54 protein-coding genes (1 of these 54 cut by a window edge) are annotated in these 55,525 nt (G+C 66.6%); 22 read left to right on the forward strand and 32 right to left on the reverse strand.

Translation table 11 applies throughout. The features are described from left to right. The coding region (gene mreC / locus R1L06_RS02500) for a rod shape-determining protein MreC (protein WP_317216845.1) at nt 1–1,108 on the reverse strand (1,108 nt) is incomplete at its 3' end. 121 nt (nt 1,109–1,229) lie between these two features. Beyond that, entirely contained in the window at nt 1,230–2,276 is a 1,047-nt protein-coding gene (locus tag R1L06_RS02505; protein ID WP_005419402.1) for a rod shape-determining protein, read from the reverse strand. Between the two features lie 283 nt (nt 2,277–2,559). On the opposite strand from R1L06_RS02505, the gene R1L06_RS02510 reads away from it, so the two are divergent. Further along, nucleotides 2,560–3,498: a carbohydrate kinase family protein gene (locus tag R1L06_RS02510; RefSeq protein ID WP_049421386.1), complete on the forward strand. Its 939-nt coding sequence runs from the start codon at nt 2,560–2,562 to the stop codon at nt 3,496–3,498. A 103-nt stretch (nt 3,499–3,601) separates the two neighbouring features. On the opposite strand, the gene R1L06_RS02515 is transcribed toward R1L06_RS02510, so the two are convergent. The 4 genes from R1L06_RS02515 to ubiE form a co-directional block, all read right to left on the reverse strand. Continuing rightward, nucleotides 3,602–4,225 carry an HAD family hydrolase gene (locus R1L06_RS02515; protein WP_317216902.1) on the reverse strand — a complete coding sequence of 208 codons (624 nt, stop codon included), beginning with the start codon at nt 4,223–4,225 and terminating at the stop codon, nt 3,602–3,604. Continuing rightward, complete coding sequence (locus R1L06_RS02520; protein ID WP_317216846.1) at nt 4,225–4,956, reverse strand: hypothetical protein; 732 nt, start codon at nt 4,954–4,956, stop codon at nt 4,225–4,227. The genes R1L06_RS02515 and R1L06_RS02520 overlap by 1 nt, the downstream gene beginning before the upstream one ends. A 122-nt stretch (nt 4,957–5,078) precedes the next feature. Continuing rightward, nucleotides 5,079–7,007: a M1 family metallopeptidase gene (locus R1L06_RS02525; protein ID WP_317216847.1), complete on the reverse strand. Its 1,929-nt coding sequence runs from the start codon at nt 7,005–7,007 to the stop codon at nt 5,079–5,081. Between the two features lie 223 nt (nt 7,008–7,230). Beyond that, the gene (gene ubiE / locus R1L06_RS02530) at nt 7,231–7,992 is read right to left on the reverse strand and encodes a bifunctional demethylmenaquinone methyltransferase/2-methoxy-6-polyprenyl-1,4-benzoquinol methylase UbiE (RefSeq protein WP_154264453.1); all 762 of its coding nucleotides are present in this window, start codon (nt 7,990–7,992) and stop codon (nt 7,231–7,233) included. 80 nt (nt 7,993–8,072) lie between these two features. Between ubiE and R1L06_RS02535 the strand changes: the two genes are divergently transcribed. The 4 genes from R1L06_RS02535 to R1L06_RS02550 all read left to right on the forward strand — a co-directional run bounded on the left by R1L06_RS02535 (nt 8,073) and on the right by R1L06_RS02550 (nt 9,871). Continuing rightward, nucleotides 8,073–8,525, forward strand: a complete 453-nt coding sequence (locus R1L06_RS02535) for a nucleoside deaminase (protein ID WP_094002387.1) — start codon at nt 8,073–8,075, stop codon at nt 8,523–8,525. Nucleotides 8,526–8,723: 198 nt separating this feature from the next. After that, the gene (locus tag R1L06_RS02540; protein ID WP_317216848.1) at nt 8,724–8,984 is read left to right on the forward strand and encodes a hypothetical protein; all 261 of its coding nucleotides are present in this window, start codon (nt 8,724–8,726) and stop codon (nt 8,982–8,984) included. A 75-nt stretch (nt 8,985–9,059) separates the two neighbouring features. Then, nucleotides 9,060–9,386 carry a hypothetical protein gene (locus R1L06_RS02545; protein WP_014038526.1) on the forward strand — a complete coding sequence of 109 codons (327 nt, stop codon included), beginning with the start codon at nt 9,060–9,062 and terminating at the stop codon, nt 9,384–9,386. A 62-nt stretch (nt 9,387–9,448) separates the two neighbouring features. After that, on the forward strand, nt 9,449–9,871 hold the full coding sequence (locus R1L06_RS02550; protein WP_032129005.1) for a low affinity iron permease family protein: 423 nt from the start codon (nt 9,449–9,451) through the stop codon (nt 9,869–9,871). A 142-nt stretch (nt 9,872–10,013) separates the two neighbouring features. On the opposite strand, the gene smeF is transcribed toward R1L06_RS02550, so the two are convergent. The 3 genes from smeF to smeD all read right to left on the reverse strand — a co-directional run bounded on the left by smeF (nt 10,014) and on the right by smeD (nt 15,844). Then, nucleotides 10,014–11,414 carry a multidrug efflux RND transporter outer membrane subunit SmeF gene (gene smeF, locus R1L06_RS02555; protein WP_317216849.1) on the reverse strand — a complete coding sequence of 467 codons (1,401 nt, stop codon included), beginning with the start codon at nt 11,412–11,414 and terminating at the stop codon, nt 10,014–10,016. Between the two features lie 110 nt (nt 11,415–11,524). After that, on the reverse strand, nt 11,525–14,647 hold the full coding sequence (smeE, locus tag R1L06_RS02560; RefSeq protein ID WP_049399247.1) for a multidrug efflux RND transporter permease subunit SmeE: 3,123 nt from the start codon (nt 14,645–14,647) through the stop codon (nt 11,525–11,527). A gap of 12 nt (nt 14,648–14,659) precedes the next feature. Beyond that, nucleotides 14,660–15,844, reverse strand: a complete 1,185-nt coding sequence (gene smeD, locus R1L06_RS02565) for a multidrug efflux RND transporter periplasmic adaptor subunit SmeD (protein WP_154264460.1) — start codon at nt 15,842–15,844, stop codon at nt 14,660–14,662. A 227-nt stretch (nt 15,845–16,071) separates the two neighbouring features. Between smeD and smeT the strand changes: the two genes are divergently transcribed. Further along, entirely contained in the window at nt 16,072–16,731 is a 660-nt protein-coding gene (gene smeT / locus R1L06_RS02570) for an efflux transporter SmeDEF transcriptional repressor SmeT (protein WP_032129009.1), read from the forward strand. Nucleotides 16,732–16,776: 45 nt separating this feature from the next. Then, nucleotides 16,777–17,769, forward strand: coding sequence for a Gfo/Idh/MocA family protein (locus tag R1L06_RS02575; RefSeq protein ID WP_317216850.1), 993 nt, complete (start codon nt 16,777–16,779; stop codon nt 17,767–17,769). A gap of 54 nt (nt 17,770–17,823) precedes the next feature. Here the strand turns inward: R1L06_RS02575 and hslU are convergent, their stop codons facing one another. From hslU to R1L06_RS02620, 9 genes are all read right to left on the reverse strand, one after another. Next, on the reverse strand, nt 17,824–19,197 hold the full coding sequence (gene hslU / locus R1L06_RS02580; RefSeq protein WP_014038532.1) for an ATP-dependent protease ATPase subunit HslU: 1,374 nt from the start codon (nt 19,195–19,197) through the stop codon (nt 17,824–17,826). A 103-nt stretch (nt 19,198–19,300) separates the two neighbouring features. Beyond that, nucleotides 19,301–19,852: an ATP-dependent protease subunit HslV gene (hslV, locus tag R1L06_RS02585; protein WP_005411093.1), complete on the reverse strand. Its 552-nt coding sequence runs from the start codon at nt 19,850–19,852 to the stop codon at nt 19,301–19,303. Nucleotides 19,853–20,024: 172 nt separating this feature from the next. Further along, the gene (locus R1L06_RS02590; protein WP_032129030.1) at nt 20,025–20,225 is read right to left on the reverse strand and encodes a DUF3079 domain-containing protein; all 201 of its coding nucleotides are present in this window, start codon (nt 20,223–20,225) and stop codon (nt 20,025–20,027) included. A 77-nt stretch (nt 20,226–20,302) separates the two neighbouring features. Beyond that, entirely contained in the window at nt 20,303–21,193 is an 891-nt protein-coding gene (gene xerC / locus R1L06_RS02595) for a tyrosine recombinase XerC (RefSeq protein WP_317216851.1), read from the reverse strand. A 13-nt stretch (nt 21,194–21,206) separates the two neighbouring features. Further along, nucleotides 21,207–21,881, reverse strand: a complete 675-nt coding sequence (locus tag R1L06_RS02600; protein ID WP_317216852.1) for a DUF484 family protein — start codon at nt 21,879–21,881, stop codon at nt 21,207–21,209. Then, nucleotides 21,878–22,729 carry a diaminopimelate epimerase gene (gene dapF, locus R1L06_RS02605; RefSeq protein ID WP_317216853.1) on the reverse strand — a complete coding sequence of 284 codons (852 nt, stop codon included), beginning with the start codon at nt 22,727–22,729 and terminating at the stop codon, nt 21,878–21,880. The genes R1L06_RS02600 and dapF overlap by 4 nt, the downstream gene beginning before the upstream one ends. Next, complete coding sequence (gene lptM / locus R1L06_RS02610) at nt 22,722–22,994, reverse strand: LPS translocon maturation chaperone LptM (RefSeq protein ID WP_317216854.1); 273 nt, start codon at nt 22,992–22,994, stop codon at nt 22,722–22,724. The genes dapF and lptM overlap by 8 nt, the downstream gene beginning before the upstream one ends. An 82-nt stretch (nt 22,995–23,076) precedes the next feature. After that, nucleotides 23,077–23,502, reverse strand: coding sequence for a YbaN family protein (locus R1L06_RS02615; protein WP_317216855.1), 426 nt, complete (start codon nt 23,500–23,502; stop codon nt 23,077–23,079). Between the two features lie 54 nt (nt 23,503–23,556). Further along, nucleotides 23,557–25,668 carry a S9 family peptidase gene (locus tag R1L06_RS02620; RefSeq protein WP_317216856.1) on the reverse strand — a complete coding sequence of 704 codons (2,112 nt, stop codon included), beginning with the start codon at nt 25,666–25,668 and terminating at the stop codon, nt 23,557–23,559. A 192-nt stretch (nt 25,669–25,860) separates the two neighbouring features. Here R1L06_RS02620 and R1L06_RS02625 point away from each other — a divergent pair, with 192 nt between their 5' ends. Continuing rightward, nucleotides 25,861–27,048: a pyridoxal phosphate-dependent aminotransferase gene (locus R1L06_RS02625; RefSeq protein ID WP_317216857.1), complete on the forward strand. Its 1,188-nt coding sequence runs from the start codon at nt 25,861–25,863 to the stop codon at nt 27,046–27,048. A gap of 136 nt (nt 27,049–27,184) precedes the next feature. Here the strand turns inward: R1L06_RS02625 and R1L06_RS02630 are convergent, their stop codons facing one another. Together R1L06_RS02630 and R1L06_RS02635 are read right to left on the reverse strand one after the other, a co-directional pair. Further along, entirely contained in the window at nt 27,185–29,281 is a 2,097-nt protein-coding gene (locus R1L06_RS02630; RefSeq protein WP_049463220.1) for a prolyl oligopeptidase family serine peptidase, read from the reverse strand. Between the two features lie 69 nt (nt 29,282–29,350). After that, nucleotides 29,351–29,677, reverse strand: coding sequence for a hypothetical protein (locus R1L06_RS02635; RefSeq protein WP_049399225.1), 327 nt, complete (start codon nt 29,675–29,677; stop codon nt 29,351–29,353). 127 nt (nt 29,678–29,804) lie between these two features. Here R1L06_RS02635 and R1L06_RS02640 point away from each other — a divergent pair, with 127 nt between their 5' ends. Then, entirely contained in the window at nt 29,805–30,407 is a 603-nt protein-coding gene (locus R1L06_RS02640) for a lipocalin family protein (RefSeq protein WP_197615757.1), read from the forward strand. A gap of 40 nt (nt 30,408–30,447) precedes the next feature. On the opposite strand, the gene R1L06_RS02645 is transcribed toward R1L06_RS02640, so the two are convergent. From R1L06_RS02645 to R1L06_RS02665, 5 genes are all read right to left on the reverse strand, one after another. Further along, entirely contained in the window at nt 30,448–30,747 is a 300-nt protein-coding gene (locus R1L06_RS02645; RefSeq protein WP_049463234.1) for a HigA family addiction module antitoxin, read from the reverse strand. Nucleotides 30,748–30,757: 10 nt separating this feature from the next. Further along, on the reverse strand, nt 30,758–31,036 hold the full coding sequence (locus R1L06_RS02650) for a type II toxin-antitoxin system RelE/ParE family toxin (RefSeq protein WP_080356578.1): 279 nt from the start codon (nt 31,034–31,036) through the stop codon (nt 30,758–30,760). Between the two features lie 254 nt (nt 31,037–31,290). Beyond that, the gene (locus R1L06_RS02655) at nt 31,291–31,980 is read right to left on the reverse strand and encodes a methionine ABC transporter permease (protein ID WP_032129021.1); all 690 of its coding nucleotides are present in this window, start codon (nt 31,978–31,980) and stop codon (nt 31,291–31,293) included. Next, complete coding sequence (locus tag R1L06_RS02660) at nt 31,977–32,984, reverse strand: methionine ABC transporter ATP-binding protein (RefSeq protein WP_032129022.1); 1,008 nt, start codon at nt 32,982–32,984, stop codon at nt 31,977–31,979. The genes R1L06_RS02655 and R1L06_RS02660 overlap by 4 nt, the downstream gene beginning before the upstream one ends. A gap of 200 nt (nt 32,985–33,184) precedes the next feature. Further along, a complete protein-coding gene (locus R1L06_RS02665; protein WP_049399222.1) occupies nt 33,185–34,081 on the reverse strand; it encodes a DMT family transporter in 897 nt (298 codons plus the stop codon). Between the two features lie 214 nt (nt 34,082–34,295). On the opposite strand from R1L06_RS02665, the gene R1L06_RS02670 reads away from it, so the two are divergent. After that, nucleotides 34,296–34,778 (forward strand): YajQ family cyclic di-GMP-binding protein, encoded by a 483-nt coding sequence (locus R1L06_RS02670; protein WP_006471121.1) that lies wholly within the window; start codon nt 34,296–34,298, stop codon nt 34,776–34,778. Nucleotides 34,779–34,813: 35 nt separating this feature from the next. On the opposite strand, the gene R1L06_RS02675 is transcribed toward R1L06_RS02670, so the two are convergent. The 3 genes from R1L06_RS02675 to R1L06_RS02685 all read right to left on the reverse strand — a co-directional run bounded on the left by R1L06_RS02675 (nt 34,814) and on the right by R1L06_RS02685 (nt 38,677). Beyond that, nucleotides 34,814–35,908, reverse strand: coding sequence for a helix-turn-helix domain-containing protein (locus R1L06_RS02675; RefSeq protein ID WP_317216858.1), 1,095 nt, complete (start codon nt 35,906–35,908; stop codon nt 34,814–34,816). Between the two features lie 157 nt (nt 35,909–36,065). Beyond that, complete coding sequence (locus tag R1L06_RS02680) at nt 36,066–37,193, reverse strand: NAD(P)-dependent alcohol dehydrogenase (protein ID WP_317216859.1); 1,128 nt, start codon at nt 37,191–37,193, stop codon at nt 36,066–36,068. 17 nt (nt 37,194–37,210) lie between these two features. Next, entirely contained in the window at nt 37,211–38,677 is a 1,467-nt protein-coding gene (locus tag R1L06_RS02685) for a benzaldehyde dehydrogenase (RefSeq protein WP_317216860.1), read from the reverse strand. Between the two features lie 193 nt (nt 38,678–38,870). Between R1L06_RS02685 and R1L06_RS02690 the strand changes: the two genes are divergently transcribed. Then, on the forward strand, nt 38,871–39,437 hold the full coding sequence (locus tag R1L06_RS02690; protein ID WP_032129027.1) for a DUF1415 domain-containing protein: 567 nt from the start codon (nt 38,871–38,873) through the stop codon (nt 39,435–39,437). Then, nucleotides 39,434–40,237: an SDR family oxidoreductase gene (locus tag R1L06_RS02695; RefSeq protein WP_317216861.1), complete on the forward strand. Its 804-nt coding sequence runs from the start codon at nt 39,434–39,436 to the stop codon at nt 40,235–40,237. The genes R1L06_RS02690 and R1L06_RS02695 overlap by 4 nt, the downstream gene beginning before the upstream one ends. Nucleotides 40,238–40,405: 168 nt before the next feature. Here R1L06_RS02695 and R1L06_RS02700 read toward each other — a convergent pair whose 3' ends face one another. Further along, nucleotides 40,406–42,436: a M3 family metallopeptidase gene (locus tag R1L06_RS02700; RefSeq protein ID WP_317216862.1), complete on the reverse strand. Its 2,031-nt coding sequence runs from the start codon at nt 42,434–42,436 to the stop codon at nt 40,406–40,408. Between the two features lie 170 nt (nt 42,437–42,606). Here R1L06_RS02700 and R1L06_RS02705 point away from each other — a divergent pair, with 170 nt between their 5' ends. Beyond that, nucleotides 42,607–43,011 carry a hypothetical protein gene (locus R1L06_RS02705; RefSeq protein ID WP_049460886.1) on the forward strand — a complete coding sequence of 135 codons (405 nt, stop codon included), beginning with the start codon at nt 42,607–42,609 and terminating at the stop codon, nt 43,009–43,011. Nucleotides 43,012–43,069: 58 nt separating this feature from the next. Here the strand turns inward: R1L06_RS02705 and R1L06_RS02710 are convergent, their stop codons facing one another. Then, a complete protein-coding gene (locus tag R1L06_RS02710) occupies nt 43,070–44,182 on the reverse strand; it encodes a PLP-dependent cysteine synthase family protein (protein WP_317216863.1) in 1,113 nt (370 codons plus the stop codon). A gap of 122 nt (nt 44,183–44,304) precedes the next feature. Between R1L06_RS02710 and gloA the strand changes: the two genes are divergently transcribed. Then, complete coding sequence (gloA, locus tag R1L06_RS02715) at nt 44,305–44,823, forward strand: lactoylglutathione lyase (protein WP_317216864.1); 519 nt, start codon at nt 44,305–44,307, stop codon at nt 44,821–44,823. 93 nt (nt 44,824–44,916) lie between these two features. Next, nucleotides 44,917–45,345 carry a VOC family protein gene (locus R1L06_RS02720; protein WP_049421411.1) on the forward strand — a complete coding sequence of 143 codons (429 nt, stop codon included), beginning with the start codon at nt 44,917–44,919 and terminating at the stop codon, nt 45,343–45,345. A 67-nt stretch (nt 45,346–45,412) separates the two neighbouring features. Here R1L06_RS02720 and R1L06_RS02725 read toward each other — a convergent pair whose 3' ends face one another. Further along, nucleotides 45,413–45,844 carry a CBS domain-containing protein gene (locus R1L06_RS02725; protein WP_006394252.1) on the reverse strand — a complete coding sequence of 144 codons (432 nt, stop codon included), beginning with the start codon at nt 45,842–45,844 and terminating at the stop codon, nt 45,413–45,415. Nucleotides 45,845–46,289: 445 nt separating this feature from the next. Next, nucleotides 46,290–48,128: a glutamine--fructose-6-phosphate transaminase (isomerizing) gene (gene glmS / locus R1L06_RS02730; RefSeq protein ID WP_317216865.1), complete on the reverse strand. Its 1,839-nt coding sequence runs from the start codon at nt 48,126–48,128 to the stop codon at nt 46,290–46,292. Nucleotides 48,129–48,331: 203 nt separating this feature from the next. Here glmS and R1L06_RS02735 point away from each other — a divergent pair, with 203 nt between their 5' ends. From R1L06_RS02735 to R1L06_RS02765, 7 genes are all read left to right on the forward strand, one after another. Next, the gene (locus R1L06_RS02735) at nt 48,332–49,609 is read left to right on the forward strand and encodes an efflux RND transporter periplasmic adaptor subunit (protein ID WP_180837270.1); all 1,278 of its coding nucleotides are present in this window, start codon (nt 48,332–48,334) and stop codon (nt 49,607–49,609) included. A 35-nt stretch (nt 49,610–49,644) separates the two neighbouring features. Further along, a complete protein-coding gene (locus R1L06_RS02740; protein ID WP_032129038.1) occupies nt 49,645–50,370 on the forward strand; it encodes an ABC transporter ATP-binding protein in 726 nt (241 codons plus the stop codon). Between the two features lie 10 nt (nt 50,371–50,380). Then, entirely contained in the window at nt 50,381–51,679 is a 1,299-nt protein-coding gene (locus R1L06_RS02745) for an ABC transporter permease (protein WP_317216866.1), read from the forward strand. 20 nt (nt 51,680–51,699) lie between these two features. Beyond that, nucleotides 51,700–52,917, forward strand: a complete 1,218-nt coding sequence (locus R1L06_RS02750; protein WP_049399196.1) for an ABC transporter permease — start codon at nt 51,700–51,702, stop codon at nt 52,915–52,917. A 16-nt stretch (nt 52,918–52,933) separates the two neighbouring features. Next, nucleotides 52,934–53,311, forward strand: coding sequence for a PDZ domain-containing protein (locus R1L06_RS02755; protein WP_182267888.1), 378 nt, complete (start codon nt 52,934–52,936; stop codon nt 53,309–53,311). 123 nt (nt 53,312–53,434) lie between these two features. Then, entirely contained in the window at nt 53,435–54,781 is a 1,347-nt protein-coding gene (locus tag R1L06_RS02760; RefSeq protein WP_032129058.1) for a sigma-54-dependent transcriptional regulator, read from the forward strand. Then, nucleotides 54,778–55,525: the 5' portion of a sensor histidine kinase gene (locus R1L06_RS02765; RefSeq protein WP_049399192.1), read on the forward strand. It continues 605 nt past the right edge of the window; the window shows 748 of its 1,353 coding nt (coding positions 1–748); the start codon lies at nt 54,778–54,780; its stop codon lies off the right edge, out of view. The genes R1L06_RS02760 and R1L06_RS02765 overlap by 4 nt, the downstream gene beginning before the upstream one ends.

The raw sequence follows: 55,525 nt of genomic DNA on the forward strand, positions 1-55,525 counted from the left end.
CTACCGTGGAGCTGGCTGGAGTGGAGCCCCCTTGTTGTTCAAGGGGGCGCGCCGACGGCGCGGGGTCAAGGGAGGATGCCGGGGCAACCGGCTTCGTCGAAGACGGAGTCGGTTGTCGGCCAGCGGCCGGCACTACCGTGGAGCTGGCTGGAGTGGAGCCCCCTTGTTGTTCAAGGGGGCGCGCCGAAGGCGCGGGGGTAAGGGAGGATGCGGGGGCAGGTTGCACCGAAGGTGCAGTCGGCGACAGTTCGCTGGCCGCAGGCAAGCGAATTGCCGCGCCCGGGCGCAGCAGCAGCACGTCGCGGCCGCGGTCCAGCTGCGCCGCCGGCTTCAGTTCGCCGACCAGGAAGGCGTGCGTGTCGTCCGGGCGCAGGCCGGTGATGGTGCCGACCGGGAACCCGGCCGGGAAGCGGCCACCGAGGCCGGAGGTGACGATCTCATCGCCCACCTCCACGCCGGCGCTGAGCGGGATGTCGCGCAGTTCCAGCTTGTCGCCGCGGCCGTAGACGATCAGGCGAACGCCGTTGCGGGCCACCGTCACCGGCACGGCATGGTCGGGGTCGGTCAGCAGCAGCACGGTGGAGGTACCGCCAGTGACGCTGATCACCTGGCCCATCAGACCGCCGGCATCGATCACCGCCTGGCCGACGTGCACGCCTTCGCGGCTGCCGGCGTCGAGCACCAGGCGCTGCTTCACCGGATCCAGGTCGATGTCCAGGATCGGCGCCAGCTGCACGTCCAGGCCACTGCGCTCGGCCACGTTCAGCAGTTCACGCAGCTGGGCGTTGTCCAACGCGGCGGTCTGCAGGCGGGTCAGGCGGGCGTTGGCCAGCAGCAGCTGGTTGCGCAGTTCACGGTTCTCGTTGACCAGCTGGCCGTGGCTGGCCGCCGAGTCCTTGACCTGGTTGCCGAGCTTGCCCGGCAGTCCCGCCAGTGCCCATACCGGCTGCACCAGGCTGTTGGCCTGCCCGCGCAGCTGCGCAAGCCAGCCGGCCTGGTCGTCAAGCACGATCAGGGTGATGGCCAGTGCGAGATAAGCCAGCAGACGCAGCGGGCTGGCGGCATCACCGGATCGGGAAGCAACGGGAGGTCCGGCGTAGGGCGGCACGGCAACGATTCAACTGGCAGAAGGCGGAAGGGAAACACGCGGACGCCCCGCCGGTGCCGGCCTACCCTCATGGTGGGCCGCACCCCGGAGGGGCGCTGCGGGCGCAGGCAGCCGGGACGGCTTATTCCGGCGCAAAGAACTCGTTGCCGTGCATGTCGACCAGCTCCAGCGCACGGCCACCGCCGCGGGCCACGCAGGTCAGCGGATCGTCCGCCACCTGCACGTGCAGGCCGGTTTCCTCGGAAATCAGGCGGTCCAGGTCACGCAGCAGGGCGCCACCACCGGTCAGCACGATGCCGCGCTCGGCGACGTCGGCGCACAGTTCCGGCGGGGTCTGCTCCAGCGCCAGCTTGACCGCGCTGACGATGCCCGACAGCGGCTCGTGCAGGGCCTCGAGCACCTCGTTGGAGCTGATCTTGATCATCTTCGGCACGCCCTCGGCGAGGTTGCGGCCGGAGATTTCCATCTCGATCACTTCCGCCTGCGGGTAGGCGCAGCCCAGCTCGACCTTGATGCGCTCGGCGGTGGCTTCGCCGATCAGCATGCCGTGGTTGCGGCGCACGTAGTTGGTGATCGACTCGTCGAAGCGGTCGCCGCCGATGCGGACCGAGGCCGAATAGACGATGCCGTTGAGCGAGATCACCGCCACCTCGGTGGTGCCGCCGCCGATGTCGATGACCATCGAGCCACGGGCTTCGGTAACCGGCATGCCGGCGCCGATCGCGGCGGCCATCGGCTCTTCGATAAGGAACACATCACGGGCACCGGCTTCCTCGGCCGATTCCTTGATCGCGCGGCGCTCGACCTGGGTCGAGCCGGCCGGCACGCAGACCAGCACGCGCGGGCTCGGGCGCAGCACGCGCGACTTGTGCACCTTCTTGATGAAGTGCTTGAGCATCGCCTCGGTGTAGGTGAAGTCGGCGATGACGCCGTCCTTCATCGGGCGGATGGTGGTGATGTGGCCCGGGGTACGGCCAAGCATCTGCTTGGCTTCGGCGCCTACGGCTGCCACCGAGCGGGTACCACCAATGGCACGGTCCTGACGCACGGCCACGACCGATGGCTCGTTCAGCACGATCCCCTGCCCGCGCACGTAGATGAGGGTGTTGGCCGTGCCCAGGTCGATGGACAGGTCGTTGGAGAACATGCCACGGAGTTTCTTGAACATCTGAGGAAGGAGTCCTGAGGGGTGTCGTGCCCGCCGCGGGATGGCGAAAAAATGGGCAGAAATCGAGGCCGACAAGCCTAGCAACCCGCCTGCCGCCGAGCAAGGAAAAAACTAGCTGAACCCGCGTCTTCACAGGCTTTCGGCCTGATCGGGTCTCACCCGGTTCTGGCCCTGAGCGGCACCAGCGGGTAACCTTTGCGCCGTCGGGCGCCCAAGGGCGCCGTTTGCTTGCCCGCCGAACCGGGCTGGCCCACCCCAAAATTCACCGCATAGGCTTACATCGATGTCCGCTCTGATCTGTGGTTCTCTTGCCTTCGACACCATCATGGTGTTCCCGGACCAGTTCAAGAATCACATCCTGCCGGACAAGGTGCACATCCTGAACGTGTCCTTCCTGGTGCCGCGCATGCGCCGCGAGTTCGGCGGCTGCGCCGGCAACATCGCCTACAACCTGCACCTGCTGGGCGGCCAGCCGATCCCGATGGGCACCGTGGGTTCGGACTTCGGTCCGTACCGCGAATACTTCGACGGCCTGGGCATCGACCTGTCGCGCGTGCGCGTGATCGATGAGCTGTTCACCCCGCAGGCGTTCATCACCACCGACCACGACAACAACCAGATCACCGCCTTCCACCCGGGCGCGATGATGCGCTCCTACGAAAACCACGTGCGTGGCGTACCGGGCGTGACCCTGGGCCTGGTCGGCCCGGACGGCCGCGAAGGGATGATCCAGAACGCGCAGGAATTCCACGAAGACGGCATTCCGTTCATCTTCGACCCGGGCCAGGCCATGCCGCTGTTCAACGGCCCGGAGCTGCGCGAGTTCATCGAGCAGGCCGACTACGTGGTGGTCAACGACTACGAGTCGAACCTGCTGCAGGAACGCACCGGTTGGGACGAGAAGGAGATCGTCAGCCGGGTCAAGGCCTACATCACCACCCGTGGCCCGAAGGGCGCGGTCATCCACACCCCGGAAAAGAGCTACGACATCCCCCCGGCGCACGAGCGCCGCGTGGTCGACCCGACCGGCTGTGGCGACGCCTTCCGCGCCGGCCTGATCTACGGCATCCAGAAGGGCTACGACTGGCTAACCATCGGCCGCATGGGCAACCTGATGGGCGCACTGAAGGTCGAGCACCCGGGCACGCAGAACCAGCGTTTCACCTTCGATGAGTTCAACGAGCAGTTCAAGCAGCAGTTCGGTTACGCGCTGGGCGCGTAAACCGAACTGCCCGCGCACCCGCTCGGTGGGTGTCGACCTTGGTCGACACGCTGTGCCTTGGTAGGTGTCGGCCTTGGTCGACACTGCCGGCCAGCGGCCGGCACTACCCCTTCTGCTGCCAGGCGGCCAACAGGTCGCGGCAATCAGCGAAATGCCAGTCGGCACTGCCCGGCCACGGGTTCTCCGGCAGGTTGACCAGCACGGTGTGGGTGCCCGCGGCGCGCCCGCACTCCAGGTCATAGGCGTGGTCTCCGACCATCACCGCCTCCGCAGCCCCGATTCCCCAGCGTCGAAGATGCTGCTGCAGGCCATCCGGCGACGGCTTGGGCACCGCTTCATCGCGGCCGATGATGTCGGCATCGTCGAACAGTTCCCCGACCCCGATCGCGTCCAGGGTCAGCTTCGCCAGCGCATGATCGTTGCGGGTCAGGATGCCCAGCCGGCAGCCCGCCGCCGCCAGCGCGCGCAGCAGCTTCACCGCACCCGGCGCCGGCAGCGCGTCCTCGGCCAGCGTGCGCTCGTGATCCAGCAGCCACTCACGCTTGGCCTGCGCCGGTGCATCCGGCAGCGCCGCGATGTGGTCGAGGATGTCTTCCTCCGCGGCGATCTGCAGCGCGCGGCGGATCGCGGCGAAGTCATGCACGGCCACCGTCAGCGTGCCGTCCATGTCGAACACCCAGTGCCGGATCGCGGACAACGCGTGCACTGCGCTGCCCGCCGCAACCATCACTGCCACCACTGCGGCATGCGGCTGGCGTCGACACCACCGGTTTCGAACACGGCGGTACGCGTGCCGCCGGCCTTGACCGGGAACTCGATGCTGATCGACTTGCCCTTGCGCGCCAGCTTCCACAGCGCCTTCTGGTCGGTGATGAACAGCGCGATGGCTTCATCGGTCTTCGGGCGCCAGGCCGCCATGGAAATCGGCTTGCCGTCGTCCACGGTCACCTTCACCGTGCACTGCGGGCAACGGAAATCGCCGGCCTGCAGCACCAGGTAGGCATGCCGCTTCCACTCCGGATGATCGCGGAACACCAGCTGCACCGGCTTGGCACCGCTGCCATCCACGTCCACCCGTTCCTTGCTGTAGATCTGCGCCGAAACCTGGTTGCCCTTGTTGCCCACCGGGATCTGGTTGTACTGCCACAGTGCCTGCATGCGGCGCAGGTCGCGCGCAGCATCGCCCTTGGCCTTGACCTCGTCGAAGCCGGCGGCGATGCGCTCGGCGGCGGCGGTGTCCTTGTACTGGTCCAGCAGCGAGGCGCCATGCAGGCGCGCACGCTCCCAGTCCTGTGCGGCCACGGCCATGTCGTACTGCTTGGCCACGTCTTCGGCCTTGACTTCCTTCTGTGCCTGCACGGCGGCAGCGGCGGCTTCCTGCGCCTTGCGCTCTTCCTCGGGGTTGCTGCAGGCGGTCAGGGCCAGCGTACAGGCGGTGAGCAGGATCAGTCGTTTCATGGCGGAGGTCCTTCGTGTTTTCGCATATCTGTAGAGTCGAGCTTGCTCGACTGCTGTTGAAGAGCCAGTCGAGCAAGCTCGACTCTACAAAAAAAGCGCCGGGGGATACCCGGCGCGTTTTCTTACTTGGCTTCGGCCTTGGCCAGCATGTCCTGGACCGAGGCGGTGGTGATCGGGTGGTAGCCCGGCTTGGCCTTCTCGAAGGCCTGCTTGGCCAGCTCCAGACCCTTCGGGGTCTTCACCAGTTCGGCGTAGATCGGCAGGATCAGCTTGCGACGGCCGACGCGCTCGATGAACGCAGCGGCCCCTTCGTTGGCCTGCTCGTAACCGCTGCGGATCGCCAGCGGGTACCAGCGCATGGCGATCTCGCCATTCGGGGTGCCGGTGAAGTGGAAGGCCTTGTCCAGCGTGGCCAGCTTGTCCAGCGGCTGGGTCGCGCCCAGGCCGTCGATGAAGCGCACCCATTCCTGCGTGCTCCAGTCGGCGATGACCTGGCTGCTCGGCACGGTGCCGGCGCTGGCAAACGCGATGCGCGCGGTATCGACGCTGCTGAAGTTGCGCGACTGCGCCTTGGCCGCGAACGCCGGGATGCCCGGCTCGTCCAGCCACGCCTTCAGTTCGGCATCGGTCACTGCCGACGGATTCTTCGGCAGCAGGTTCTTTTTCAGGTACTCGACGAACTGGTCGGTGTTCGCGCTCTGGAAGGCGTGGTCATCGAACCAGCCACGCAGGAACGGATCGAAGGTTTCGCGGCCGAAGCGCTGCTCCAGGAATTCCAGGAACCACGAACCCTTGACGTAGGCGACCTGGCTCAGGGCTTCGTCGGGGTCACGCTCGTTCAGCGGCGGCAGCGCCAGCGCCTGGTCGGCCGGGCTCATGTCCTTCACTTCGGCCAGCAGGTCGGTCTGGTCGATCTGCTTCTCCATCTCGGCCATTTCCTTGCCGTACAGAGCTTCGGTGATGCGGCCCTGGACGTAGGTGGTGAAGCCTTCATTGAGCCAGATGTCCTTCCAGCTGGCGTTGGTCACCAGGTTGCCGGACCAACTGTGCGCCAGTTCGTGGGCGACCAGCGAGACCAGCGACTTGTCACCGACGATCACGGTCGGGGTGGCGAAGGTCAGGCGCGGGTTCTCCATGCCGCCGAACGGGAACGACGGCGGCAGCACCAGCATGTCGTAGCGGCCCCAGCGGTATTCGCCGTACAGCTTCTCGGCGGCACCGATCATCTTCTCGGTGTCTTCGAATTCCTTGGCGGCCTTGTTGACCATGGTCGGCTCGGCCCAGACGCCGGAGCGGCCGGAGATCGGCTCAAATACCAGGTCACCGGCAGCGATGGCCAGCAGGTAGGACGGAATCGGCTGCGGCATCTTGAAGGTGTAGTCACCGTCACGCGCGGCCTTCGGATCGTTGTCGGCGCTCATCAGCACCATCACGTCCGGGCGCGAGACCACGTGCGCGCTGTAGGTGAAACGCACGCTCGGGGTGTCCTGCAGCGGCACCCAGGAACGGGCGTGGATGGCCTGCGACTGGCTGAACATGAAGGGCAGCTTCTTGCCCTCGGTCATCGACGGTGCCAGCCACTGCAGGCCCGATGCGGTCGGCGCGGTGTGGTAGGTCACTTCCACCTTGGCCGGCTGTTCCGGGGCCTCGATGGTCAGCTTGCTGCCGAACACCTTGTCAGCGGCGGCCAGCTCGAACTTCAGCGGGCTGCGCGCGCCATCGGCGGCGACGGCCTCGACCTTGGACACGGTCAGCTCGCGGGTGTCGAGCACCAGCTGCTTGGCATCCTTCTGCTTCCATTCCAGGGTGTAGGTGGCGGTGCCGCCGATCTGCTTCTGGTCGAAGTCCAGCTTCAGGTCCAGCGCGATGTCCTTGATGACGACCTTGTCCGGCTCGGCGTACGAGCTTTCGTCGTGGCTGCGGTTTTCGGCGTTCACGGGAGCGGCGGGGGCCTTTTCGGCAGTCGGGGCGGCGGCGGGTGCAGCCGCCTCCTGGGAGCAGCCGGCGGCCAGGGCCACGGCCAGCGGAAGGAGCATCAGCGGATTACGCATGAATCGGGACCGTTACGGGGATCAGATCCCCAATGGTAACTCCCTCCGGCCCCGCAGGCGTTGCGCGGTGCGGGGTAATGGCAGCCGGGGCCGATCCTGCGCCTCGGGCGCATGCCAACCAAGGTCGGCTTCTACAGGCAGGTGCCAACCTTGGTTGGCACGGATGTGTCAGCGCCCGGTGCAGGCGTGTGCCAACCAAGGTTGGCACCTACCAGAGCAGGAACTACAGCTTGTAGCCGGAGTGGATCGAAACGATGCCGCCGGTCAGGTTCTTGTAGTGGCAGCGCTCGAAGCCGGCCTGCCCCATCATCGCCTTCAGCTCTTCCTGCGGCGGGTGCTTGCGGATGCTCTCGGCCAGGTACTGGTAGCTGTCCGAATCGTTGGCGAACAGCTTGCCCAGCTTCGGCAGGATCTTGAACGAGTGGAAGTCGTAGATCGGCTTGAACCAGTCGGCGGTGACTTCGGAGAACTCCAGCACGCGGGCCTGGCCGCCGACCTTCAGCACGCGGTACATCTCGCGCAGGCCGGCGTCCTTGTCGGTCACGTTGCGCAGGCCGAAGGCAATGGTCACCAGGTCGAAGCTGTTGTCCGGGAACGGCAGGGCTTCGGCGTTGCACTGCACATAGTCCAGGCCGAGCACCAGGCCGCGGTTGGTCAGGCGGTCACGGCCGACCGACAGCATGCCGGCGTTGATGTCGCCCAGCACCACCGAGCCCTCGGCGCCGACGCGCTCCTTCAGCAGGGCGGCGATGTCGCCGGTGCCGCCGGCCAGATCGAGCACGCGGTCGCCCGGCTTCACCTGCGCGGTGGCCACGTAGTAGCGCTTCCACGCCCGGTGCACGCCCAGGCTCATCAGGTCGTTCATCAGGTCGTAGTTGCGCGCGACCGAGGTGAACACCTGGCCGACCAGCTTCTGCTTGTCCTTGGCGGCGACGTCGCGGAACCCGAAATGGGTGGTACCGGCTTTGTAGGGGGATTCGCTCATGGCCCCGATTATCGCACCGCCGGGGGCCAGCGGCACCCCCTGCCCGTATCATGGCGGGCCACGACTTACCGGAGCCCCGCATGATCACCACGCCCGACTACCAGGCCCTGCTGCAGACCGCCATCGCCGAAGCCCGCCAGGGCCTGGCCGAAGGCGGCGTGCCGATCGGCGCGGCGCTGTACCACAACGACGGCCGCCTGCTCGGCTGCGGCCACAACCGCCGCGTGCAGGAAGGCGACCCGTCGGTGCACGGCGAAACCGATGCGTTCCGCAAGGCCGGCCGCCAGCGCCGCTACCAGGACACCATCATGGTCACCACCCTGGCGCCGTGCTGGTACTGCTCGGGCCTGGTGCGCCAGTTCAACATCGGCACCGTGGTGGTGGGCGAATCGCGCACCTTCCAGGGTGGCATCGACTGGCTGCGCGAAAACGGCGTCAACGTGATCGACCTGGACAGCCAGGAATGCGTGGACCTGCTGGGCGGCTTCATTGCGCAGTACCCGGAGATCTGGAACGAAGACATCGGTGAATGATCACCACGCAGTGTGCTGTTGAACCCGCTTAATGAACGCTTCAGTGCCGGCACGCCTTAGTGCCGGCAGCGTTTGCGGCCAATGCCGTGAACCTGTGCACAGTCAGCAGCGCTGCATGCACACGCTGCGGTAACACCCCACCCCGCTGCCGCGCCTAGGGTGGGGTTACCGGGACTTCCTTCCCCGGCGGAGCCAGCCATGTGCGCGCACGCCGTACGCCCCACGCCCGACCCGATCCTCGACGCCATTCGCAAGCGCCTGCAGCAGCAGTATGCGCTGCACCAGCGTGGCGCCCTGTTCTGGACCGCCTACCAGGGCCTGCAGCTGGAACTGGTGCGCGGCCACCCGCTCGACCATGAGCGCCTGTGCAATGCAATGGCCGACATGGCCGAAGACCTCGGCGCGGTCGAGCATGCGCAACTGATAGGCAATCGCAACGCCGGCTGCACATCGCGCTGACGCGGCTTCCACTGCCGCATCGGCCACACTCGGATGAACCCCCACTCCCTTTCCACTCAACCGAACTGGATTGTCATGCACGCTGAAGTCCCCACCATTCCCCCGGTCATCAACGTTGACGCCGAGCTTGACCACTGGCGCCGCCAGCATGCCGACGGCGCACTACCGCACAACTCGTTCGGCTCCTACGTGCCGTGGATCAAGTTCGCCTGTGATTCGCTGATCACCCAGCCGCGCGCCAGCAATGCGCAGCGCGACGAGATGTTCCAGACCCAGTACGCCCTGCAGATCATGCCGCGCCTGAGCGAAGCCCAGGCCCGCGAATTCGTCGACCGTTGCTGGCAGCACGTCTACCAGACCAGCCCGGTGCGCCTGCAGGACGCCCCGCGCCTGCGCGCCTGAGCTGCACGGCCCCTGCACGAGCCACCGCCGATCATCCTCGTCACCTGAGTGGGACGACGACGATGAAAGCACGCAACCTGTTCAATACGATCGCCAAGAAGGCCGCGGCCGCCACCGGTTCGCCGTGGACCTTCCTGGCTGCGGTAGCGATCGTGGTGATCTGGGGCATCAGTGGCCCGGTATTCGGTTTCAACGACACCTGGCAGCTGGTGATCAACACCGGTACCACCATCATCACCTTCCTGATGGTGTTCCTGATCCAGCACACGCAGAACGCAGATACCGCCGCGATGCAGATCAAGCTGGACGAGCTGATCCGCGCGACGGCCGAAGCCAACAACGAACTGTTGGATCTGGAAGAACTGGACGAGGAGCGGCTGGAAGAGATCCGGCGCGAGTACGAGCAGATGGCGCGCGAAGCTGGCGACGCGCTGGCGCGTGTGCGCGCCTGCCATGCAGCGCGGCGCGACGATGAAGCGGTGTAGCAGTTCCTGAAATGACAATGCCGGCCCGCGGCCGGCATTACCCTCGATCTCCAGGTAGGTGCCAACCTTGGTTGGCACAGGGTCAGCCGCCTGAGCTGACGCATTCGTGCCAACCAAGGTTGGCACCTACCAGAAGCACTGCTTACCCGCGCTCGTGCCAGCCGCCGCCCAGCACCTTGTACAGGGTGATGCGGTTGGCCTGCTGGGCCAGCTGCGCCTGCAGCTGGGTCTGCTGCGCGTTGTAGGCGGTACGGCGCGCATCAAGCAGGGTCACGAAGCTGTCCAGGCCAGCGTCGTAGCGTGCCTGCGACAGGCGGTTGGCCTGTTCGGCCGCTTCCACCAGGCGCTGCTGTGAACTCACCTGCTCATCCAGGCTGACGTTCAACGCCAGCGCATCGGCGGTTTCGCGGAAGCCCACCTGGATCGACTTCTCGTACTGCGCCAGCGCGATGTCACGGTCCGCATTGGCGATGGCCAGATTGGCGCGCAGCTTGCCGCCCTGGAAGATCGGCAGCGTGATCTTCGGCAGGAAGCTCCACACGCGGGTGCCACTGTCGAACAGGTTGGACAATTCGCTCGAACCACTACCGATGCTGCCGGTCAGCGAGATGCTCGGGAAGAACGCCGCGCGTGCCGCACCGATGTTGGCGTTGGCCGCCAGCAGCTGGTGTTCGGCGGCCATGATGTCCGGGCGCTGCAGCAACACGTCGCTGGGCAGGCCGGCCGGCGGCGGTGCCAGTGCCAGCAGCTGCGGTTCGATGCTGTCCGGCAGCAGTGCCGGATCCAACTGGCCGCCGGCCAGCAGAGCCAGAGCGTTGCGGTCCTGGGCCAACTGCCCGCGCAGGCGTGCAGCATCCGTACGTGCGGTCTCGACCAGGGTACGGGTCTGGGTCAGCTCCAGCGCCGAACTGCCACCACGCTCGTGGCGGGCCTCGGCCAGGCGCAGCGAATCCTCGTAGGTCTTCAGCGTGGCATCGGCGATCTTCAGCCGCTGCGCATCAGCCCCGTAGGTCAGCCACGCCGTGGCGGTCTCGGCCACCAGGCTCAGCTGCGCGTTGCGGCGGTTGGCGGCCACGGCGAAGTACTGCTGCAGCGCCGCTTCACTGAGATTGCGCACGCGGCCGAACAGATCCAGCTCGAACTCGGCTACGCCGACACCGGCGGTGAACTGCTCGGTGACACCGGCGTCGGTACCACGGCGGTCCATCTGGCCGGTGACTGCCACGCCGGGCACACGGTCGGCGCGCTGTACGCGGTACTGGCCGCGCGCGCGTTCAACGTTGAGTACGGCCACGCGCAGGTCGCGGTTGTTCTGCAGCGACTGGTCGATCACCTGCTGCAGGCGCGCATCGGTGAAGAAGTCGCGCCAGCCGACGGCGGCGACATCGGCCACCTCGCCCTGCGCGGCCTCGGCCGGCCACTGCGCCGGAATGGCCGGAGCAACGGCGGTGTTCTTCGGCACCAGGGTGGAGCAGCCGGCGAGCGCGAGCGAGGCGGCAATGGAAAGGAACAGGGATGCACTTTTCATGGGAATGACTTCCATCGGTACTGCCGGATGGCAGGAGGTAGTGCCGGCCGCTGGCCGGCAACCTCGTTGGATTCACATCACGCGGGCAGTAGGTGCCGGCCAGCGGCCGGCACTACCGTTTCAGGTCACGTCGTGGACTTGCGCTTGAACACGCGCTGCACCACCACGAAGAACAGCGGCACGAAGAACACGCCGAGCACGGTGCCGACGATCATGCCGCCGAGCACACCGGTGCCGATCGCCTGCTTGGCACCGGAGCCGGCACCGGTGGAGATTGCCAGCGGCACCACGCCCATGCCGAAGGCCAGCGAGGTCATCACGATCGGGCGCAAGCGGTCGCGCACGGCGTGCATGATCGACTCGATCAGGCTGGCCCCCTTCTCCAGGTTTTCCTTGGCGAACTCGACGATCAGGATCGCGTTCTTGCTGGTCAGGCCCACCGTGGTCAGCATCGCCACCTGGAAGTAGATGTCGCGCTCCAGGCCCTTGAAGGTGTTGGCCAGCACCGCGCCGAGGATACCCAGCGGGGCCGCCAGCAGCACCGCGGTCGGCACGCTCCAGCTTTCATACATCGCGGCCAGGCACAGGAACACGATCATCAGCGACAGCGTGTACAACAGCGGCGTCTGCGAGCCGGCCTGGCGTTCCTGGTAGGACATCGCCGTCCACTCGATGCCGAAGCCCGCCGGCAGCTGCTTGGCCAGCTGTTCGATCTCGGCCATGGCATCACCAGACGCGACACCGGGGGCCGGTTCGCCCTGGATTTCCATCGCCGACACACCGTTGTAGCGCTCAAGACGCGGCGAACCATAGTCCCAGTGCTTGGTGGCGAACGCGCTGAACGGCACCATCTCGCCCTTGTCGTTCTTCACGGACCAGAGATCGAAGTCCTCCGGCACCATGCGGAACGGCTGGTCGGCCTGCACGAACACACGCTTGACGCGGCCACGATCGACGAAGTCGTCGATGTACGAGCTGCCCCATGCGGCGGCCAAGGTACCGTTGATCTGGTCGATCGACAGCCCCAGCGAGGTCGCCTTGGCTGCATCGATGTCGATGCGGAACTGCGGCGTGTCTTCCTGGCCGTTCGGGCGCACGTTGGCCAGCTTCTTGCTGCCGGCGGCGAGGCCCAGCAGCTGGTTGCGCGCGGCCACCAGTGCCTCGTGGCCCTGGCCGCTGTTGTCCTTCAGGAAGAAGGTGTAGCCCGACGCGGTACCCAGTTCCGGAATGGCCGGCGGCGGGAAGGCGAAGATGAAGGCATCCTTGATCTGGCCCAGTGCCGCCATCGCGCGACCGGTGATCGGCATCACGCCATTGTCGGCGTCACGCTCGCTCCAGTCCTTCAGCTTGACGAATGCCATGCCCGCGTTCTGGCCCATACCGGCGAAGCTGAAGCCCTGCACCGAGAACACCGAGTCCACCGCATCCTTCTCGTTCTGCAGGAAGTGGTTTTCCAGTGCCGCGATCGATTCCAGCGTACGTTCCTGGGTGGCACCGACCGGCGCCTGCACCAGCGCCATCAGCACGCCCTGGTCTTCGTTGGGCAGGAACGAGCTGGGCAGGCGCACGAACAGCACGCCCATCAGCACGAACAGTGCCGCCACGATGCCCATGAAGCGCCACGGACGGTGGATGATGCCGCGCACACCGCGCTGGTAGCTTTCGCTGGTGCGGTCGAAGCCGCGATTGAAACCATTGAAGAAACGACCGGACCAGCCCTTGTGTGCGACGTGGTGCTCACCCTTCTTCAGCGGCTTGAGCATGGTCGCGCACAGCGCCGGGGTCAGCACGATCGCGACCAGCACCGACAGCGCCATCGCCGAAACGATCGTGGCCGAGAACTGGCGGTAGATCACGCCGGTGGAACCGCTCATGAAGGCCATCGGCACGAACACCGCCGACAGCACCAGGCCGATACCCACCAGCGCGCCGGTGATCTGGCCCATCGACTTGCGGGTGGCCTCGAGCGGCGACAGTCCTTCCTCGGACATGATGCGCTCGACGTTCTCCACCACCACGATGGCATCGTCCACCAGCAGGCCGATCGCCAGCACCATCGCGAACATGGTCAGCATGTTCACCGAGAAGCCCAGCATCGCCAGCACGCCGAAGGTACCCAGCAGCACCACCGGCACGGCGATGGTCGGGATCAGGGTGGCGCGGAAGTTCTGCAGGAACAGGTACATCACCACGAACACCAGCACGATCGCTTCGATCAGGGTCTGCACCACGCCCTTGATCGACACGCGCACGAACGGGGTGGTGTCGTACGGGATCTCGGCCTTCAGGCCGGCCGGGAAGAAGCTCTTCATGTCCTGCAGCGCGGCATCCACGCCGGCCGCGGTATCCAGCGCGTTGGCGCCGGTGGCCAGGGTGACCGCCAGGCCGCTGGCCGGCTGGCCGTTGTAGCGGGTGACGAAGTCGTAGGACTCTGCACCCAGTTCGACACGGGCGACATCGCCCAGGCGCAGCTCGGCACCGTCCTGCGCACCGCGCACGATGATGTTGCGGAACTGTTCCGGGGTCTGCAGGCGCGACTGCGCATTGATGGTGGCGTTGAGCTGCTGGCCCTTGATCGACGGCGCGCCGCCGAGCTGGCCGATGGCCACCTGGGCGTTCTGTGCCTTGACTGCTGCGGTCACTTCCGCAACGGACAGGCCGTAGGTGTGCAGCTTGTTCGGGTCCAGCCAGATACGCATGGCGTACTTGCCACCGAACACCTGGATGTTGCCCACGCCCGGCACGCGGCTCAGACGGTCAACGACATTGGAACCGACGTAGTCGGCGATGTCGTTGGCGTCCATGCTGCCGTTCTCGGACACGAACGCGATGACGTTCAGGAAGCCCGAGCTGGACTTGGCCACGTTGATGCCCTGCCGCTGCACTTCCTGCGGCAGCAGCGGCATGGCCAGCTGCAGCTTGTTCTGCACCTGCACCTGGGCGATGTCCGGGTTGGTGCCGCTCTCGAAGGTCAGGGTGATGGTGGCCTGGCCGTTGGACGAACTGTTGGAGGAGAAATAGATCAGGCCATCAAGGCCCTTCATGTTCTGCTCGATGATCTGCGTCACCGAGTCCTCGACCACCTTGGCCGATGCACCCGGATAGGTGGCGCTGATTTCCACCGCCGGCGGTGCGACGTTGGGGTACATCGAGACCGGCAGCTTGAACAGGGCCAGGCCGCCGGCGAGCATGATGATGATGGCGATCACCCATGCAAAGATGGGTCGATCGATGAAAAAGCGTGCCATGGGGTTCTCCGCTTACTTCGCGTCGCCGGCCGGAGCGGCAGGCTGGGCGGCGGCTGCCGGCTTGGCCGGCGCAGCGCCCTTCTCGGTGGCCTTGACCGGCATGCCGGGGCCGATCTTCTGCAGGCCTTCGACGATGACCTTGTCGCCGGCCTTCAGACCGTCCTCGACCAGCCACTTGTCGCCAACCGTGCGGCTGACCTTGACCGGGCGCACTTCGACCTTGTTGTCCTTGTCGACCACCATCGCGGAGGTGTCACCCTTCGGATCGCGGGCGATGCCGGCCATCGGCACCAGCACTGCATCGCTGCGCACGCCGCCACCGATCACCGCGCGCACGTACGTGCCCGGCATCAGCAGGCCGTCCGGATTGTCCACCTTCACGCGCAGGCCGAAGCTGCCAGTGGCCGGGTCGACGCTGACTTCGGAGAACTCCAGCGTGCCCTTGTGCTCGAAGGTGCTGCCGTCTTCCATCAGGATGCTGACCGGCAGCGTCTGGTTGTCCTGCAGGCGGCCCGCGGCCAGCTCGCGGCGCAGCTGCAGCAGCTCGGCCGAGGACTGGGTCAGGTCGACATAGATCGGGTCCAGCTGCTGCACGGTGGCCAGCGCATTGGCCTGGCCGGCGCTGACCAGCGCACCCTGGGTGACGCTGGACTTGCCGATGCGGCCGCTGATCGGCGCGGTGATGCGGGCGTAGCCCAGAGTGACGTTGGCCGCATCCAGCGCGGCCTTGGCGGCACCGACGTCAGCCTCGGCCTGCTTCTGCGCGGCCACCGCGTTTTCCAGGTCCTGCTGGCTGACCGCATCGACCTTGGCCAGCTCGGTGATGCGCTTGGCGCTCAGGCGCGCGGCGTTGGCGGTGGCCTCGGCACGCGCCAGCTGGGCACGGGCACTGTTGGCCTGTGCGCGGTAGCTGGCGTCCTCGATCTGGTACAGCGGCTCGCCAGCCTTGACCATGCCGCCCTCGGTGAACAGGCGCTTGGCGACGATGCCGTTGACCTGCGGACGCACTTCGGCGACCAGGAAGGCGTTGGTACGGCCCGGCAGCTCGCGGGTCAGGCCCACGGTCTCGGACTTCAGCGTGACCACGGTGACGTCACCCGGGCCCTGTTCGGGGGCCTGGGGTTGGCCGCCGCAGGCAGCCACGGTCGCGGCGATTGCCAGCGACAGTGCAAAGGGTCGGATTCGGCTCAGCAACATGACGGAAAGGCTCTTGAAGGAAAGGGTCTCAGCCAGCGCTGATACGGCGGACCCTCCACCAGCGAAGGTGAAGACCGTGCGAACAGCGCCCACCCGGGTGGAGTGGGAGCCGGACGGGCCTGCCACGCACACGACGGGAATGATGGGTGCGAAATATACATACATGCTTGTTTGTTTGTAAACCGGTACAATTCAGCCACGTTTCACCCGCACTCGTACCCACACCCATGGCCCGCAAGACCAAAGAGGACACCCAGGCAACCCGGGAAGGCATCCTTGACGCCGCCGAAGCCTGCTTCCATGAACACGGCGTGGCCCGTACCACGCTGGAGATGATCGGCGCCCGCGCCGGCTATACCCGTGGCGCGGTGTACTGGCACTTCAAGAACAAGAGCGAGGTGCTGGCCGCGATCGTCGAACGGGTGCACCTGCCCTTCATGCAGGAACTGGAGCGCACCTCCACCGACCAGCGCGACACACCGGTGCACGACCTGCGCGCAGTGATGATCCACTCGTTCATCGAGCTGTCCGAGGACGAACGCCTGCGCAAGACCATGGAGATCATGCTGCGCAGTGACGCCTCGGCCGATACCAAGGTGCTGACCGAAATGCAGCAGGCCGGCTTCCGCGATGCGCTGGACCGGATGGAGCGCGCCCTGCGCCGGGCCCAGGACCTGGGCCAGCTGCGCGAAGGCGCGGACCCGAAGATCGCCGCGCGCATGCTGCACGCCACTGTGCTGGGCGTACTGCATGGCGCGATGGTCGAACCGGAACTGATGGACCTCAAGCGCGACGGCATGCTTGCGCTGGACATGACCCTGGCCGCCTACGTGAAAGAAGGCGTGTTCGTGCCCGGGACGGTGCCCGAGCCGCTGCCCGAAGCGTGAGTAGAGCTGCTGCCGCCACCGCGACACTCATCTGAGGACGGACCCATGATCCTGGACAACGTGGTGTGGGGCTTCATCGGCTGCGGCAGCGTCACCGAGAAGAAGAGCGGGCCGGCCCTGGCCAACACGCCGGGCTCACGGGTGGCGGCGGTCATGCGCCGCAATGCGGCGTTGGCCGAGGATTATGCGCGGCGCCATGCGATTCCCCGCTGGTACGCGGACGCCGATGCACTCATCGCCGACCCGGAAGTGAACGCGATCTATGTTGCGACGCCGCCCTCCACGCACATGCACTACGCATTGCAGGCGATTGCCGCGGGCAAGCCGGTCTACATCGAAAAGCCGATGGCCATGGACCACGGCGAGTGCCAGCGCATCATTGAAGCCAGCGCGCGCAGCGGCGTGCCGGTGTTCGTGGCCTACTACCGTCGCGCCCTGCCCCGCTTCGCGCAGGTGAAGCAGCTGCTGGACAGCGGCGCGATCGGCACACCGCGCAGCGTGCGCGCCACCCTGCACCGGCCGCATTCGGCGAATGCCACATCGCCGGACTTCTGGCGGACCAACCCGGCGATCGCCGGCGGCGGGCTGTTCGTCGATCTGGGCTCGCATACCCTGGACCTGCTGGACCATCTGCTGGGGCCGCTGAGCGATGTGCGTGGCCTGGCCAGCTCGTTGACCGGCGCCTACGTCGCCGAGGACAGCGTCTCGATGTGCTTCCGCACCGGGACGGGGGCGCACGGCATCGCCCAATGGAGCTTCTGCGCGTTCCGCCGCCAGGATGAAATCGAAATCACCGGCGATCGCGGACAACTGCGCTTTGCCACCTTCGAGGACGTTCCGGTGGTTCTGGAGACGGAAGCGGGCGTGCAGGCGTTCGACATCCCGAACCCGCCGTCGATCCAGCAGCCGTTGATCGCCACTCTGGTGGACGAGCTACGCGGCAACGGCCACTCACCATCCAACGGCATCAGCGCCGCCCGCACCAGTGCGGTGATCGACCAGGTGCTGCAGGCCTACCGCACACGGCACTCGCGCTGACTGCCAAAGCAGAAGGCCGCCTTTCGGCGGCCTCATGCTTTGCAGCGTCGGGCGTTACAGGATGTAGCGGCTCAGGTCCGGGTCCTGCACCAGCTCACCCAGATGTGCATCGACGTAAGCGCTGTCGATGGCCAGGGTTTCGCCGTCGCGGTCCGGTGCCTCGTAGCTGAGCGAATCCAGCAGCCGCTCCAGCACCGTATGCAGGCGACGGGCACCGATGTTCTCCTGGCGCTCGTTCACCTGGAAGGCGATCTCGGCCAGACGATCGATGGCGTCGGCAGTGAAGCTGACCTTGACGCCTTCGGTGGCCAGCAGCGCTTCGTACTGTTTGGTCAGCGCGGCCTTCGGCTCGGTCAGGATGCGCACGAAATCACCCTTGCTCAGCGCACCCAGCTCCACGCGGATCGGGAAGCGGCCCTGCAGCTCCGGAATCAGGTCGCTGGGCTTGGCCAGATGGAACGCGCCCGAAGCAATGAACAGGATGTGGTCGGTCTTGATCGTGCCGTACTTGGTCGACACGTTGGAGCCTTCCACCAGCGGCAGCAGGTCGCGCTGCACGCCTTCGCGCGACACGTCGCCACCACCGACGTTGTCACCACGCTTGGCGACCTTGTCGATCTCGTCGATGAAGACGATGCCGTGCTGCTCGCAGGCCTCGATCGCGGCAGTGCGGATGTCGTCCTCGTTGACCAGCTTGCCGGCTTCTTCCTCGATCAGCAGCGGACGCGCGGCCTTGATGGTCAGCGTGCGCTTGTGCGCCTTGGCGCCGCCGCCGAGGTTGGCGAACATCGACTTCAGCTGCTGGCCCATTTCCTCCATGCCCGGCGGGGTCATGATGTCCATGCTGACGTTGGCAGCCAGGTCGAGCTCGATCTCGCGCTCGTCCAGCTCACCGTTGCGCAGCATCTTGCGGAACTTGATGCGGGTCTCGTTGTCCTGCGCCGACGGCTCGTTGCGGGCGACTTCCGGATCGAAACCGATGCCACCGCTGCGGCGCGGCAGCAGCGCATCGAGGATGCGGTCTTCGGCGCGCTCCTCGGCCTGGGTACGCACGCGCACCTTGGCCTGTTCGCGGTACAGCTTGACCGCGGTATCGGCCAGGTCGCGGATGATCTGCTCGACGTCCTTGCCGACGTAGCCGACTTCGGTGAAGCGGGTGGCTTCGACCTTCACGAACGGTGCGTTGGCCAGGGTGGCCAGTCGACGCGCGATCTCGGTCTTGCCGACGCCGGTCGGGCCGATCATCAGGATGTTCTTCGGCATCACTTCATTGCGCAGCTCGGGCACCAGCTGCATGCGGCGCCAGCGGTTGCGCAGGGCAATGGCCACGGCGCGCTTGGCGTCGTGCTGGCCCACGATATGCCGGTCCAGTTCCTGCACGATCTCGCGCGGGGTCATGGTGGCGGAGGAAACTTCGATCTTCGACATGGATGTGCTCACGGATTCATTGTCGGTAGTGCCGGCCACTGGCCGGCAACCAGGCACGCGTGCGGGGGATCATGAGGTTGCCGGCCAGCGGCCGGCACGACCCTTACAGCTCCTCGACCACCACGTTGCGGTTGGTGTAGATGCAGATGTCGCCGGCAATGCCGATCGCTTCGCTGGCAATGGTGCGCGCATCCAGTTCGGTGTGCGCCATCAGTGCGCGCGCGGCCGACAGTGCATAGGAACCACCGGAACCGATGGCGATGATGCCGTCCTCCGGCTCGATCACATCACCGGTGCCGCTGATGATCAGCGAGGTTTCCTTGTCGGCCACCGCCAGCAGGGCCTCAAGCTTGCCGAGGCGGCGCTCGGTGCGCCAATCCTTGGCCAGTTCGACCGCAGCGCGCTGCAGCTGGCCGTGCTTTTCCAGCTTGGCCTCGAACAGCTCGAACAGGGTGAAGGCATCGGCGGCGGCACCGGCGAAGCCGGCCAGCACCTGGCCGTCTCGGCCGAGGCGGCGCACCTTGCGCGCATTGCCCTTCATCACGGTGTGGCCCAGCGTGACCTGGCCGTCGCCGGCAATGGCCACGTGCTCGCCGCGACGGACGCAGACGATGGTGGTGGCGTGGAAAACGTTGGGATTCTGACTGGGGTCCATGCGGCCTCCGATAGCTGTTCCCGGGACATGGGGACAGCGCCGGGTGCGATCAAGCCTGCGCGGATGGCTGCCGTTCAGCGCTTGGCGGCGCCCTATGGGAAGAGGGCGCCCTTTTAACGAGCGCATCGCAATGCGCGCGGACCCCGCCGCCCGAACGTGGAACGCCTGCCGTTCAGCGCTTGGCCTGCGACGGCCGGTCCGGATTCGGCTCGATGCCCCAGGCGAGGTACCAGTCTTCACCCTGCGTCTCGATCGGATGCTGGGTGCGCCCGGAGCCATTGCCGCAGGCCAGGGCGTCAGCCGCGCAGTAGCGGTCGCAGCCCCAGCAGATGCGCTCGGGGTGTTTGGGATGCAACGGTATGGGCTTCGCCATGGTGGCGGTGTCCTCGTGGCCTGCGGCCACGATGCGCCGGTAGCGCCCGCCCTGCCCTGATCCAGATCAAGGGCGTTCTATTCAGCCTTGTCGTCCTTGCTGCGCCGCTTCGCACGTGGATGCGCGGCGTCGTAGACCTTGGCCAGGTGCTGGAAATCAAGGTGGGTGTAGATCTGGGTGGTTGCGATGTCGGCATGGCCAAGCAGTTCCTGCACGCCACGCAGGTCACCGGACGATTCCAGGATGTGGCTGGCAAAACTGTGCCGCAGCATGTGCGGATGCACGTGCTTGAACAGGCCCTGGCGCTGCGCCAGCTGGCGGATGCGGATCTGCACCGCACGCTGGCTGATCGGCCCGTTGCGACCGGGAAACACCGGCGAGGCCGGGCCGCCGCCACTTTCCGCACGCCACGCCTGCAGCGCTTCGCGCGCCGGCCGGCCGAACGGCACGCGACGCTGGCGGTTGCCCTTGCCCAGCACGTTGACCAGGCCGCTGTCGAAATCCAGGTCGCGCCAGGTCAACGCGCAGACTTCGCTCAGACGCAGGCCAGAGGAATAGAACAGTTCCAGCAGCGCGCGGTCACGGCGGCCGAGCTCACCTTCCGGTTCCAGCTCGACCAGCTGCACGGCTTCGTCGGCGTCAAGCACCTGCGGCAACCGGCGCGGCGCACGCGGCGCCTTCAGCGTCGCCGCCGGACTGACCTCGATGCGCCCGTGCTTGAGCAGCCAGGCGTAGAAGCTGCGGCAGGCCGACAAGCGGCGCTGCAGGCTTTTGGGTGACAGGCCTCTGCGGTGCTCATCGGCAACGAACTGGCGCAGCGCCTCGGCATCGAGTGCTTCCACCGCAACACCGCGCGGCTCGGCCCAGGCCGACAGCGCGTCCAGGTCGCGGCGGTAGGCGTCGAGCGTATGTGCCGACATCCGCCGCTCTACCTGCAGATGCTGCAGGAAGGCCTGTACCGCGCTCATCGTCGTATCCTGCTCAGCCCGGGAAGCGCTTCAGGCCGGTGGCCAACGCATCGCCCATCATGCGCAGGAACAGCGTGCCCATGCCCGGGTAGAAGCGGTTCGGGTCGTGGCTGCCCACGGCAATCAGGCCCACACCCGGCAACGGCAGCAGCGCGGTGGTCTGCACTTCTTCGCTGCGCACGCCATACAGCACGGCATTCTTTTCCGGCTGCAGGCGGCCGCAGATCGGCTCGCCGTCGTTCAGGCAATCGCGGAACGGGCCCAGCTGCGGATCGTCCGCGGCGATCACCTGCAGCCAGTCGGCCTGTTCCAGCCCGGCCACCGGTGTGTGCACCACCAATCGCACCAGGTCGCCGGCGAAATCTTCCTGCAGCGACGCTGCCATCGCACGCAGGGTGTCGGCGGCGGTGTCCTGCTTCATCAGCGCCAGGGTCAGCTGATGCGTGCGCACTGCCAGGCGTTCATTGACCTGGGCGGTGGCACCCAGATCGGCCAACCGTCGTGCCAGCTCGCGGTTCTTCTCGCGCAGCACTTCCAGCTGGTAGCTGGCCAGCGACGCGGTCGGGCCGTCGTCGCGTGGCACCACCAGGGTCAGGGCCAGGTCCGGGAACTGCTTGAGGAAGCCGGGATGTCGCCGCAACCAGGCAGCGACTTCATGGGCCCCGAGCTTGTCGACGGTTTCGGTCATGCGATCCACTCCCCTTCGAAGACGAATGCGGTCGGGCCGGCCATCACCACCGGCTGGCCATCGCCCGGCCACTGGATGCGCAGGTCCCCCCCGGGCAGGCTGATGCGCGCATCGCGCTGCAGGCGGCCACGCTGCATCAGGGTCACCGCAGCGGCGCAGGCGCCGCTGCCGCAGGCCAGGGTTTCGCCGACGCCACGTTCATTCACACGCAGACGTGCATGCGCCGGGCCCATCACCTGGGCAAAACCCACGTTCACCGAGCGCGGGAACGAGGCATGCTGCTGCAGCAGCGAACCGACGCGCTCGACCGGTGCTGCATCGATCAGGCCCACTTCGATCACCGCGTGCGGATTGCCCATCGACACCGCGGCGAAGCGTATGCTCTCGCCCTGCAACGGCAGCAGGTACTCCTCGCGTGCATGGGCGAAGCCCACCAGCGGCACGTTGACCGGCTCGAACGCAGGCACGCCCATGGTCACCGCGAACTGGCCATCGCCCAGGGCCTTCACCTCATGACTGGCCAGCGGGCTGTCGATGACGAACTGATCCCCCTGCGCACTGCCCTCACGCATCAGCCAGGCCGCGATGCAGCGCGCGCCGTTGCCGCACTGCTCGGAGTTGGAACCGTCGGCATTCCAGATGCGGTACGACGCCACCGAGCCTTCCGCGCGCGGCGCTTCGATGGTCAGGATCTGGTCGCAGCCGACGCCGGTGTGGCGGTCGGCCAGGCGCGCGGCCAGTTGAGGCGGGGGCGGCGCGCTGCCGTCACGCAGGTCGATCACTACGAAATCATTGCCCGCGCCATGCATCTTGCTGAAGCGCAGGGCCTTGGAACCGGCCTTACTCATTCCCGCCGCCCACCTTCTTCGCAGGCGCAGGCGCCGGTTGCGTGGTCGGTGCAGCCGGGTCCACGGTCGTGGCCGGCGTGGCGCTGCCCTGGGTCTGCGCCGGGGTCGCTTCGGTAGCGGGCTCGGCAACCGGCTCGACGGTTTCTTCCACCGGCACCGGCTTCTGCGGCAGTACCAGCGGGCCCTTGTTGCCGCAGGCGGCGAGGAGCAGCAGCGAGGCCGCTGCCAGCGGAATCAGGATGGCGTTTCGATGGGGGATCTTCATACCCCGAGTATAGCCATTGGCGGCTGAGCGGTTGGTGCAGGGGATCGGGTTGCGGGCCAGCGGCCGGCACCACCGCAGGCGCTCAATCTGCAGGCGGCGGCAGCGGCCGGGTCCACAGCCAGATCGCCACCATGGTCATGCTGCCGATCGAGAACCACTTCACCCAGGCGATCGGCACGCACCACAGCATGATGCCGGCGCACACTGCCATGGTGATCGTGGCCATCCACTTGCCGTAGCGGCTGACCGCCCCGTATGCCTGCCAGTTGGCAATGGCCGGGCCGAAGCGCGGGTGCTGCAGCAGCCAGTTGTGCAGGCGCTCGGAACCACGCGAGGCAGCCCAGGCCGAGATCAGGATGAATACGGTGGTGGGAAGGCCCGGCACGAAGATGCCGACGATACCGGTGCCCAGGCTGACGTAGGCCAGCAGCCACCACGCCCAGCGGAAACGCACCACGCGCGGTGGCGTGGCAGCATCGCGGGATGCGGAGGGGTCGGGCTGGCTCATGGCCGCAAGGATACCGGTTCGGGATGCCAGGCAACGCCCGGCACCCCTGCACCATTACGGCTGGGCGATGCCCAGCTGCTGCAGCACGAACGCGTACGACTCGGACAGTTCACGGTAGCGCTGGAAGCGCCCCGACTTGCCGCCGTGGCCGGCTTCCATGTTGGTGCGGAACAGGATCGGGTAATGGCCGGTGTTGTCGTCACGCAGCTTGGCCACCCACTTGGCCGGCTCCCAGTACTGCACCTGCGAATCCCACAGACCGGTGCCCACGAACAGCGCCGGGTACGCCTGCTGCTTCACGTTGTCGTAGGGCGAGTAGGACAGCATGTAGTCGTAATACTGCTTCTGCTCGGGGTTGCCCCACTCGTCGTATTCGTTGGTGGTCAGCGGAATGGTCGGGTCGAGCATGGTGGTGACCACGTCGACAAACGGTACCTGCGCCACCATCACCCGGTAGTCCTGCGGCGCCTGGTTGGCCACGGCGCCCATCAGCAGGCCACCGGCGCTGCCGCCGGACGCGGCGACGCGATCCTTCGCCGCCCAGCCCTGTGCGACCAGGCCGCGGGTGACGTCGATGAAGTCGTTGAAGGTGTTCTGCTTGTGCAGCAGTTTGCCGTTCTCGTACCAGTCGCGGCCCATCTCCTGGCCGCCACGGATATGGGCGATGGCATACACCACGCCACGATCGAGCAGGCTCACCGCGGTCTGGTTGAAGTACGGATCCATCGACATGCCGTAGCTGCCATAGGCGTACTGGAACAGCGCGCCCTTGCCATCCTTCTGGTAGCCCTTGCGGTAGACCAGCGACACCGGCACCTTCACGCCATCGCGTGCGGTGATCCAGACACGATCGGTTTCGTACTTCGACGCGTCATAGCCGATCACCGGTTGCACCTTCAGCTGACGGCGCTCACCGGTGGCGGTGTTCAGCTCGAACACGGTGGTGGGGGTGGTCATCGAGGTGTAGACGTAGCGCAGCCACGGCGTATCGGCCTCGGTGTTGTCGCCCAGACCCATCGAGTACGCCGGCTCATCGGCCTTCACGTAGTCGCTGCGGCCATCCTTGAACAGCAGACGGATGCGTTCCAGGCCCTCGGAACGTTCGGCAATGGCAGTGTACGCATCGAACAGCTCGAAGCCTTCGATGAAAACCGCATCGTCATGCGCGATCCAGTCCTTCCACTGTGCGCGCGAGGTCGCATCGGTCGGTGCGGTGACCAGCTTGAAGTTCTTCGCACCGTTGTTGGTGCGGATCACCCAGCGGCCGTCGTAATGGTCAGCGTCGTACTCCACATCGCGCTGGCGCGGCGCCAGTACGGTGAACGTGGTCGGGTCGCTGGCCGGCGCGTAGCGCTCTTCCGAGGACACGGTGCTGTGCACGCCGATGGTGATGAAGCGATCGTCGCGGGTGCGGCCGATGCCCATGTAGAAGCTGTCGTCCTTCTCTTCGTAGACGACGGTGTCGGCACTGGCCGGGGTGCCCAGCACGTGCTTCTTCACGCGTACGGTCAGCAGCGTTTCCGGATCGTTCTCGACATACAGCACGGTGCGGTTGTCGTCGGCCCAGACCAGGTCGCCGGAGCTGCCGGTGATCACATCGGGCAGCACCTTGCCGGTAGCCAGGTCCTTGAAGCGGATGGTGTACTGGCGGCGACCGACATCGTCATCGGCCCAGGCCAGCAGCTGGTTGTCCTGGCTGACTTCCATCGAGCCGACGCTGAAGTAGCCCTTGCCGGCGGCCATCGTGTTGACGTCCAGCAGGATTTCCTCGGCGGCATCCATGCCGCCCTTGCGGCGTGCGTGGATCGGGTAGTCCTGGCCGGTCTCGAAGCGGCTGTAGTACCAGTAGCCACGCTCGCGCGCCGGCACGCTGGAATCGTCCTGCTTGATGCGGCCGACGATCTCCTTGTACAGGGTGTCTTCCAGCGGCTTCAACGGCGCCAGCAACTGGTCGGCATAGGCATTCTCGGCCTGCAGGTAGGCCAGCATGTCCTTGTTCTCGCGCTTGTCGTCGCGCAGCCAGTAATAGTCGTCGTTGCGGGTCGCGCCGAACGGCGCCTTGACCACATGCGGATGCTTGGCGGCATCCGGCGGAACGGGCGGCGTGGCGGCGGTGGCAGTGGTGGTCATCAGGCTCGCAAGCAACAGGCAGAGGGTGGATTTCATGAGATAAGGCTCCTTGAGCCGCAATGCAATGGCGTCCTTGTGCTCGAGTCTGGGTTGCAGGAGGGTTGCGGGCAACCCTGCGGATCGTCATGGGTCGTGCTGGCCGCTGGCCGGCAACCTCGGGATAAACAGAGGCGGGTGGTTGCCGGCCAGCGACCGGCACTACCAGGACGCGCGGCGTACCATGGGCACATGAGTACCCTGCCCCACACGCCGGGCTACAGCCGGCGCAGCCATGAAATCGCTCCGTTCCACGTGATGTCCCTGCTGGCCCGCGCGCAGGCGCTGGAACAGGCGGGCCACGATGTGATCCACCTGGAAATCGGCGAACCGGACTTCACCACGGCCGAACCGGTCGTGCGTGCTGGCCAGGCCGCATTGGCCGCCGGCCATACCCGCTACACCGCCGCACGTGGCCTGCCGGCCCTGCGCCAGGCGATCAGCGGCTTCTATCGCAGCCACTACGGGCTGGACATCGACTCCGAGCGCATCCTGGTCACTCCCGGCGGCTCCGGTGCGCTGCTGCTGGCCAGCAGCCTGCTGGTCGACCCCGGCCGCCACTGGCTGCTGGCCGACCCCGGCTACCCCTGCAACCGTCATTTCCTGCGCCTGGTGGAAGGCGGTGCACAGCTGGTGCCTGTCGGCCCGGACACCGCCTACCAGCTCACACCGTCGCTGGTGGAACAGCACTGGAATGCCGACAGCGTCGGCGCACTGGTGGCCTCCCCCGCCAATCCGACCGGCACCGTGCTGTCCGCCGACGAACTGGCGGCACTGTCGCAGGCCCTGCACGCGCGTGGCGGCCATCTGGTGGTGGACGAGATCTACCACGGCCTGACCTACGGCCTGGATGCACCCAGCGTGCTTCAGGTGGACGACAGCGCGTTCGTGCTGAACAGCTTCTCCAAGTATTTCGGCATGACCGGCTGGCGGCTGGGTTGGCTGGTGGCGCCGCCGGCGGCGGTGCCGGACCTGGAGAAGCTGGCACAGAACCTGTACATCAGCGCGTCGAGCATCGCCCAGCATGCCGCACTCGCCTGCTTCAGCGAGGAATCGATGGCGATCTTCGAACAGCGCCGCGAGGCGTTCCGCCAGCGTCGCGACTATCTGCTGCCGGCGCTGCGCGAGCTTGGTTTCCGCATCGAAGTGGAACCGCAGGGTGCGTTCTACCTGTACGCCGACGTCAGCGCGCTCACCGATGACGCGCAGGCGTTCTGTGCGCACTTCCTGGAAACCGAACACGTGGCGTTCACCCCGGGCCTGGATTTCGGCTTCCACCGCGCCAACCAGCACGTGCGGCTGGCCTACACCCAGGAAGTGCCGCGGTTGCAGGAGGCGGTGGCGCGGATTGCACGCGGGTTGAAGAGCTGGGGCGCCTGATCGATCTGCGCGAACGGCATCCACGCATGGCGTGGATCTACTGACCCAGCGCACGATACGTAGGTAGATCCACGCCATGCGTGGATACGTGAACCCAACGAAAAACGCCGCCCTGGGGCGGCGTTTTCCGTTCTGCTTACTTGCCGCCCAACCGCTCCCACAGGAAGCTGTAGGCCAGTGCGGACATGTGTGCGGCCTGCGCGTTGTTGGCTGCGCCGCCGTGGCCACCTTCGATGTTCTCGTAGTAGGTCACGTCCTTGCCGGCGTCGATCATCTTCGCCGCCATCTTGCGGGCATGGCCCGGGTGCACGCGGTCATCGCGGGTGGAGGTAGTGAACAGCACCGGCGGGTAGTTCTTCTTCTCGTTGAACAGATGGTACGGCGAGAAGGTCTTGATGAACTCCCAGTCGCTGGTGTCCGGGTTGCCGTATTCGGCCATCCACGAGGCACCGGCCAACAGGTGGCTGTAGCGCTTCATGTCCAGCAGCGGCACCTGCACCACCACTGCACCGAACAGTTCCGGGTACTGGGTCAGCATGTTGCCGGTCAGCAGGCCACCGTTGCTGCCACCCTGCACGCCCAGGTGCTTGGCGCTGGTGATCTTGCGCTTGACCAGATCGCGCGCCACCGCAGCCATGTCTTCATAGGCCTTGTGACGGTTCTGCTTCAGCGCTGCCTGGTGCCAGCGCGGGCCGTACTCGCCACCACCACGGATGTTGGCGACCACGTACACACCGCCCTTCTCCAGCCAGGCGCGGCCCATGCCACCGGAGTAATTCGGGGTCAGCGAGATCTCGAAGCCACCATAGCCGTACAGCAGGGTCGGGTTGGAGCCGTCCAGCTTCATCGCCTTGTCGTGCACCACGAAGTACGGCACGCGGGTGCCGTCCTTGCTGGTGGCGAAGTGCTGCTCGATCACCTTGCCCTTGGCATCGAAGAAGGCCGGCATGGTCTTCAACGTTTCCGGCGCCTGGCCGATCTCGGCCAGAGCCAGCGTGGTCGGGGTCAGGTAGTCGGTGGCGGTCAGCCACACCGCATCGCTGTCGTTGCTGTCCACTGCGCCCACGGCCAGCGTGCCAAAGGCCGGCGCGCCGACGAAGCGGCTGGTCTGCCAGCCATCGGCGCCCGGGGTCAGCACCGACAGGCGGTTCTTGACGTCATCCAGCACGTTCAGCACCAGGTGGCTCTTGGTCCAGGTGGCGCCGGCCAGCGAGGTGGTCGCGGTCGGGGTGAACAGCACCTCGAAGTCGCGCTTGCCGGCCAGGAAGTCGTCCAGCTTCGTCGCCAGCAGCGAACCGGACGCGTAGGTCTTGCCGCCCACGGTCCACGGATCGCGCAGTTCCAGGGTCAGCCACTGTTTGTGCAGGCCCTTCTCGGCCGAGTTCGGCGCGTCGATCTTGGTCAGCGTGCCATCGTCGCCACGCAGGTAGAGCTCGTTGTTGTAGAACGCCAGCGTGCGGCTGACCAGGTTGCGCTCGAAGCCCGGGGTGTCATCGTGCATCGCCGCGATGTACATGTCTTCCGGCTTGCCTTCGTACACTACGGTGGCCGAGGTCATCGGCGTGCCGCGCTTCCACAGCTTGGCCACGCGCGGGTAGCCGGAGGTGGTCATCGAGCCCGCACCGAAGTCGGTGTAGACGAACACGGTGTCGCGGTCGACCCAGTTGAGGCCGCCCTTGGACTCGGGACGGAAGAAGCCGTCCTTGATCCAGGTCTTGTTGGCCAGGTCGAACTCACGGGTGACGTCGGCGTCGGCGCCACCGCGCGACAGCGCGATCAGGCAGCGGCTGTAATCCGGGCGCAGGCAATCGGCGCCGTGCCAGACCCAGTTCTCACCCTCGGCCTTGTTCAGCGCATCCAGGTCGAGCACGGTTTCCCACTGCGGCGAGGCCTTGCGGTACTCGGCCAGGGTAGTGCGCCGCCACAGGCCGCGCTCGTGCTGCTGGTCCTTCCAGAAGTTGTAGTAGTAGTCGCCGATCTTCTGCACGCCGGGGATCTTGGCATCGGAGTCGAGCACCTCGCGGATGCTGGTCTCCATCTGCTTGAAGGCCGGGGTCTGCGCCAGGCGCGCCTCGGACTTGGCGTTCTGTTCCTTGACCCAAGTCAGCGGCTTGTCGCCGGTGACGTCTTCGAGCCAGGCGTAGCGATCGGTGTCTTCAGCGGCCACGGCGGTCCCCACCGAGGCAGCGGTCATCATGCCGGCCAGCAGGCAGGCGGAAGCGAGTCGAGACATTGCAGCTCCAGGCAGTCATAAGCCGTGGAACGCTAGCATGGATCGCCGCGGCCGCCCCCGTGTCGAAGGTCAGGCCGCAGCGGTGGAGCCGCGACGGCCTCGCGCCGCCCCGCCGCTACGGCGACGTGCCTGTCCACCGGTACGACGCGCCAGCCGCAGCCACGACAGGCGCGGCAACGGAAAGCGCAGCAACGCCCACCAGGCCACCAGCGGCATGCCCACCAGCCACATGGGTAGCCAGCCCAGCCAGGCACTGCTGCCGCGCGCGGCCGGCCAGACCAGTACCAGCGCCATACCGGCCAGGGCCAGCTGCTGCACGCTGCGCAGCAGGCGCGGGTCGGCACGCTCGAGAATGACGCGTTCAGTTGCAGAGCGGCGGACGGAACGTGCGTTCATGGGGCTTCTCCGGTGGACAATGCAACACAGCATGGGCAACCCCCTTCTCACAGGTTGCGACACCATTGACGGATCGCGTGCACACAGTCGACCATGCGCGTGCAAGCCCACTGGAGCCCGCTCCCGCATGACTTCGATCCGCCCGCTCTGCGCCGCGCTGCTGGCCCTTTCCCTGGCCGGCCCCGCCGTGGCCGCCAGTGAGCCGCCGTCGCCCCGTACCAGCGCCTCTGGTGCGGCTGCCCTGGACGCACCGATCGACCTGAAGCGCTTCATGGGTACCTGGTACGTGATCGGCCGCGTACCGAACTTCATCGAGCGCGGCCATGTGGCCAGCGTCAATAACTACGAACTGCGCGACGAGCACAAGGTCGGCATTACCTACCGCTACCGTGATGGCTTCGGCGAACCGCTGCAGGAAGTGCGTGCCCGCGCCAGCGTCGACCCGGACAGCGGCAACCACGGCTGGCGCACCTGGTTCTACCGTGTCGTGCCCACCCATTCGAGGGTGCTGGAAGTAGCGCCGGATTACTCGTGGGCGCTGATCGGCTATCCCGGCCGTGAAATGGCCTGGATCTTCTCGCGTACGCCGGACATGGACAAAGCCCTGTACAAGGAGCTGGCCGAGCGCCTGCGTGACGAGTACGGCGTGAACACCGACAAGCTCAAGCGCGTGCCGCAGCACCCGGAGCAGGTCGGCAAGCTGGGCTACGAAGTACCGAACGTGCGTTGACTGGATTGTGGCCGCGGACCTCGGTCCGTGCGCCCCGAATTCACGCTGCCCGCGGCTGTACCCGTCGCTCGATCTCGCTGCGCGTTGGCAATGTCTTGAGGTCGTAGGCCGCCTGCATCGCAAGCCAGGACGCGGCATCCCCACCAAAATGTCGCGCCAGCCGTGCCGCGGTATCGGCCGAAATACTGCGCTCCCCGTGCACGATGGCGTGCAGCCGTGTTGCGGGAACATCCAAGGCCCTTGCCAGCGCGTTCACGCTCAACGCCAGAGGCATCAGGAACTCTTCGCGCAGGATCTCGCCAGGATGGATGGCGCGCATGCCGTTGTGGGGACGCTTCATGGCGGGCACCTCAGTGATAGTCAACAATTTCCACGGCATCGGCACCGTTGTCAGTCCAGGTAAAGCACAGCCGCCACTGGTCATTGATACGCAAGCTGTACTGCCCTCTCCGATCACCTGACAGCGCCTCGAGTCGGTTCCCGGGCGGGCTGCGCAGGAATGCCAACGTCTGTGCCGAGTCGAGCAGCTGCAGCTTGCGCTCGGCAGCCCGCCGGATCGAAAGCCAGGCACGTGGACAGGTTCCTTCAAACAGGGCACGGGTCTGCTTGCAGCGGAATGAACGGATCATTCCGTAAAACGTATTACGTTGAACGGAACATACCAAGGAACGGGGTGTGCTGCCAGTCCCAGTCTGGCGATATCGATTCCTGATGGGTGTGGCGGCTTCCAGAGCCTGGCGCTATGACAGGCACACTGTCGAAGTTCTGCAGGCTCTGCCGGCCAGCGGCCGGCACTGCCATTTCCAGGCAATGGGGTAGAGCCGGCCGCTGGCCGGCTGCCGCGATGCACCGGGCGACGCCGGGGCAGCGCCCCGGCGCCTCGTCATTTGCGGCTGTAATGCGCGACCAGGCGGTCGCCGAGCATCTGCAGCAGCTGCACCAGAACCAACAGCAGGACCACGGTAACCAGGGCCACGTCGGTGTGCGAACGCTGGTAGCCATCGCGGAACGCCAGGTCACCAAGGCCGCCGGAACCAATCGCACCGCCCATCGCGGTGAAGCCGATCAGCGCCACGGTGGTGACCGTCGCACCGGCGATCAGGCCGGGGCGCGCCTCGGGCAGCAGCACGCGGGTGACCAGCTGCCAGGTGGTGGCACCCATCGACTGGGTCGCTTCGATCACGCCACGGTCCACTTCGCGCAGTGCGGTTTCGACCAGGCGCGCGTAGAACGGCGCGGCACCGATCACCAGCGGCACGATCGCACCGCGTACCCCCAGCGACGTCCCCATCAGGAACAGGGTGACCGGGATCAGCACGATCATCAGGATGATGAAAGGCACCGAGCGCAACAGGTTCACCACCAGCGCCAGCACGCCGTAGGCGAACGGACGGCGCTTCATCTGCGGCGCGCCGAACAGGTACAGCAGCACGCCCAGCGGCAGGCCGATGGCCAGGGTCAGCGGCAGCGAACCGAGCAGCATCAGCAGAGTGTCGATGGTGGCCTGGCCGATGTCGGCCCACTTGCCCGCATCCAGGTGGCGGAAGAATCCGCCGGCAGTGGCGATGATCATCGACGCAGCTCCTCAACGTGCACGCCGGCAGCCACGAACGCGGCCTGCGCGGCGGACTGGTCACCGCCCACCAGGGCGACCACCAGCTGGCCATACGGGGTGTCCTTGATCCGGTCGATACGGCCGGACAGGATGTTGTAGTCGACCCCGGTCTCCCGCGCGACACTGCCGAGCAGGGGTTCGTAGGTGTCTCCGCCGAGGAAGGTCAGCCGCACAATGCGGCCACCGACGGCATCGAAATCACGATGCAGCGCGCCTTCGTCCACGTGCTCCGATTCGCTGACGAAACGGCGCGTGGTCGGGTGCTGCGGATGCAGGAACACCCGGGTGACCGGCCCGGTCTCGACCATCTGGCCGGCGTCGAGCACGGCGACACGGTCACAGACGCGGCGGATCACATCCATCTCGTGGGTGATCAGCACGATGGTCAGGCCCAGCTCGCGGTTGATCTTCGACAGCAGCGACAGCACCGAGGCCGTGGTCTGCGGATCCAGCGCACTGGTGGCCTCGTCACACAGCAGAATCTGCGGGCGGGTCGCCAGCGCACGGGCGATGCCGACGCGCTGCTTCTGGCCACCGGACAGCTGTGCCGGGTACTTCTGCGCGTGCGCCTCCAGGCCCACGGTCTGCAGCAGCTCGGCCACGCGTGCATCGATCTCCGCCTTCGGCGTGCCCGCCAGCTCCAGCGGGAAGGCAACGTTGCCGGCCACCGTGCGCGAAGACAACAGGTTGAAGTGCTGGAAGATCATGCCGATGCGCCTGCGCAGCGCGCGCAGACCGTCCGCATCCAGTGCGGTGACATCCTCGCCACCGATCAGCAGGCGACCACCGCTGGGCTCTTCCAGGCGGTTGATCATGCGGATCAGGGTCGACTTGCCGGCGCCGGAATGGCCGATGATGCCGAATACCTCACCGGCCTCGATGGTCAGGTCCAGCGGCTGCAGCGCGCTGACTGCGCGGCCGGCAACGGCATAGGATTTGTGCAGGCGCTGGAACTCGATCACGGGCGTGGCTCACCGGCTGGGTGACGGAAGGGGGCGTGCAGCCTACCAGCGCAGGCGGTCGTGCGCCCGCGCCATGGGCCAGAATGTTATTCCTTTTGGTTCTAAGCAGCGTGTACCGGGGATGACGGTGGGGGTCGGTAGAGTCGAGCTTGCTCGACTGCTTTTCGTCCGGCCACCGAAGCAGTCGAGCAAGCTCGACTCTATGGATGATCCAGCGGCTTCGGCGGTTCCTGCCGGTTCACCCGCTCACGGTGCAGCAGGTACAGCCCCGAGGCGACGATGATCGCCGCGCCCACCCAGGTATAGCTGTCCGGCAGCTGGCCCCAGAAGGCCAGGTCCCAGCCGATCACCCACACCAGGCCGCTGTACTCCAACGGCGCGATCATCGACGCCTCGCCCAGCTGGAAGGCCTTGGTCAGGGCGATCTGACCGAGCGCTCCGGCCAGCCCCATGCCGGCGATCAGCGGCGCATGCGCCAGCTGCAGGGGCACCCAGCCGGGAAGGGCCAACAGGCCGGCACCGATGGCCATGATCACCAGGAACCAGACCACCATCGACTGCGAGGTATCGGTGCGGGTGAGCAGGCTGACCGTGATCGCCGCCACGGCATACGCGGTGGCCGCGGCCAGCACCATCAGCCCCGGCACCGAAATGAAGCCGTCCACGCCCGGCCGCAGTACCACCAGCACGCCGACCAGGCCGATGCCGATGGCCACCCAGCGCCGCGGGCCAACCCGCTCACCCAGCAACGGCACCGACAGCGCGGCGATCAGCAGTGGGGCAACGAAATAGATGGTGTAGGCGGTGGACAGCGGCAGGTCACGCAGGGCGAACACGAAGCAGCCGATCATCGCCATGCCCAGCCCACCACGCAGCAGGTGCAGGCCCCAGCGGCGCGGGATCAGCGAGCGCGGACCGGCGCTGACCAGCACCCAGACCAGCACGAACGGCAACGAAGCCGCCCCACGCAGGAAGGTCACTTCCAGAGTGGGATAGCTGGCCGACAGCTGCTTCATGCCAGCATCCATCAGCGAGAAACAGGCGACCGCAGCGACCATCCAGGCCACCGCACGCGAAGGGGAGCGTTGCACGTTCATGGCCCATTATCGCCGACAGCACCGGTTTGTAGAGTCGAGCTTGCTCGACTGGCCGTTTTGTAGAGTCGAGCTTGCTCGACTGCTCTTCACAAAGCCGCCGAGCATGGCTCGGCGCTACAAGGGAGGGAGCGAGTCGAGCAAGCTCGACTCCACAAAACGGGTATGCAGCCAGCACGATAGAATGGCCACCACTGAATCCTGCGGAGCATCGCCCATGCCCTCCTTCGACGTCGTGTCCGAAGTCGACACCCACGAGCTGACCAACGCCATCGACCAGGCCAACCGCGAACTGGCCACCCGCTTCGACTTCAAGGGCGTGGACGCCAAGTTCGAACGCGATGGCGATGTCATCAATCAGACGGCGCCGACCGAGTTCCAGCTCAAGCAGATGAACGACATCCTGCGCGCACGCCTGGCCGCGCGCGGCATCGACGTGCTCAGCCTGGAGTTCGGCGACATCGAAACCAACCTGGCCCAGGCCCGGCAGAAGATCACCGTCAAGCAGGGCATCGAGCAGAAGATCGCCAAGAAGATCGCGGCGGCACTGAAGGACGCCAAGCTGAAGGTGGAAAGCCAGATCAACGGCGACAAGCTGCGCGTGCAGGGCAAGAAGCGCGACGATCTGCAGGACGCCATCGCCGTGCTCAAGGCCGGCAAGTTCGAGCTGCCGCTGCAGTTCAACAACTTCCGCGACTGATGCCCCCGCCGGGCCCTGCCCGGTGGACTACGCGGTCAATCGCGCAGCAGCTTGTACAGCGTGGTACGCGAGATTCCCAACTGGCGTGCGGCCAGGCTGAGGTTGCCGTCAGCGGCCAGGGCCGCGCGACGCGCGGCCTCACGCTGCTGGTCACGCAGCAGCGGCGCGCCTGGATCTGCCGGGGTGCTCCGCACAGTAGACCGGTGCGCCGCGCCCCGCGGCCCCTGCAGACGCTGCAGGTAGACCGCACTGCCCTCGCCCAGCCGGACCCGATGCGCTGCGCCCGGTTGCAGCAGCCGACGCCGTTGCGCCGCACTGGCACCGGCAAACAGCGCTTCCAGACCCAGCAGCGGCAACGGCCCGCGCCGTGGCAGGCCCAGCAGGCGCCGTGCAACGCGGTTGGCTGCACGCAGCTGGCCATCCTCCTGCACCGCCAGCAGTCCCTGCAGCGGTGACGCCAGCCAGCGCGGATCATGTTGCACGGCGAGCAGATGCACGTCGGTGAGGCTGTGGAACAAGCGATTTTCGCTAGCCAGCGCAGCCTGCCGGAAATAGCCCTGCAGCAACGCGGGATCGCGCTCGCCAAGACCGGTGATGTCGATCACTCCGCAGACCCGACCGTCGAGATCGTGCAGTGGCTCGCTCAGGCAGAACACCGGCGCGAACCGCTGCAGGTAGTGTTCGTTGCCGCGCACCAGTGCCGGCACATCGTCGGCCAGGCTGACCGCTGGCGCGGTGGTGCCGATCTCGGTCTCGCCCAGCTGTCGCCCGACCTGGATCGGCCGCAGCAAGGGAGCATCTTCCAGCCCGTGGGCCTGCTGCGCGATCACCATGCCGTCGCGGTTGGCGCAGAACATCGTCCAGCCACGCCCACCGAAGGCCGCCCAGAGCTGTTCCAGCTCCGGCTGCACGCAACGCGCCAGGCGCCGGTCATCGGGATGGGACAGATGGCGGCCATCGCCCAGCAGCGGCCGATAGTCCGGCTCCTGCCCCGGCTGCAGGCCCGCCGCGCGCGAACGCAGCCATGACTGCTGCAGCGGCAGCGGCAACACGCCCAATGAGCGCGCATCGCCGTCGGCGAAAGCGGCACGTGCCGCCACCAGTTGTTGCTGCCCGACTGTCGTGGCCATCATGGACGCAGCGTACACCCGCCAGCGGCAACGCCATGTTACGTCTCGGCAACGGAGCGTTTCCGTTTCAAGACGCGTTCAAACAAAGGGGCAGAGCCGTTATGGAAAACGGATCTGCCCCATGCAGGCCAGCGGCCGGCACAACCAACAGGGGAAACTACGCCGCGATGCGCAGCACCGGCTTCAGGGTAATGCCACGGGTACTGTCTTCTGCGGCCTGGTTGATCTGTTCCAGCGGATAGAACTTCACCAGCTTGTCGAACGGGAAGCGTCCCTGCTGGAACAGGGTCACCAGCTGCGGAATGAACACCTGCGGCACACTGTCGCCCTCGACGATGCCGCGGATGCTGCGACCGCCGAGCAGCAGGTTGTTCACATCGAAACTGGCGGTGGTGCCCAGCTTCGGCGCACCGACCACGCCCATCATGCCCAACCCACCCAGCGCCTCGACGCCAGCGGACAGCACGTCCGGACGACCGGTCGATTCCAGCGCGAAGTCAGCACCCCCACCCGTGATCGCACGCACCGCCTCGACCACATCGGTCTCCCGGCTGTTGACCACGTGGGTGGCCCCCAGCTCCAGAGCAAGCTCCAGGCGCGAAGGCACCACGTCGATGGCAATGATGGTGGTGGCCCCAGCCACCTTGGCCGCCATCACCGCGCTCAGGCCCACCGCACCGGCACCATAGCTTGCAAAGCTGCTGCCCGACCGCACCTGCAGCGAGTTGAGCACCGCACCGGCACCGGTCTGGATGCCGCACCCCAGCGGGCCCAGCAGTTCCAGTGGTGCGTCATCAGGCACCTTGATCGCATTGATCTCGCGGGCCAGCGCGTAGGTGGCAAACGAGGACTGGGCGAAGAAATGATCGTGCAGCGGCTGGCCCTGCACATCGGTGATCGCGGTGTGGCCGCGGCCATCATCGCCACCGAAGTTCAGGGCGAAGAAATCCCTGCAGTAAGCACCGTGTCCACCCCGGCAGGGATTGCAGTGACCACAGGCGCCGTAGGTCAGCACCACGTGATCCCCCGACTTGAGGTCGCGCACGTTCGGGCCAACCGCTTCGACGATGCCCGCCCCCTCATGGCCCAGCACCGCCGGCAGCGGCACCGGATAGTACTGATCGCGCACGATCAGGTCGGTATGGCACAGGCCGGTGGCCACCACCTTCACCAGCACCTCGTCGTCCTGCGGACCGCGCAGCGTCGCCTGCTCGATGACGAAGGGCTGCTCCTTGCCGCGTACCACGGCGGCGGTGATCTCACGCGTTGCGTTGTTGTCGTTCATCGTGATGTCTCCTTCGATCAGATCGGGTATGTGGGCGCTTCGCCCTTGACGGTCAACCACTGCCACTGGGTGAACTCCTCGCCGTTGGCCGGGCCACCGATGCTGGTGCCGTTGCCGGACGCGCCGACGCCGCCGAAGGGGTTGATCACCTCGTCATTCACGGTCTGGTCGTTGATGTGCAGCAGACCGGTACGCAGGCGCTCGCCGATCTTCAGCGCGCGGCCGACGTTGCTGGACACGATCGCCATCGACAGCCCGTACTCGCTGTCGTTGGCCAGGCGCACCGCTTCTTCGTCATTGTCGAACGGCACCACCACCGCTACCGGCGCGAAGATTTCCTCGCTGAAGGCCGGATTGTCGGCCGCAACGTTGCCGAGCACGGTGGGTGCGAAGAACAGCTCCCGGTGTGTGCCGCCCGCTTCCAGCGTGGCACCGGCCTGCACCGCCTGCTCGACCACGCGTGCAGCATGGTCGCGCTGGCCAGCATTGATCAGCGGGCCGATCGCCACGTCCTCACGTGCCGGGTCGCCTACCTTCAGCGCGTTGGCCTTGGCCACCAGTTTCTGCAGGAACGTGTCGTGGATCTTCCGGTGCACCAGCACGCGGCCGGTCGCCATGCAGATCTGGCCCTGGTGCAGGTAGACGCCCCACGCGGTGTTGGCCACCGCCAGGTCCAGGTCCGCATCGTCCAGGATGATCAACGAATTCTTGCCACCCAACTCCAGCGAAACCTTTTTCAGGTGCTTGCCCGCCGCTTCGCCGACCTTGCGCCCGGCGGCGGTGGAACCGGTGAACTGGATCATCGCCACGTGCGGGTCACTGGTCAGCGCGGCCCCGGCCGCGCCATCGCCGGGCAGCATGTGCAGCACGCCTGCCGGCAGGCCCGCCTGCTCGAACAGGCGTGCGATCACCGCGCCACCACACACTGCCGTACGCGGGTCCGGCTTGAGAACCACAGCGTTGCCCAGCGCGATCGCCGGGGCCACCGCACGCATCGCCAGATAGAGCGGGAAGTTGAACGGCGAAATGACCCCGACCACACCCAGCGGGCGGCGCCGCGCCAGATTCAGCTTGCCCGGCTCGGAGGGCAGGATCTCACCCGTGCTGCGCGACGGCAGTGCGGCTGCCTCGTGCAGCGCCTTGATCGTCACCTTGGCCTCGAAGCCGGCCTTCAGGCGGGTCGAGCCGCTTTCGCGCACCAGCCACTCGACCAGGGTGTCGATGTTCTCTTCGGCCAGACGCGCGGCCTTGCGCAGCACGTCGGCACGCTGTTCGTAGGGCGCCGCCGCCCAAGCCTGCTGCGCCTGTGCCGCGGCAGCCGCCGAACGCGCGATCTGCGCCGGGTCGGCCAGGCCGATCTCGCCCAGCTCCCGGCCAGTGGCCGGTTCAATCACCGGGTGCCGTTGCGGGGCAGCCTGCCAGTGTCCATCAAAGAAGGCGCCGGCCCAGAGGGCGTCCGGCAGCCACGGGGAAGATGCAGTCATGGGTGTCCTCCTGTGTCGTGCATCCATTCCACGCCCGTCGCCCCGGACTGGCAATCGGCCATCCATCGGTAGCGCGCAACGGTTTGAATCTTCGGGAATTTCCAGCTTCGCCACTGTCCAGTTCCTGCACAGTGGACAGCGCAGCACCGGCACACTGCCTACAATGGCGGCCCCGCCAGCCCACGTGCCCGCCATGACCGATTCCCACCTGCCCACCGATGACCCGATCGCCGCCACCCGCCTGTGGCTGGAGCGCATCGTCATCGGCCTGAACCTGTGCCCGTTCGCCAAGGCGGTGTACGTGAAGGACCAGGTCCGCATCGTGCTCAGCGATGCGACCACGCCGGAAGCGCTGGTTGAACAGCTGGCCGAGGAGCTGGTGCTGCTGCGCGATACGCCGGCGGAGCAGATCGACACGACGCTGATCGTGCATCCGCAGGTGCTGACCGATTTCCTCGACTACAACGATTTCCTCGACAACGCCGATGCGGCGATCGAGGCACTGGACCTGCAGGGCATCCTGCAGGTGGCCAGCTTCCACCCGGACTACCAGTTCGATGGCGTGGCCGCGGACGACGCCAGCAACTACACCAACCGCGCGCCCTTCCCCACCCTGCACCTGCTGCGCGAAGACAGCGTGGCACGCGCGGTGGATGTCTATCCGGACCCGGACGTGATCGTCGAGCGCAACATCCAGACCCTGGACCGCATCGGTGTGGACGGCTGGCATCGCCGCCTGCGCGGCGAAGACCTGACGTGAGCACGGTGCCGCCGATCACCGCATGGCCGGCCGCGCCGCTGTCGGGCAAGGTTGTGCTGGTCACCGGCGGTGCCAACGGCATCGGCCGCGGTATTGCCCAGGCCGTACTTGGTGCCGGTGGACGCGTGCTGATCGGCGACCTGGACGTGGAGGCCGGAGAAGCGTGTCTGGCGGAATGGCAGCGCGGCGAGGATGCCGCGTTCCAGCGCCTGGACATCACCGACGAAGCCAGCGTGCGCGACTTCATCGCCGTGGCCCTGCAGCGTTTCGGCCGTATCGACGGACTGGTGAACAACGCGGGCATCGCCGGTCCACACGGCACAGGGTTGCAGGATATGGACTGGGACGAGTGGCAGCGCCGGCTGTCGTCACTGCACGGTGCATTCCTGTGCAGCAAGCACACGTTGCCAGCACTGACCGCCAGCGCCGCCGGTGCGATCATCAACATCGCCTCCACCCGCGCCTGGCAATCCGAAGCACACAGCGAAGCCTACGCGGCAGCCAAGGGTGGGCTGGTGGCCTTCACCCATGCACTTGCGATCAGCGCCGGCCCGGCGGTGCGGGTGAACAGCATCAGCCCCGGCTGGATCGGCACCACTGCGTGGCAGGCACCCTCACGGCGCCACGCGCCGGAATACTCAGCCATCGACCATGCGCAACACCCGGTCGGCCGGGTCGGCCGCCCCGAAGACATCGGTGCACTGGCGGTGTACCTGCTGTCGTCGCTGTCCGGTTTCACCACCGGCCAGGACTTCATCGTGGACGGCGGCATGACCCGGAAGATGACCTACGCCGAATGACCCCAAGGCGCGACGCCCGGTAGAGGCCAACCTTGGTTGGCCTGGGCTTTTCGCCAACCAAGGTTGGCGCCTACCAAGGCGTTACGCCATGTCCGAACATTCCGGTAGATCCACGCCATGCGTGGATCGCGGTAACGTGCCAACCAAGGTTGGCACCTACCAAACACCTTACGCCATGCCCGAGTGGCGCAGCAGCGCGTCGATCTGAGGCGCGCGGCCGCGGAAGGCCTTGAAGTTCTCCGCCGCCGGGCGGCTGCCACCACGCGACAGGATCTCTTCGCGGAAGCGCGCGCCGGTTTCAGCCAGCGCCTGCGGCGCCTCCTCGAACGCCGCATAGGCATCGGCGCTCAGCACCTCGGCCCACTTGTAGCTGTAGTAACCCGCGGCGTAACCGCCGGCGAAGATATGGCTGAACTGGTGCGGGAAGCGGTTCCAGACCGGCGGGTGGTTCACTGCCACTTCCGCACGCACGCGGTCGAGCAGTGCCAGCACGCTGTCCTGCGCCGGTTCGAACTGGCTGTGCAGCAGCATGTCGAACAGGCCGAACTCCAGCTGGCGAACGGTGGCCATGCCGCTGTGGAAATTGCGCGCGGCCAGCATGCGCTCGTACAGCGCGCGCGGCAGCGGCTCACCCGTTTCAACATGCGCGGTCATGCCCTGCAGGTGGTCCCATTCCCAGCAGAAGTTCTCCATGAACTGGCTGGGCAGCTCCACCGCGTCCCATTCCACGCCGTTGATGCCGGCCACACCCAGTTCGCCGATGCGGGTCAGCAGCTGGTGCAGGCCGTGGCCCATCTCATGGAACAACGTGGTTACTTCGTTGTGGCTGAAGGTAGCCGGCTTGCCATTGGCACCTCGGCCGAAGTTGCACACCAGGTAGACCAGCGGCGTCTGCACGCTGCCGTCGGCACGCTCGCGGCGGTTACGGCAATCATCCATCCACGCGCCACCGCGCTTGCCTTCGCGCGCGTACAGGTCCAGGTAGAACTGGCCCACCAGCGCACCCTGCGCATCGACCAGGCGGAAGAAGCGCACATCCTCGTGCCACACCGGCGCGCTGTCCTCCTGCACGCGCAGGCCGTACAGCTGCTCGATTACCGAGAACAGGCCGCCCAGCACCTTCGGTTCGGTGAAGTACTGCTTCACTTCCTGTTCGGAATAGCTGTAACGCGCCTGCTTCAGGCGATCGGCAGCGAATGCCAGGTCCCAGGCCTGCAGGCTGTCGATACCGAGTTGCTCGCGTGCGAACTGTTCCAGTTCAGCACGGTCCTTGGCCGCGAACGGCTTGGCGCGCGAGGCCAGGTCACGCAGGAAACCGAGCACCTCGGCCGGGTCCTGCGCCATCTTGGTCGCCACCGAATAATCACCATACGAACCGAAGCCGAGCAGTGCGGCGAGTTCCGCGCGCAGGGCGAGGATGCGGTCGATGTTGCCGCTGTTGTCCAGCGTGTCATCGCCGAATTCGGACGCACGCTGTGCGCTGGCACGGTACAGGATCTCGCGCAGGTCGCGGTCCTCACCCCAGGTCTGCACCGGCAGGTAGCACGGCATCTGCAGGGTCAGTTTCCAGCCAGACTTGCCGTCCTTCTGTGCTGCGGCATGCGCGGCGGCCTTCACGTCTTCCGGCAGGCCCTTCAATCGCGCTTCGTCCTCGACGATCAGCGACCAGGCATCGGTAGCGTCAAGAACGTTCTGCGAGAACTTCGCCGACAGCGCCGACAGTTCTTCCTTGATCGCCGCGAAGCGCTGCTGCGCCTCCGGCGCCAGCTCGGCGCCGCCGAGGCGGAAGTCACGCAGCGTGTTGTCCAGCACCTTGCGCTGGGCCTCGTCGAAGCGCGCCGCCTCGGTGCTGGCGGCCAGGGTCTGGTACTGCCGGTACAACGCCAGGTTCTGGCTGAGCGCGCTGGCGAAGCGGGTCACCCGCGGCAGGTTGCTGTTGTAGGCCTCGCGCAGTTCCGGGGTGTTGACCACGCCCTGCAGGTGGCCGACCAGGCCCCAGGCGCGCCACAGGCGCTCGGTGGCGTCATCCAGCGGGGCCACAAAGGTCTCCCAGCGCACCGGCTGCACCTGCTCGGCCGCGCTGACGGCGGCTTCGGCCTCGGCCAGCAGCACGTCCAGCGCCGGCGCCACGTGCTCGGGGCGAATCGCCTCGAAGCGCGGCAGACCGGAAAAATCGAGCAGGGGGTTGGCAACGGTCACGGCAGGTCTCCAGGGAACGGGCCCGGCGGGCGGGCAGCATGCAGGATATGGCGCTGGCAGGCGGGGCTGACAAGGGGGCACGGCCCGGCATTCACGTCGGCCTTACGGTCCCGCGCTGAAGCTTTGGCTGCGGGGGAGTCCGCAGCGGTACGCACCGAACGAGGCCCTACATGGAAGGTCTGGCTGCAGTTGCATCCGCCTCACCGGCCCGGTCACTGGCATTGTCCGCCAGCCCGGCCGAACTGACCTGGATCGCCGCATTGTGCGATGCCGGCGACGACGCCCCGCGTCACCTGCATCAACTGCAGGCAGTGCTGCAGCAGGGCGGCACGTTCAACGATGCCCAGGAGTGGTACCCGTTCGAGGTGATCGAACGCGGCGCCAGCCAGCTGCGGCTGGGCCATGAGCGCGAGTTCGTGATCTGCGTGCTGCTGTGGCTGCAGGCGCTGGCCCAGGGCCGTGCCAGCATCCTGGACCCGAGCCTGCATCTGGATGATCGCGCGATGGACATCGAGGCCTTGCCCGATGCGCTGCGAGATGCAGTGCTGGACGCGTTCACCGCGGCGGGGTATTGATCGGGGTACGACACACCGCTGCGCTCGTCGGGCATCGCCCGGCGGAAATGCCGGCCGGCTACAATGCTTCCAGGCTGCACCACGGCAGTTCCGGCAGCCCCTGCCCGGCCACTGCCGCCGCCAGCTGCGCATCGGCGCCGTCGACATCGATGCCCTGGCGCGCGTACCACGCCGGGTCGTAATAGCTCTGCGCGTAGCGCTCGCCACTGTCGCACAGGATGCTGACAATGCTGCCCTGGTGGCCCGCCTCACGCATCCAATGCGCCGCCTGCAGCACACCGATGAAGTTGGTGCCGGTGGAGCCACCGACACGGCGGCCGAGCTGGTGGCTGACATGGCGCATCGCGGCCAGGCTCAGCGCGTCCGGCACCTTCACCATCGCATCGACGCTGGTCGGGATGAAGCTCGGCTCCACCCGCGGCCGGCCGATGCCTTCCACGCGCGAACCACCACTGCAGGTCAGGCCACGCCAGTCCTGCTCACCGGCCACGGCGGCCTGGTAACCGTCGAAGAACACCGACACTTCCGGGTCTGCACAGAGGATGCGGGTGTCGTGCCGGCGGTAGCTGACATAGCGGCCCAGCGTGGCCGCAGTACCGCCGGTACCGGGGCTGCACACGATCCATTCCGGAACCGGGCTGGGCTCCTCGGCCATCTGCTTGAAGATGGATTCGGCGATGTTGTTGTTGGCGCGCCAGTCGGTCGCCCGCTCGGCATAGGTGAACTGGTCCATGAAGTGGCCACCGGTTTCGCGGGCCAGCTTCTCCGATTCACCGTTGAGTTCGCAGGCGCGCTCGACCAGGTGGCAGCGGCCCCCGTGGAACTCGATGGCGGCGATCTTCTCCGGCGAGGTCGTGGCCGGAATCACCGCGATGAACGGCACCCCCAGCAGGCGCGCGAAATAGGCTTCGGAGACGGCGGTCGAGCCACTGGAGGCCTCGATCACCGGCCGCCCTTCGCGCAGCCAGCCGTTGGTCAACGCATACAGGAACAGCGAGCGCGCCAGCCGGTGCTTGAGGCTGCCGGTGGGATGGCTCGATTCATCCTTCAGGTACACATCGATGCCCGCGAACCCGGGCAACGCCAGCGGGATCAGGTGGGTATCGGCGGAACGGTTGAAATCGGCTTCGATCTTGCGGATGGCGGCAGCCACCCATTCACGCTGCGACATGGCGGGCAATGCTCAGAACGGAACGGTGCGATCCGCCCATTGTACGTCGCGGTGCCGTCAGGTGACGGCCGGTAGAATGGCCCCATCCGGCCAGCAACGGCCCTGTCTGAAGGACCTCCCCCATGACCATTCCCGCCCTGCGCGATGTCCCCGGCGTCGCCGCCCAGGCCCCGGCCGAAACCACCGGCTTCGTGTTCAACCACACCATGCTGCGGGTGAAGGACATCACCGCCTCGCTGGACTTCTACACCCGCGTGCTCGGCTACCAGCTGATCGACAAGCGCGACTTCCCGGACGCCCAGTTCAGCCTGTACTTCCTGGCCTACGTACCGGCCGGCGCGGTGGTGCCGGAAGACGACAGCCAGCGCCGCGTGTGGATGGCCGGCCTGCCGGGCGTGCTGGAACTGACCCACAACCACGGCACTGAAACCCAGGACGGCGCGGTCTACCACGATGGCAACAGCGACCCGCGCGGCTTCGGCCACATCTGCGTGTCGGTGCCGGACATCGAGACCGCCTGCCAGCGATTTGAAGACCTGGGCGTGACCTTCCAGAAGCGCCTGACCGACGGCCGCATGAAGAACCTGGCCTTCATCAAGGACCCGGACGGCTACTGGGTCGAGATCATCTCCAACGTCTGACCCAAAAAGGGGACGGAGGGGGATTAAGTCGTTTCTGGCACTATTGGCCGGAAGCGACTTAATCCCCTCCGTCCCCTTTTTTGCGAGGTTCGTATGGAAACGATGGAACTGCACCGCGGGCGACTGATCGACCACATCCAGCTGGTCGTACGCGACCTGGCCGCCAGCCGGCGCTTCTACCAGGCGGTGTTCGATACGATCGGCATCCCGATCGCCGGCGAAGGCGAGGATTACTTCTGGGCCGATGAGCTGTTCATTTCCAGCGCCAGCAGCGAGGCCGCCGCCGGCCAGCTCACCGGGCGCCACCATCTGGCCTTCCAGGCCCGCGACAGCGCCACCGTCGATGCCTTCCATACCGCCGCGATCGCCGCCGGCGGCACCGACAACGGCGCGCCGGGTGAACGCCCTTACCACCCGGGCTACTACGGCGCGTTCGTGCTCGATCCGGATGGCAACAACATCGAAGTGGTCTACCACGGTCCGGCGAACTACAGCGCCGATTCGGTGAAGGTCACTTTCTGATATCACCGAAGCCGTGAACGAAGAAGCCGGGCAATGCCCGGCTTCTCTGCATCCAAGGGTCCAGCCCTCAGTGGGCGGCCATGTAGATGTCCTGCAGCACGGCCTTTTCCAGCTCCAGCTCGCCCAGCAGGTTCTTCACGATGTCACCCAGGCTGAGGATGCCAACCAGCAGGGTGCCTTCGGTGACCATCAGATGACGGCGCCGCGAGTACGTCATCAACGACATGGCCTGCTTCAGGGTGGCTTCCGGCGCGATGCCTTCCAGACCGGTGGACGGCAGGCTGGAGATCACGCGGCGGCCGGCCTGCGGGCCGTCGTCGGCCAGGGTACGCACGATGTCCTTCTCGGAAATGATGCCAACCGGGGCATCGTCCTTCATCACCACCAGCGCAGCGATCTTGTTCGCGCTCATCTTGTGGGCGGCGGCACCGATGGTGTCTTCGGCGTCGATGGTGATGACAGCTTCTTTCTTGGATTGCAGGAGTTCGCGGACGTTCATTCTTGTTTCCTGGTGCAGGTCACTGAAGTCAAAAAAGTGTGCTCTTCCGATACGCCCCCTCCCCGGGAACAGACCTTTCAGCGCACGTCTGGCGCACCCGGCTGCCGGTGGAAATGGATCGGCAGACGACGTGCTGCAACGCGAACGAGGTGGGTTCAACCGCTCAACCCGGCCCTCGGTCAAATCGATTCTACGACTGCGACCATCGGTCACTACCGGCATCGATAGGACAGTTCGTCGTGGGAACCAACTGACGATCCAGAGAATGGCACCGCGGCTGAAACCGCCGCTGAATACAGGCGATGTCGCGCATTAAAGATTGATTGCCTGCTGCCGACGGCGGACAGAACACCCGGTGGCTGTCCCACTTGGCATTGCCAGCGACGCAAACGAAAGGGGCCACGTGGGCCCCTTTCGCATGCAGCTTCCAGCGGTTCCGGCGGAGTTACTCCACCGTCACGCTCTTGGCCAGGTTGCGTGGCTTATCCACGTCGGTGCCACGTGCCAGTGCGGTGTGGTACGCCAGCAGCTGCACCGGGATGGTGTGCACGATGGGGCTGAGCACGCCGGCATGGCGCGGCGTACGGATCACATGCACGCCTTCGGACTCGTTGAAGTTGCTGTCCTGGTCGGCGAACACGAACAGCTCGCCGCCGCGCGCGCGTACTTCCTGCATGTTCGACTTCACCTTCTCCAGCAGGCTGTCGTTGGGCGCGATCACCACTACCGGCATGTCCTCGTCCACCAGCGCCAGCGGGCCATGCTTCAGCTCGCCCGCCGGATAGGCCTCGGCGTGGATGTAGGAGATTTCCTTGAGCTTGAGCGCGCCTTCCAGCGCGATCGGGTAATGCAGGCCACGACCCAGGAACAGCGCACTGCTCTTGCGGGCGAAACGCTCGGCCCAGGCGGCGATCTGCGGCTCCATGTTCAGCGCGTGCTGCACGCTGCCCGGCAGGAAGCGCAGCTGCTCCAGGTAGTCCGCTTCCTGCGCCGCGTCGATGCGGCCATGCAGCTTGCCCAGCACCACGGTCAGCTGGAACAGTGCGGCCAGCTGGGTGGTGAAGGCCTTGGTCGACGCCACGCCGATCTCGGCGCCGGCACGGGTGTAGCAGACCAGCTCGCTGGCGCGCGGAATCGCGCTTTCCGGCACATTGCAGATCGACAGCGTGTGCGTGTGGCCCAGCGACTTGGCGTACTTCAGCGCCTCCATCGTGTCCAGCGTTTCGCCGGACTGGGAGATGGTGACGATCAGGTGCTTCGGGTTCGCATAGGCGGCGCGGTAGCGGTACTCGCTGGCAATCTCCACGCTGCACGGCAGGCCGGCAATGGCTTCGATCCAGTAGCGCGCGGTCAGGCCGGCGTAATAGCTGGTGCCGCAGGCGATGATCTGCACGCCTTCGATGCCTGACAGCACGGCCTCGGCATTCTTGCCGAACAGTTCGGCCGGGAAACCACCGGCGTCGATCGCTGCCTCGATGGTGTCGCCCAGCGCGCGCGGCTGCTCGTGGATTTCCTTCTGCATGAAGTGGCGGTACGGGCCCAGCTCCAGCGATGCCAGCGATACGTCGGACAGGTGCACCTCGCGCTCGATCGGCTGGTCATGCTCATCGAAGATGCGCACGCCGTCGCGGCGGATTTCGGCGGTGTCGCCCTCTTCCAGGAAGATCACCTTGCGGGTGGCCGAGATCACCGCCGAAACGTCGGACGCCACGAAGTTCTCGCCCTCGCCCAGACCGATCAGCAGCGGGCAGCCCATGCGCGCGCACACGAAGCGCTCCGGCTCGGCGCGGCTGACCACGGCCAGCGCATAGGCACCGGTCAGCTCCTTCACCGTGTGCTGCAACGCCACCAGCAGGTCATCGCCGTCCTTCAGGTGATGGTGGATCAGGTGCGCAATGACTTCGGTATCGGTCTGCGACTCGAAGCTGTAGCCCAGCGCACGCAGCTTCTCGCGCTGCTCTTCGTGGTTCTCGATGATGCCGTTGTGCACCAGCGCCACGCCGTGGCTGATGTGCGGATGCGCGTTGGCCTCGGTGACACCGCCATGGGTGGCCCAGCGCGTATGGCCGATGCCCAGCACTGCATTGAAGCCCTCGGCCTCGGCCGCAGTGGCCATTTCCGACACACGGCCGGTACGACGCACGCGGCGCACATCCGGCCGTTCGGCATGGTCGATCACCGCGATGCCCGAGGAATCGTAACCACGGTACTCAAGGCGCTTCAGGCCTTCGATCAGCACCGGCACTACGTCGCGATCAGCGATCGCACCCACGATTCCACACATGTCACGCGTTTCCTTGAAGACGATCGCCGCATTCTAGCCTGCGGGCCCGCGCTCCCCCTCCTGTCCGCTTAATGAAAGTGTCCGGAAAGGTGTCCGCGGACACCCGGACACTTCAGGGCGACTCCCAACCCATTGACCCAAAAGGAAATAAAGTTGGCACGCTACGTGCTTGGTACCCACTACCACCGTCAGGCACGCACCCGATGATCCGCGACACCTCCGCACAGGACCAGATCGTTTCCTCCGCCCCGGCCGGCACCACCCGCGCCAACTGGCAGCGTTACCGCTGGCCGGCACTGGGCGCCATCGCGCTGCTGGCCGGCATCGGCTGGGCCGTGTACGCCTGGTCCAACGCCAGCCGCTCCTACGACAGCAGCCGCGTGCGCATCGCCGAAGTGAAGCGCGGTGACCTGGTCCGTGACATCGCCGCCGACGGTCGGGTGATTGCCGCCAACAGCCCGATCCTGTACGCCATCTCGGCCGGTACCGTGGACCTGAAAGTCGTTGCCGGTGACGTGGTCAAGAAGGACCAAGAGCTGGCGGTCATCGACAGCCCGGAACTGCGCAGCAAGCTGGCCCAGGAGCAGGCCACCCTGGCCGGCCTGGAAGCCGAGGCCAGCCGCGCCGCGCTGGACGCCACCCTGGCCCGCGCCAAGTCGCGCAAGGAAACCGACCAGGCCACCATCGAGCGCCAGGCCGCCGACCGCGACCTGCAGCGCTACCAGCGCGGTTACGACGGCGGTGCAGTACCGCAGATCGATCTGGCCAAGGCCAAGGACTCGCTGAAGAAGGCCGACATCACGCTGGCCAACGCCACCACCGATGCCCGCCTGCAGAGCCAGGGCGCGGACCTGGACGCCCGCAACAAGCGCCTGCTGGCCGACCGCCAGAAGGCGGTGGTGGCCGAGGTGCAGCGCCAGGTGGACGCGCTGACCCTGCGCGCACCGTTCGACGGCCAGGTCGGCCAGGTGCAGGCCATCCAGTCCACCAACCTGGCCGCCAATGCGCCCGTGCTGGGCGTGGTCGACCTGTCCAAGTTCGAGGTCGAGATCAAGGTGCCGGAGAGCTTCGCCCGCGACCTGGCGATCGGCATGCCGGCGCAGCTGACCGGCGGCAACGGCAAGCCGTTCCCGGGCGAGATCAGTGCGGTGTCGCCGGAAGTGGTCAACGGCGAGGTCAACGCCCGCGTGCGCTTCGCCAGCGCGCAGCCGGAAGGCCTGCGCCAGAGCCAGCGGATGTCGGTGCGCGTGCTGCTCGACACCCGCAAGGACGTGCTGAAGGTCGAGCGCGGCCCGTTCGTCGAACAGGGCAACGGCATCGCCTACGTGATGGATGGCCGCACCGCAGTGCGGCGTCCGGTGGAACTGGGCGTCAGCAGCCTGGGCGAAGTGGAAATCAAGTCGGGTGTGCAGCCGGGCGACCGCATCGTGGTCTCTGGCAGCGACCTGTTCAAGGACGCCGAACGCGTCTCCGTCAACTGATACCTGATACCTGAATCCTGGAGAGAGGACACCCCATGTACATGCTCGAAATGCGTTCGGTCGCCAAGGTCTTCCGCACCGAACAGGTGGAAACCCACGCACTGCGCTCGCTGGAACTGCAGGTCAAGGAAGGTGAGTTCGTCGCCGTCACCGGCCCGTCAGGCTCCGGCAAGACCACCTTCCTCAATATCGCCGGCCTGCTGGAAACCTTCACCAGCGGCACCTACATGCTTGACGGCCAGGACGTGAGCACGCTGGGCGATGATGCGCGCAGCCGCCTGCGCAACCAGAAGATCGGCTTCATCTTCCAGGGCTTCAACCTGATCCCCGACCTGAACCTGTTCGACAACGTCGACGTGCCGCTGCGCTATCGGAAGATGAGCGCCAACGAGCGCCGCGAACGTATCGAGAAGGCGCTGAGCCAGGTCGGCCTCGGCTCGCGCATGAAGCATTATCCGAATGAACTGTCGGGTGGCCAGCAGCAGCGCGCGGCCATCGCGCGTGCGCTTGCCGGCAGCCCGCGCCTGCTGCTGGCCGACGAACCGACCGGCAACCTGGACACACAAATGGCCCGCGGCGTGATGGAACTGCTGGAGGAGATCAACGCTGCCGGCACCACCATCGTGATGGTCACCCACGATCCGGAACTGGCCGCGCGCGCGCAGCGCAACGTGCACATCGTCGATGGCCAGGTGACCGACCTGGTGCGCGAGCCGGTGCTGGCCACCCCGCCGCGCCACATCGTCGCCGTCAACGAGTGAGGGCCCGACCATGTTCGCCTACTACGCCCGATTGGCGGTGCGCAGCTTCCGCCGCAACAAGGTACTGACCGCGTTGATGGTGATTGCTATCGCGCTAGGCATCGGCGCCTCGATGACCACGCTGACGGTGTTCCATGTGCTGTCCGGTGACCCGATCCCCGGCAAGAGTGACCGCCTGTTCTATGTGCAGCTTGATGCCGCGACCGGCGCCTATGTCGCTGGCGAGGAACCGGAAACCCAGCTGACCCGCTTCGACGGTGAAGCCCTGCTGCGCGAGGCCAAGGGCGAGCGCCAGGCACTGATGAGCGGCGGCGGCGGTACCATCGAACCGGACAACAGCACTCTCAAGCCCTTCAGCATCGACACCCGCTGGACCTCGGCCGACTTCTTCCCGATGTTCGAGGTGCCCATGCAGTACGGCCGCTCCTGGACGCGCGAGGACGATGAAGGCCGTGCACGCGTGGTGGTCATCTCCAAGGCGCTCAATGACAAGCTGTACCAGGGCGCCAACAGCGTGGGCCGCGACCTGCGCATGGAAGGGCAGAGCTACCGCATTGTCGGCGTGATGAAGGAATGGAGCCCGGAGCCGCACTTCTACGACCTGACCACGGGCAGCTACGGCAAGAACGAGGACCTGCTGCTGCCGATCTCCACCTCCTTCGACCTGAAGCTGGGCAACAACGGCAACATGAACTGCTTCGGCGAGAATCCCGACGGCAACAGCTACTCGCTCAACGCACCGTGCGCGTGGCTGCAGTACTGGGTGGAGATGGACCCGGCCAAGGCCGCCGACTACCGCCGCTACCTGGAGAACTATTCGACCCAGCAGCGCGAGGCCGGCCGCTTCAAGCATCCGCCGAACGTGCGCCTGCGCACCGTGATGGAATGGCTGGACTTCAATGGCGCGGTCCCCAGCGATGTGCGCCTGCAGCTGTGGCTGGCGCTGGGCTTCCTGGGCGTCTGCCTGGTCAACACGGTGGGCCTGCTGCTGGCCAAGTTCCTGCGCCGCAGTGGTGAGATCGGCGTGCGCCGCGCCCTCGGTGCCAGCCGTGGCCAGATCTTCCTGCAGTGCCTGGTGGAAGCCGGTGCGGTCGGCGTTGTCGGTGGCGTGCTGGGTATCGGTCTGGCCCTGCTTGGCCTGTTCGCGGTGCGCCAGCAACCGGTGGAATACGCAAAGCTGGCCCACCTGGACGGCAACATGCTGCTGCTCGCGCTGGGCCTGACCCTGCTCGCCAGTCTTGCCGCCGGGTTCCTGCCCGCCTGGCGCGCCATGCAGGTCACCCCGGCCATCCAGCTCAAGTCGCAGTAAGCACCCGAACGAGGACTCCCATGGACATCCGCCCCATCCTCAGCACGCTGCGCCGGCACAAGACCGCCGCTGCCCTGATCGTGCTGGAAGTCGCACTGACCTGCGCCATCGTCTGCAACGCGCTGTTCCTGGTCAGCCAGCGCGTGGAGAAGATCAGCATGCCCAGCGGCATCGCCGAGAGCGAACTGGTCATGCTGCGCGTCAGCGGCATCGGCAAGCAGACCGACGCCATGGCCCGCACCCGCGAGGACCTGGCGTCGCTGCGCGCGATTCCCGGCGTCAGCAACGTCACCATCATCAACCAGGTCCCCTTCCGCAACGGCTCCTCCAGCAGCAGCATTTCGCGTGTGATCGACCAGGAACGGCCGACCACCAACGCCTCGATGTACACCCTGTCCGAGAACGGGCTGGCCACGATGGGCATCAACCTGATCGCAGGCCGCGATTTCCTGCCCGACGAGTACCAGAACTTCGAAGACGCCAGCAAGGGCGGCGCAAAGGAGAACGCGATCCCGGTCATCCTCACCCAGGCCACCGCCGCCAAGATGGAACCCAATGGCAGTGCGCTGGGCAAGACCTACTACATGGGCAAGCAGCCGCTGCATGTGGTCGGCATCGTCGACACGCTCAGCACGCCCAACGGCTGGAATGACAACTGGACCAACTCGATGCTGCTGCCCATGCGGCGCACCTTCGACGAAGGTGGCACGTATGTGCTGCGCACTTCGCCGGAACGCCGCAAGGAAGTACTCGATGCCGGTGCCGCCGCGCTGGAACGCAACGACCCCAACCGGCTGATGCGCGACAAGCTGACCTATGAAGACCAGCGCAAGGACTTCTTCAAGAACGACCGCGCGATGGTCGGCCTGCTGATCACCGTCAGCATCTCGCTGCTGGTGGTCACCGCGCTGGGCATCATCGGCCTGGCCAGCTTCTGGGTGCAGCAGCGCAGCAAGCAGATCGGCATCCGCCGTGCGCTGGGCGCGACCCGTGGGCAGATCCTGCGCTACTTCCAGACCGAGAACTTCCTGCTGGCCACGCTGGGCATCGTGCTGGGCATGCTGGCGGCCTACGCCATCAACCTGGCGCTGATGAACCTGTACGAGCTGCCGCGCATGCCGCTGTACTACCTGCCGCTGGGTGCACTGCTGCTGTGGGTGCTGGGCCAGATCGCCGTGTTCGGGCCGGCGCGGCGTGCGGCAGCGGTGCCGCCTGCGGTCGCCACGCGGGGCGCGTGAGATGCGTGCCCGCGCGATGTGCCTGATGCTGCTCCTGCCATTGCCGGCGCTGGCCGGCGGTGGCAGTGCGCAGACACTGGAGTGGCGCCAGGATGCCGCGCGGTTGTCCTTGCGCTCAACGGAGGGCCAGGTGCGCGTGGAGGCCGCCAGCCCGGAAATGCGCTTCGGCGTGCGCAGTGGCGATCGCATCCTGCGCGTGGACGACACGGCGGTGCGCCGGGTCGAACACCTTGCCGAGGCCCTGCGTCATTCCAACGCAGCCACCGCCTATCTGTTGCTGCGCCGCGACAAGCGCGAACTGACGGTGGCGGTCGACGCCGCAGCCTGGCGCCAGGCGCTGGAGGTGCCGCCGCCACCTGCGCCGCCACGGCCCCCGGCGCCTCCCCGGCGCTGAGCGAGGGCCGCTCCTGCACAGCCACGGGTTTGGCTATGCTTGATGGGTGGCGCCGGGCTCTCCCGGTGCGTGGACACGAACGGCTCCAACGGCGCCGCCCATCCCTTTCTGCAGAACCGCTTGATGCCTGCGATCCTGATCATCGACGACAACGCCAGCGTGGGTACCGCGCTGGACGTGCTGTTCTCCCTGCACGACATCGACACCCTGCAGGCGCAGAGCCCGTCCGAAGGGCTGGCCCTGCTGGAGTCGCAGCCGGTCGACCTGGTGATCCAGGACATGAACTTCAGCGAGGACACCACCTCCGGCGAAGAAGGCGAGGCCCTGTTCGCGCAGATCCGCGCGCGCCATCCCGATCTGCCGGTGATCCTGCTGACGGCCTGGACCCACCTCAGCAGCGCGGTGGATCTGGTCAAGGCCGGTGCGGCCGACTACCTGGCCAAGCCCTGGGACGACCGCAAGCTGATGACCACGGTCAACAACCTGCTGGAACTGTCCGAGGCGCGCCGCGAACTGGACCGGCGCCGCAGCCGTGAACTGCGCCAGCGCAATGCGCTGGAAGAGAAGTATGACCTGTGCGGCGCGGTCTTCGCCGACCCTGCCAGCGAGCGCGTCATCGCTCTCGCCTGCCAGGTCGCACGCTCGGAACTGCCGGTACTGATCACCGGCGCGAACGGTGCCGGCAAGGAGAAGATCGCGCAGATCATCCAGGCCAATTCCCTGGTGGCCAAGGGTCCATTCGTGGCGGTCAACTGTGGCGCGCTGCCTTCGGAACTGATCGAGGCCGAACTGTTCGGTGCCGAGGCCGGTGCGTATACCGGCGCCAACAAGGCGCGCGAAGGCAAGTTCGAGGCCGCCGATGGTGGCACCCTGTTCCTGGATGAGATCGGCAACCTGTCGCTGGGCGGGCAGATGAAGCTGCTGCGTGTGCTGGAAACCGGCCGCTTCGAGCGCCTGGGCTCCAACCGCGAACGCCAGGTCAAGGTCCGCGTGGTCAGCGCGACCAATGCCGACCTGCCGGCGATGATCCGCGACGGCACCTTCCGCGAAGACCTCTATTACCGCCTCAACACGGTGGAACTGGTGCTGCCGCCGCTGGCCGATCGCCCGGGCGACATCGTGCCGCTGGCCGAGCGCTTCCTGACCGCTGGCAAGCCCCTGTCCAGCGCCGCCACCGCCGCCCTGCAGCGGCACCCGTGGCCAGGCAACGTGCGCGAACTGCGCAACGTGATCCAGCGCGCCGAACTGCTGGCCACCGGCAACCGCATTGAAGTGGCCGATCTCAATCTGCCGCGCGCAGCCGCAGCACCGCGCCCGGCCCCCAGTGCGGGCAATGACCCCGACCGCGCGCGCATCGAAGAGGTACTGGCGCGCAACCATGGCGTCATCGCCCAGGCCGCCGCCGAACTCGGCCTGAGCCGCCAGGCGCTGTACCGGCGCATGGACCGCCACGGTATCCCGCGAGAATGAAACGGCGCTCGTTCACTTTCCGCCTGTTCCTGCGCCTGCTGCCGGTGCTGGCGCTGGCCGCCGCGTTGCCGTGGCTGCTGGCCTACTGGATGGACCATGGCTGGGTGGTGACCACGGTGTCGGCGTTGATCCTGCTGTCGCTGATGTGGTGGACCCTGCGTCGCGCTACCGCCCCGGTGCGGTCACTGATGCGGGCCCTGGCGGGCACCACCAGCAGCTATCGCGACGGCGAATACAACTTCGGCGTGCACTGGCCCGGCAATGACGAGCTCGGCGACCTGGTGCAGGCACACCGCGAACTGGGCGATGTGCTGCGTGCACAGCGGCAGGGCCTGGTGCAACGCGAACTTCTGCTGGACACGATGGTGCAGAACACGCCGGTGGCGATGCTGCTGATCGCCTCGGGCGGTGATGGCATCGCCCGCGTGGTGTTCTCCAATCTGGCTGCGCGCAAGCTGCTGCATGGCGGCTGGAAGCTGGAAGGCCAACGCCTGGAGGACGTGCTGGAACAGGTGCCGGTGGAGCTGCGCGATGCCATCGCCCGCGGTGGCGACAGCCTGTTCGCGGTGCATGCCGAGGGCGAGGACGGCGATGAGGATGACGAGCAGGTGTACCACCTCTCGCGCCGCGCCTTCCAGCTCAATGGTCGTCCGCACGACCTGCTGCTGGTGCGCCTGCTGACCGCCGAGCTGCGCCGCCAGGAAGTACAGACCTGGAAGAAGGTGATCCGGGTGATCAGCCACG

Source organism: Stenotrophomonas mexicanensis (assembly GCF_032911605.1).
GTDB classification, from domain to species: Bacteria; Pseudomonadota; Gammaproteobacteria; order Xanthomonadales; family Xanthomonadaceae; genus Stenotrophomonas; species Stenotrophomonas maltophilia_A.

What these genes read in the sequence shown, in the direction of transcription:
- R1L06_RS02505 (WP_005419402.1), bottom strand. Translation starts at nt 2,276, where the DNA reads ATGTTCAAGAAACTCCGTGGCATGTTCTCCAACGACCTGTCCATCGAC.
- R1L06_RS02510 (WP_049421386.1), top strand. Translation starts at nt 2,560, where the DNA reads ATGTCCGCTCTGATCTGTGGTTCTCTTGCCTTCGACACCATCATGGTG.
- R1L06_RS02515 (WP_317216902.1), bottom strand. Translation starts at nt 4,225, where the DNA reads ATGGTTGCGGCGGGCAGCGCAGTGCACGCGTTGTCCGCGATCCGGCAC.
- R1L06_RS02520 (WP_317216846.1), bottom strand. Translation starts at nt 4,956, where the DNA reads ATGAAACGACTGATCCTGCTCACCGCCTGTACGCTGGCCCTGACCGCC.
- R1L06_RS02525 (WP_317216847.1), bottom strand. Translation starts at nt 7,007, where the DNA reads ATGCGTAATCCGCTGATGCTCCTTCCGCTGGCCGTGGCCCTGGCCGCC.
- ubiE (WP_154264453.1), bottom strand. Translation starts at nt 7,992, where the DNA reads ATGAGCGAATCCCCCTACAAAGCCGGTACCACCCATTTCGGGTTCCGC.
- R1L06_RS02535 (WP_094002387.1), top strand. Translation starts at nt 8,073, where the DNA reads ATGATCACCACGCCCGACTACCAGGCCCTGCTGCAGACCGCCATCGCC.
- R1L06_RS02540 (WP_317216848.1), top strand. Translation starts at nt 8,724, where the DNA reads ATGTGCGCGCACGCCGTACGCCCCACGCCCGACCCGATCCTCGACGCC.
- R1L06_RS02545 (WP_014038526.1), top strand. Translation starts at nt 9,060, where the DNA reads ATGCACGCTGAAGTCCCCACCATTCCCCCGGTCATCAACGTTGACGCC.
- R1L06_RS02550 (WP_032129005.1), top strand. Translation starts at nt 9,449, where the DNA reads ATGAAAGCACGCAACCTGTTCAATACGATCGCCAAGAAGGCCGCGGCC.
- smeF (WP_317216849.1), bottom strand. Translation starts at nt 11,414, where the DNA reads ATGGAAGTCATTCCCATGAAAAGTGCATCCCTGTTCCTTTCCATTGCC.
- smeE (WP_049399247.1), bottom strand. Translation starts at nt 14,647, where the DNA reads ATGGCACGCTTTTTCATCGATCGACCCATCTTTGCATGGGTGATCGCC.
- smeD (WP_154264460.1), bottom strand. Translation starts at nt 15,844, where the DNA reads ATGTTGCTGAGCCGAATCCGACCCTTTGCACTGTCGCTGGCAATCGCC.
- smeT (WP_032129009.1), top strand. Translation starts at nt 16,072, where the DNA reads ATGGCCCGCAAGACCAAAGAGGACACCCAGGCAACCCGGGAAGGCATC.
- R1L06_RS02575 (WP_317216850.1), top strand. Translation starts at nt 16,777, where the DNA reads ATGATCCTGGACAACGTGGTGTGGGGCTTCATCGGCTGCGGCAGCGTC.
- hslU (WP_014038532.1), bottom strand. Translation starts at nt 19,197, where the DNA reads ATGTCGAAGATCGAAGTTTCCTCCGCCACCATGACCCCGCGCGAGATC.
- hslV (WP_005411093.1), bottom strand. Translation starts at nt 19,852, where the DNA reads ATGGACCCCAGTCAGAATCCCAACGTTTTCCACGCCACCACCATCGTC.
- R1L06_RS02590 (WP_032129030.1), bottom strand. Translation starts at nt 20,225, where the DNA reads ATGGCGAAGCCCATACCGTTGCATCCCAAACACCCCGAGCGCATCTGC.
- xerC (WP_317216851.1), bottom strand. Translation starts at nt 21,193, where the DNA reads ATGAGCGCGGTACAGGCCTTCCTGCAGCATCTGCAGGTAGAGCGGCGG.
- R1L06_RS02600 (WP_317216852.1), bottom strand. Translation starts at nt 21,881, where the DNA reads ATGACCGAAACCGTCGACAAGCTCGGGGCCCATGAAGTCGCTGCCTGG.
- dapF (WP_317216853.1), bottom strand. Translation starts at nt 22,729, where the DNA reads ATGAGTAAGGCCGGTTCCAAGGCCCTGCGCTTCAGCAAGATGCATGGC.
- lptM (WP_317216854.1), bottom strand. Translation starts at nt 22,994, where the DNA reads ATGAAGATCCCCCATCGAAACGCCATCCTGATTCCGCTGGCAGCGGCC.
- R1L06_RS02615 (WP_317216855.1), bottom strand. Translation starts at nt 23,502, where the DNA reads ATGAGCCAGCCCGACCCCTCCGCATCCCGCGATGCTGCCACGCCACCG.
- R1L06_RS02620 (WP_317216856.1), bottom strand. Translation starts at nt 25,668, where the DNA reads ATGAAATCCACCCTCTGCCTGTTGCTTGCGAGCCTGATGACCACCACT.
- R1L06_RS02625 (WP_317216857.1), top strand. Translation starts at nt 25,861, where the DNA reads ATGAGTACCCTGCCCCACACGCCGGGCTACAGCCGGCGCAGCCATGAA.
- R1L06_RS02630 (WP_049463220.1), bottom strand. Translation starts at nt 29,281, where the DNA reads ATGTCTCGACTCGCTTCCGCCTGCCTGCTGGCCGGCATGATGACCGCT.
- R1L06_RS02635 (WP_049399225.1), bottom strand. Translation starts at nt 29,677, where the DNA reads ATGAACGCACGTTCCGTCCGCCGCTCTGCAACTGAACGCGTCATTCTC.
- R1L06_RS02640 (WP_197615757.1), top strand. Translation starts at nt 29,805, where the DNA reads ATGACTTCGATCCGCCCGCTCTGCGCCGCGCTGCTGGCCCTTTCCCTG.
- R1L06_RS02645 (WP_049463234.1), bottom strand. Translation starts at nt 30,747, where the DNA reads ATGAAGCGTCCCCACAACGGCATGCGCGCCATCCATCCTGGCGAGATC.
- R1L06_RS02650 (WP_080356578.1), bottom strand. Translation starts at nt 31,036, where the DNA reads ATGATCCGTTCATTCCGCTGCAAGCAGACCCGTGCCCTGTTTGAAGGA.
- R1L06_RS02655 (WP_032129021.1), bottom strand. Translation starts at nt 31,980, where the DNA reads ATGATCATCGCCACTGCCGGCGGATTCTTCCGCCACCTGGATGCGGGC.
- R1L06_RS02665 (WP_049399222.1), bottom strand. Translation starts at nt 34,081, where the DNA reads ATGAACGTGCAACGCTCCCCTTCGCGTGCGGTGGCCTGGATGGTCGCT.
- R1L06_RS02670 (WP_006471121.1), top strand. Translation starts at nt 34,296, where the DNA reads ATGCCCTCCTTCGACGTCGTGTCCGAAGTCGACACCCACGAGCTGACC.
- R1L06_RS02675 (WP_317216858.1), bottom strand. Translation starts at nt 35,908, where the DNA reads ATGGCCACGACAGTCGGGCAGCAACAACTGGTGGCGGCACGTGCCGCT.
- R1L06_RS02680 (WP_317216859.1), bottom strand. Translation starts at nt 37,193, where the DNA reads ATGAACGACAACAACGCAACGCGTGAGATCACCGCCGCCGTGGTACGC.
- R1L06_RS02685 (WP_317216860.1), bottom strand. Translation starts at nt 38,677, where the DNA reads ATGACTGCATCTTCCCCGTGGCTGCCGGACGCCCTCTGGGCCGGCGCC.
- R1L06_RS02690 (WP_032129027.1), top strand. Translation starts at nt 38,871, where the DNA reads ATGACCGATTCCCACCTGCCCACCGATGACCCGATCGCCGCCACCCGC.
- R1L06_RS02705 (WP_049460886.1), top strand. Translation starts at nt 42,607, where the DNA reads ATGGAAGGTCTGGCTGCAGTTGCATCCGCCTCACCGGCCCGGTCACTG.
- R1L06_RS02710 (WP_317216863.1), bottom strand. Translation starts at nt 44,182, where the DNA reads ATGTCGCAGCGTGAATGGGTGGCTGCCGCCATCCGCAAGATCGAAGCC.
- gloA (WP_317216864.1), top strand. Translation starts at nt 44,305, where the DNA reads ATGACCATTCCCGCCCTGCGCGATGTCCCCGGCGTCGCCGCCCAGGCC.
- R1L06_RS02720 (WP_049421411.1), top strand. Translation starts at nt 44,917, where the DNA reads ATGGAAACGATGGAACTGCACCGCGGGCGACTGATCGACCACATCCAG.
- R1L06_RS02725 (WP_006394252.1), bottom strand. Translation starts at nt 45,844, where the DNA reads ATGAACGTCCGCGAACTCCTGCAATCCAAGAAAGAAGCTGTCATCACC.
- glmS (WP_317216865.1), bottom strand. Translation starts at nt 48,128, where the DNA reads ATGTGTGGAATCGTGGGTGCGATCGCTGATCGCGACGTAGTGCCGGTG.
- R1L06_RS02735 (WP_180837270.1), top strand. Translation starts at nt 48,332, where the DNA reads ATGATCCGCGACACCTCCGCACAGGACCAGATCGTTTCCTCCGCCCCG.
- R1L06_RS02740 (WP_032129038.1), top strand. Translation starts at nt 49,645, where the DNA reads ATGTACATGCTCGAAATGCGTTCGGTCGCCAAGGTCTTCCGCACCGAA.
- R1L06_RS02745 (WP_317216866.1), top strand. Translation starts at nt 50,381, where the DNA reads ATGTTCGCCTACTACGCCCGATTGGCGGTGCGCAGCTTCCGCCGCAAC.
- R1L06_RS02750 (WP_049399196.1), top strand. Translation starts at nt 51,700, where the DNA reads ATGGACATCCGCCCCATCCTCAGCACGCTGCGCCGGCACAAGACCGCC.
- R1L06_RS02755 (WP_182267888.1), top strand. Translation starts at nt 52,934, where the DNA reads ATGTGCCTGATGCTGCTCCTGCCATTGCCGGCGCTGGCCGGCGGTGGC.
- R1L06_RS02760 (WP_032129058.1), top strand. Translation starts at nt 53,435, where the DNA reads ATGCCTGCGATCCTGATCATCGACGACAACGCCAGCGTGGGTACCGCG.